The following is a 57,671-nucleotide window of genomic DNA, read 5'->3' on the forward strand; positions in this document are numbered from 1 at the left end:
GGCCTTGCAGCGCGTTGGGATCGAGGTGGAGGTTTACGAGGCGGCTGAGTCTCTTGATGAGGTGGGTGCGGGGGTGGCGTTGTGGTCGAACGCGACTCGGTTGTTGCATGGTTTGGGTTTGGAGGAGGAGTTGGCTGAGTTCGGTTCTGAGCCGACTCAGTTGATCATCCGTGACGGTGTCGATGGCACCGACATCATTCGGCACGAACTGACGGAGAACAACTGGTACCGCAACGAATTCGGTGCTCCTTACTACGGGATCCACCGCAGGAGCTTTCAGAAGATCCTCGCCGATCGGGTGAAGCCTGGGACGATCAATCTGGGGCACCGGCTGGTCGGTATCGAGCGTGTCGACGCCGGTGTCACCCGCTTGCGGTGGGCCAACGGCAGCAGCACCGATGCCGGCCTGGTGGTGGGCGCCGACGGTATCCGTTCGGTGGTGCGGTCCTGGATGTACGACGGCCTGGACTACACGATGTTCTCCAAGACCAGTGGGTTCCGTGGCGTGGTGCCGCTGGCTGACCTCAAGGAGCTGCCTGATCCGACGGCCACTCAGTTCTGGGTCGGCGACGGAAAGCACTTTCTGCACTTCCCGATCGGTCCCGACTACACCCACGCCACCTTCCTGGCCGTCGTGGAGGACCCGAAGATCTGGACCAACCCCTCTGGTTCCCGGGTCAGCTGTACCCCGCAGGATGCGGTGGCACCGTTCCTGGATTGGCACCCGGCGATCGCTGAGATGATCAACGCCGCTGCGCCCGACGAGCGGTGGGGACTGTTCGGTGTCGGCCCCATGCCCACTTGGGTGAAGGACAACGTGGTGCTGCTGGGCGACGCCGCTCATGGCCTGCTGCCGCACCACGGCCAGGGCGCCAACCAGTGTGTGGAGGACGCGATCATCCTGGCTGATCTGCTGGCCGAGCCCAGTGAGGCCAGCCAGGCGCAGCGTTTGCAGCGGTACTGCGATCTGCGAATGGATCGTGCGCAGCGAGTGCAGAAAATTTCGTGGGTCAGCAACCGGTTGTTCCACCTGCCTGCCGGCCCCGAGATCCCGGTCCGCGACGCGACGTTCAAGAACCTCTACAACAACGTCCGTTGGATCCACGAGTACGACGCCAGCACCGCAGTCGCGCTGCCCACCACCGTCTGACCCCCTTATCCCGTTACCAGCCCGACGAGGAGCACTCCCATGATCAACTACATCCCCAGCATCGAGGGCATCGGGTCCTTCGGCGACTACTCGCCGGTGTCGATTGCCGACGGCCTGGTTGCGGTGGCCGGCCAGTTCGGTACCGACGACCTGGACCCCGCAGGACAGGTTCGTGGTGCGTTCGCGAACGTGGGCAAGGCCCTGGCCGCGGCCGGGTTGGGATTCGACGATGTGGTGAAGTTCACCACCTTTGTGGTGGGTCGGGAGACCATCCCGGTGTTCATGGAGGTCCGCAAGGAGGTCTTCGCCGAGATCTATCCGTCCGGCGTGTATCCACCGAACACGCTGTTGGTGGTGGCGGGTCTGGTGCATGAGGAGTTCGTGGTCGAGATCGAGGCGCTGGCGCAACCCAAGACCGGTGCCTGATGGCAGGCAAACCCTTCAGCTACGGCCGGGATCAGGTGATCTCCTATCCGGTGACGGCTCTCGGTATTCGGACCCGGGTGGTGGAATCACACGGTGGCACCACACCGTTGATCTGCCTGCATGGCGTCGGATCGCGGGCTGACCGCTTCATCCCGGTGATTCCCGGTCTGGTGGACGCCGGATTCCATGTGTACGCCATCGACTTCCCCGGGCACGGGCTCGCCGACAAGTTCGACGGCATCGACTACCGGCCCCGCGGTTTCGCCGAGTTCATCGCCGCCGTGCTCGACGAACTCGGCTTGGCCGATGTGGTGATCGCCGGGACGTCCCTCGGTGGCCAGGTGGCGGCCCGGATCGCCTGCGACCGCCCGGATTTGGTGACCGCCGTGGTGCTCATCGGCACCATGGGCATCGCCGAGCTGCCCGAGGAGAACAAGGTGGCTGCAGAGAACGTCTCCAACGGCAGTGAGGACGCGATCCGCACCAAGTTCGCCTTCCTGGTGTCGGATCCGGCGATGATCACCGACGCCTGGGTGCGCGAGGAGTCGATGATCAACTCCTCCGCCGGTGCCACCGCAGCGTTGAGTGCTGCTGCAGCGCTGCTGAATACCGAAGCCAACGACGACCGCCAAGATCAGCGGCTGCGGTCCCAACGCCCGGATATGCCGGTGCTGATCGTCTGGGGCGAGAACGACAAGTGGACCCCGCTGCCCATGGGTCAGACATCCCATGAGCTGCTGCCCGGCTCGCATTTTGTGGTCATGCCCGGTTGCGGTCACGCCCCCTACTTCGAAGACCCCGACACCTTCACCGAGGTCGTGTCCGCATTCGCCATCAAGGAGGGCCTGCGATGAGTGAGCGTTGGTTGTTGATCGAGAACGGCACCGTCATCGACGGGGACGCCAACCCACCGATCCCCGACTGCGCGGTATTGGTGCGTAATGCGCGGATTGTGAAAATGGGGTCGGTGGATGTCGAGACCGACATCCCCCGCGGGGCCACCCTGACCCGGATTGATGCCCGCGGCAAAACGGTGATGCCCGGCCTGATCGATGTGCACTGCCACATGACCTACGGCCTGGCCCGCACCGAAGAAGAGATCTCGATCTATACCCCACCAGAGCTGCGGACCCTGATCGCCGCCGCGAACGTCGAAAAAGTGTTGTCGGCGGGGGTGACGTCGTTTTCCCAGCCGGGCGGGAGCTACTTCATCGGGGTCGGGCTGCGCGAAGGCATCAAACGCGGACTGGTGCACGGCCCACGGATGACCTCGGCCGGCCGCTATCTGACCACCAGCAATGGGTTGACCGACTGGTTTCCCGATGCGACCGGCAACCCGGAATCCAGTATCGGGAAGTTGACCAATACCGCGGATGCGATGAAAGACGAGATCCGCCGCCAGGCCAAGGCCGGGGTGGATCTGATCAAACTGGCGGATTCTCCGTATGGGGATTTTCAGGCGTTCACCAATGATGAGTTGAAGATGTGCGCCGACCTCGCTCATCAACTCGGACTCAAGATCACCATCCACGCCCGCGGTGACGGCGAGATGAACGCCGCGGTCAACGCCGGGTTCGATCACATCATGCACGGCAATTACATGTCTGATGCCACCATCGAGAACCTCGCGGCGAGTGGGATTCCGTTGGCGCCGACGCAGTTGTTCATGCATCACATCGTGGAGTTCGCCGAGATCTCCCGGAATCGTCCCTCGATTGTGGAGGCGACGAAGCGGATGAACGACGCCACCCAGGAAACCCTGCACCGCGCCCACGCCGCCGGCGTGAAATTCGCCATGGGCACCGACAGTGGTTTTGCGACGGTGCCGTACGGGGTGTGGCACGCCCGCGAACTCGAAATGCTCATGCTCTACACCGGCATGACCAGCCTGGAAGCCATCCAAGCCGGCACCAAACACGGTGCGAATGCCGTGAACCTGCCTGATGACGTGGGTGTCCTGGAAGAAGGCAGGCTCGCCGACATCCTCATCGTCGATGGGGATCCGGTGGCCGATATCCGGGTCCTATATCAACCCGGGAAGGTTGAGACGGTGATCCTCAACGGGGAGGTGCAGACCTTCCCGGACGACATCCGCGACCGCTTTATGCGTAATGATTATCTGCCGCATGAGTACGGCTGGGAAGTGTTGTCCTACGAGCGGGTCTACCACGGCGCTCCGCAACCCAAGACGCAGTTGGATTGGACCTCCGAGCAACGCCACGACGTCGTCAACGACGTCCGCAAATCCGAAAAACTCGGAGCGCTCGCCGCCGCCGGTACCGCCGCCAACCTCAACGGGGAAGGCCCTGCAGCAGAATGAAATACGTCCACTTCCGCCACGGCAACCAGTGGGCCGTCGGCCAGCTCACCGACGACAACACCATCCTCGAAGTGCACAGCAGCGATCCCACCCTGGGTGTGCTGGCACTCGTCGAAGAAGGCAGCGTCGCTGCCGCGCCACGGCGCGGTCAGACCCACCACGTCGACGACGTGGAACTCGGTGCGCCGTTCCCGCTGCCGCGGCGCAACATCTTCTGCGTCGGCAAAAACTACCGTGAGCACGCCGCCGAATTCGCCGGCAGCGGCTACGATTCCGGCGCCGCCCAGGTGATCCCGAAGTTCCCGATCATCTTCACCAAAGCCCCCTCGTCGGTCACCGGCCCTGATACCCGCGTCACCGTCTCCGAAAACCTCAGCCACGAATTGGACTACGAAGCAGAACTCGCCGTCATCATCGGCACCGGCGGCCGCCACATCACCAAAGAGAAAGCCCTGGAACATGTCTGGGGATACACCCTGGTCAACGATCTAACCGCCCGAGACCTACAACGCGACCATCAACAGTGGTTCCTCGGCAAATCCCCCGACAACTTCGCACCCATGGGGCCGTGGGCCGTGACCAAAGACGAGATCAACCTCGACGATACGGTCATCACGTGCACCGTCAACGGTGAACTGCGGCAGAAGGCCAACACCGCCGACCTGATCTTCGACATCCCCACCCTCATCCACACCATCTCCGCCGTCATGACCCTTCAACCCGGCGACATCATCGCCACCGGCACACCCGCCGGCGTCGGCATCGGCTTCCTGCCGCCGCAGTTCCTCGCCGACGGAGATCTGGTGGAGGTGACCGCAACCGGCCTAGGCACCCTCCGCACCCGGATCCAATTCGAGTGACTTGGACCACAGTTAACAGTCAACATCGCCGTAACTTCAGTGCAACTTAGTCAGAACTCAATGCAGCTTAAATGGGCTGGTCCACGACGGGCCCAGCCTCACCGCATCAGCGGGCAAACCATCGCGGGACTCACCAACTGAAGGGACCACTGTGAAGAAGAACATGATTGCGCTGGGGCGGCGCTGTCTGTGGGAGTTTTACTGGCGGGCTGTGCCGAAGGTGGCAACCAGGCCGGCGGCAGTGGGGGAGGAGCGCCGGGCGACGAGATCGTCTTCGGCCAGATGCTCGGTGTCACTGGTGATTACGCACCGTGGGCCAGCTCCACCATCGAACCGGCCCAGATGGCCATCGACGAGATCAACGCCGAAGGCGGCGTGATGGGCACCCCGGTGCGGCTCATCACCGAGGACACGCGCTCCACAGTCGACGGCGCGGTGTCGGGCTTCTCGAAGCTCACCACCTCCAGCGGCATCACAGTGCTCGGCAGCCTGGAGTCGGACGGCCAGGTGGCGTTGTTCGACCAGATCCAGCAGCGTCAGTTGCCCAATATCTGCCCGTCCTGCGGTACGCCCTTCCTGGACGAACGAGGAGGCGAATACTCCTTCCGCATCACGGCTTCCGACAGTGACGCCGGCCTGATCGTGGCGCAGGTGGCCCGCGACAGTGGCGTGAAGAAGCTCGGCATGATCGTGCAGAACACCGAGGGTGCCTCGGGTCCCGCCGAGGTGGCTCGCGAGGCGTTCGAGCGCACCGGTGGAGAGGTCAATTACGTCACCATCGAGCCGGGCGCGTCGTCGTACAACAGTGAGATCGCCCGCGCCCTCGAAGGAAACCCTGACGCGCTCTATGTCGCTGCCGGTATCGAGGCCGGTATCCCGATCCTGCGTGAGATCGACCGCCGCGGCTACGACGTACCGATCTTCGTCTCGCCCGACCTGATCACCAACGAGATCGCGGCAATGCCGAATGCCGATCAGCTGCAAGCGGTTTTGACTGCGTTCGACACCGAGTCTCCTGCGTACAAGTCCTTCGCCGAGCGGTGGATGGAGAAGAGCGGCCACGCCCCTGAGCCAGGTATGTACGATGCCAACAACTACGACCAGTACATCCTGTTCGCGTTGGCCATGGAAGCGGCGCAGTCCACCGACGGCCCGGCAGTGGCTTCCAAGATCATCGACGTGGCCAGCGCTCCCGGCACCAAGGTCTACTCCTTCAAGGAAGGCAAGGAAGCCCTGGCCCGCGGCGAGGACATCGACTACGACGGCGCCTCCAGCTCGCTGGACCTCAACGAGTACGGCAACCTGCTCTCGCCCGTGCTGTCCAAGATGACCGTGCAGGACGGCGAATGGGTGGTCGGCGAATCCGTCGACGTCGACCCCTCGCTGCGTCCCTGACCGGGAGATACCCACCACCATGCAGAATCTCTTCTTCGGTCTGCTGACCGGTGCTGTATTGGCAGTCGCCACGTCGGGTTTCGCGCTCCTGCGCAACACCGAGCGGTTCCTGCACACAGCACACGGCCAGTTCATGGCCCTGGGCGGACTGCTGGGCCTCACCCTGGCCCAGCAGCTCGGCCCCTGGATCGGACTGCCCATCGCCGTGCTGATCACCGCCGCGATCGGCGTCATCTGCGGCAAGATGCTTTTCGACCCGATCAAGGCGCAGGGCGCGAACGTCATGCTGTTCACCTCGGTGGGCTTGGCGTTTCTCACCTACGCGGTGATGCTGGTGGTGTTCGGTGCCGACATCAAGGTTTTCGACATCTCACTCGGATCCGCACAACAGTTCGGGCCGTTCATGATTGCCCCCGGTGAGATCGTCCTACTGCTCGTCGCCGCAGCGGTCACCGCTGGGCTGTGGCTGCTTTTGTCCCATTCCTCGGTGGGGCGCAGCATCCGTGCGGTGTCGTCCAACCGGGAGCTTGCCCAGATCCGTGGTGTGCCCACCAACCAGATCAGTTCAGTGGTGTGGGCCCTCAGCTCGGGCCTGGCCGCCATTGCCGGCATCATGATGGGCATCCTCGGTTCGACATCCGCCGAAGCGGGCTGGACCTACATCCTGCTGGTGCTGGCCGCCGCCGTCCTCGGTGGTGTCAGCAACATCTTGGGTGTGGTTGCCGCGGCGATGCTGCTCGGCATCGTGATGGATCTCAGTGCGTTGGTGGTGGATACGGCGTTCCGCCCTGTCATCGCCTTCGCGCTGCTGATCGCGGTGCTGATCGTGCGGCCTCAGGGTCTGTTCTCCTTCGCCGCTCGAAAAGAGGCCGTCGCATGATCTCGATGTCCTTCCTGGCCACCGTGCTCACCCTGGCGGTGGTGTACTCGATGGCCACCCAGCTGCTCAACCTCGAAGCGGGCTGGGGCGGTATGTGGGATCTGGGCGTTGCCGGCCTGATCGCTGTGGGTGCCTACAGCTACGTGCTGCTGACCTCCGCACCTGACGCGATGGTGCCCGGTCTCGGACTCCCGGTGCTGGGTGGCATGATCGGTGCAGGCATCATCACGGCGCTGATCGCGGCGCTGATCGGCTGGCCCGCGTTGCGTTTGCGCGGTGAGTACTTCCTCATCAGCACCTTTGCGTTCGCCGAGATCATCCGGCAGCTCATCATCATCGGCAAGGGCTTCACCGGCGGTACTTTCGGCATCACGTTCGTCAAGCGCCCGTTCGAGGCGGCGTTCCGCTTCGACGCGTACCCGTTTGTGCTGCTGGGCATCACCATCGTGATGTCGGTGGTGGTGTTCCTGATCTGCTCGCGGGTCGCCGGATCCGTCTACGGCATGACCCTGCGTGCCGCGCGTGACAACGAGCCATTGGCGATGGCCACCGGTACCTCGGTGAAAACCCTTCGGATGTCCACGTATTCGTTTGTCGGACTGCTGGTCGGGTTCTTCGTGGCCCCGGCGTTCGTATGGTTCCTCGGTGCCCTGGTGCCGTCGACCTTCGGCGCCACGCTCACCTTCACCATCTGGGCCGGACTGGTGATCGGTGGTCTGGGCAGCCGGATCGGCCCGGTGGTCGGCGCTCTGCTGCTCACCTGCGCCAGCGAGGCCGTCCGGCTCATCGAGGTGTCGCCGGCGCACGCGCACCTGCTCTCGGCGGTTCAGCCCGCACTGGTCGGCATCCTGCTGATCGTCGTGCTGCGGTGGAGGCCGGGCGGATTGTTCACCGAACGTGGATCATTCGCCCGAGCCCGGCACATCTCCGGGGAATTGAAACGTCTGAAGCCGGTTGGCGCAGCGGCAGTCAAGGGAGGCGCAGCCTGATGTCGAACGACACATCCCCGACACAGAAGACCGACCCGCCGATGCTGACGTTGAAGGACGTCAACAAGCAGTTCGGCGGAGTCAAGGCGGTGCAGAACGTCAACCTGGCGATCGACAGCACCAAGGTCACCGCGTTGATCGGCCCCAACGGGGCCGGCAAGACCACGCTGTTCAACGTGATCTCCGGCTTCGGTACCCCGTACACCGGCACCATCACGTTCGGCGACGTCGACCTGACCGGGCTGGTGCCGCACAAGGCTGCCCGCGCCGGCGTGGTTCGGACGTTCCAGACGCCTATCGGGTTCCCGTCGATGACGGTGGCAGAGAACATCGCCATCGCCATCGTCGGGCACAGCCTGAGCAACCCGTGGAGCCCGTTCCTGCGGTGGCGCCGTGACAAGCAGATGCGTCAGCAGGCCATGGAGCAGGCACGAGAGCTGTTGGCCAAGGCCGGAATCGAAGGACTGGCCGACGTGCCGGGTTCCGATCTGTCACCGGGCAATGCCAAGCTGGTGGAGATCACGCGTCAGCTGGCGATGCGGCCGAAAATGCTGCTGCTCGACGAACCGGCCGCGGCCATGGCCGTCGACCAGATCCGTACGCTGTCGCGACTGATCCGCGGTATCGCCGACGACGGTATCGGCGTGCTGGTGATCGACCACAACCTGGGCTTCGTCCTGGAACTGGCCGACACCGTTCACGTCCTGGAGTACGGAGCCGTCGTGGCCTCCGGCACCCCCGAGGAAATCGGTAACGACCCACGAGTGCGCGAGATCTATCTCGGCGGAGCGGAGGAGGAAGCCGGTGCTGCTTGACGTACGCGACTTGGCGGCGGGTTACGGCAACCTCGAGGTGGTGCGTAGCGCCAGCTTGCAGGTTGCCGAGGGTGAGATCGTAGCCATCGTCGGCCCCAACGGGGCGGGCAAGACCACCCTGCTGAAGGCAATTGCGCGGTCGTTGCCGCTGAAAGGCGGCAGCCTCCACTTTGCCGGCGACGACATCAGCACCCTTGCGCAGACCAAGATCTCCGAACGCGGCATGGGCTATGTTCCCCAGCGCGGCAACGTGTTTCCCGAGCTGTCAGTGGCCGAGAACCTCCAGGTCTCCTGGCGGGGATCGGCAGCCGACCTGCGTCGTGAGTCGGAATCCATCTACCACCGGTTCCCGCGACTCCTGGAGCGCAAGAAGCAGGCGGCCAGCACCCTGTCCGGCGGTGAGCGCCAGATGCTGGCCATCGCCTGCGCGCTGCTGGGACGCCCGTCGCTCCTGCTTCTCGACGAACCGACGACCGGACTGGCGCCGATCGTGGTCAAGGAACGGATCGACGACATCTTGCGGTTACGTGACGAGGGGGCCGGGGTGCTGTGGGTGATCGAAGAACATCCCCGCATCTGTCTGCCCGCCGTCGACAAGGTGCACTTCATGGCCGACGGCAACCTGGCCGCACCCATTCCCGCGGCCGAACTTCTCGCTGAGGGGGCTCTCGAAGAACTGTTCTTCGGCGCCCACACCTGACGAAATGAGCTGAAATGAACGGACTCAACCGGTTCTGGCATCCGCTGACCACCTCGGAGCGGGTGGCAGAACAGCCTCGCCGCTTCACCCTGCTCGATGACTACGTGGTTGCCTACCGCGACGACGAAGGCAACGTCGCGGCGTTCCGCGACATCTGCATCCACCGTGGTGCGGCGCTGTCGCTGGGCTGGGTGCGTGACGGCAAGCTGGTGTGCCCGTACCACGGTTGGCAGTACAACCGCGAGGGCGCCTGTGTGCGCATCCCCTCGCGGCCCGAAGGCACCGCCATTCCCGCCGCGGCCAAGGCGTACAAGTACGCGGTGCAGGAGCGCTACGGCCTCATCTGGGTTGCCGTCGATGACCCGGAGTTGGGAGTGCCCGACTTCCCGGGTGACATCTACGACCAGCCCGGCTGGCATTCGTTCATCAGCTACAACGAGATCTGGCAGACCTCGGCCGCCCGCGCCGTCGAGAACTTCATGGACTTCTCGCATTTCCCGTACGTCCACGAAGGGCTGCTGGGCACCGAGGACAACGCCGAGATCGCGCCCTACGTCGTGGAGAAGCGCGAGGACGGCCTGCACTACTGGCTGGAACAGGAAGAGCCCAGCGATCTCTACGGCGCAGGCGGGTCTCAGCTGGTGCGCTACGAGTACACCCTGGTGGTCCCGTTCACCATCCATCTGAAGAAGATCGAGGTGGGCACCGGTCGCGAGACCATCATCACCCAGTTCACCTCGCCGCAGACGGCGAAGACCACCGAGCTGTTCGTCTTCATCGTGCGCAACCACAGCCACGACGACCCCGACAGCAAGTTCGGCGACTTCACCAACAAGATCATGGAGCAGGATCGCGTGATCGTGGAAAGCCAGCGGCCCGAACAGCTTCCGGAGTCACTGCGCGAGGAGCTGCACATCAAGGTGCCCGACTCGGCGAGCCTGCTCTACCGTCAGCGCCTGGCCTCGCTGGCCAAGGTCGAGGTCTCCGGACCGTACGGGGCCTGATGGCCGATCTTCACCGGGTTCAGGTGGTCGATCGGGTGACCGTGGGCACCGATGTGGTGATCCTGCGACTGCACGGCCCGACGCTGCCGGCGTGGACGCCTGGAGCGCACGTTGACGTGGTGTTGCCGTCAGGTCAGATCCGCCAGTACTCGCTGTGCGGGCCGGCTGACGCGCAGGGGGAGTACACCATCGCTGTCCTGCGCCAGCAGGATGGCCGTGGTGGCTCCGAGGAGGTGCACCAGAAGCTCACTGTGGGAACCCAACTCACCCTTGTCGGGCCGCGCAACAAGTTCGAGCTGCAACCGGCGCAGGAGTATGTCTTTGTCGCCGGTGGTATCGGGATCACCCCGTTGCTGCCGATGATCGAGTCCGTGGCCGCGGCCGGGTTGCCCTGGCGGCTGGTCTACGGCGGGCGGTCTCGGTCATCGATGGCGTTCCTGGAGCGACTCGAGGCGTTCGGCGGCGCCGTGCAGGTGATTCCGGAAGACGAGCTGGGCCGGATGGACGTCAGTGCGGTGCTGTCGCCATCGGTAGGGGCCGCGGTGTACGTCTGCGGTCCGGCTGGGCTGATCGATGCTGTCGGCGAGGTTGTCGAGGGTTGGGCGTCCGGCAGCTTCCATTTCGAACGCTTTGGTGGCGATGGTGTGGCGGCATCGGAGCACGGTGATCAGGCCTTCGAGGTGCAGCTGGGGCTGGGCGGCCCGGTGGTGCAGGTGGCCGCAGACCAGACGGTGCTGCAGGCGGTGCTCGACGCGGGGGCCGATGTCCTCTACTCCTGCGAGGAGGGCAGCTGCGGCAGCTGCGAGACCGCTGTTCTGGACGGCGAAGTGGTACACTGGGATACGGCGCTCACCGATGACGAGCGGGCCGGCGGCGCCATGCTGATCTGCGTGTCCAGGGCAGCCTGCCCGCGGCTGGTGTTGGACATCGACGCGCCCTGACTCCCGGGTGGGTCCGAAGGGCGGTGGCACGTCGGGGCGGGGTGTGGCCCGCCAGTGGGTCGTGGTCGATTTCGGCGATGATGTCCACGATCACCCCGTCCTTCGACGCTCAGCCGCCGTGTCCCTGCACCGCCTCGGCCCACAGCTCGTCGGCGTCCAGGGGTGAGTTCTGATCGTTAATCGACTGTGCGACAAGGATTTTGCATGTCGATGTGAGATGGTGGCGCATGGCGTCCATGGCCGCCTTCGGTTGATTCGCCATGACGGCTTCGACGAAGGGGTGGTGCTCGGCGTCGATGTCGTGCACGGTGCGGGCGCGGTCGGTGGTGGTGGCGCCGAGTAGCCGGATGGACTCGCGCATGGACCGCACGATGGTCCTGGCCCGGGTATTGCCCGCGGCCTCCATGATGTGGTCGTGCAGGAGTTGGTCGTGGTGGGCGAAGGTCCGTTCGTCGCCGGCCGCCGCGGCGGCGTGCAGCAACTCCATTCGCTGCTGTAGCCGGGCTGCCAGCGTCGTGTCGCACACCGTGGCCGCCCGACCGACTGCGGGAACCTCGAGCGCCAAGCGGATAGCGAAGATGTCGGCGATCTCCCGGGGGTCGGGGAGTAGTACCCGAAAACCCTGACGGGCTTCGAAGCGGATCAGGCCGACTTCTTCCAGCCGTAGCAGGGCGTCGCGCACCGGGGTCCGGGAGACGCCGAGGGCATCGGCCAACTGATACACCGAGTACTTCACACCGGGGCGCATGACGCCCGAATCCAGTGCGGCACGAACGGCCTCCATGACCTGCTCAGCGCGCCTGCCTTCCGCGTGGGGCAAGGGTGCCAGCTCGAGGTCGGCTTCGGCCATCTGCGCACTGTAGCAATAATCTCCACTTCCTAGCATGCTACGAATGACGTAGCATGCTAGGAATGGACGAGGCGGAGACCCTGCGTGCCCAACTGCGTGCGGCCGGTGTCGCAGATGTACGGATCGACGGCACCAGCAGAGCTGTGTACTCGTCGGACGCGTCGCTGTACCGGGTCACGCCCACCGCGGTGGTCTGCCCTGCCGATCACGATGAGGTGGCTGCCGTTCTCGAGGTGTGCCGGCGGCAGAATGTGCCCGTCACGGCCCGCGGTGGCGGCACATCCATCGCCGGCAACGCGGTGGGCGCCGGGGTGGTCATGGACTTCAGCCGATACATGAACAAGGTCTTGTCCGTCGACCCCGACACGCGTACTGCCGTCGTCCAGCCTGGGGTGGTGCAGTCGGTTCTGCAGAAGGCGGCGGCACCATTCGGGCTGCGGTTCGGTCCTGATCCGTCCTCGCTGTCCCGCTGCACCATCGGTGGCATGATCGGCAACAATGCCTGCGGCTCAAGGGCTTTGGGTTATGGCCGAACCTCGGACAACGTGACCGCCATGCGCGTGTTGACGGCCAGGGGGGAAGATCTGCGGTTACCGTCTGCGCAGTCGCCCACTCTGGACGCACTGTCGTCGGTCATCGGCGCCGGGCTGGCCACCATCCGCACCGAGTTCGGCACCTTCGGTCGCCAGGTATCGGGCTACTCGTTGGAACACCTGTTGCCGGAGAACGGGTTTGACGTCACCAAGCTGCTGGTCGGCAGTGAAGGAACCCTGGCCGTGTGTACAGAGGCGACGGTGAACCTGGTGCATGAACCGGCGCACCGGATGCTGGTGGTGCTGGGTTACCCCGACATCGCTGCGGCCGGGGACGCCACGCCGGCGATCCTGGCGCACCGGCCGACGGCGTGCGAAGGTATCGACTCCCGGATCGTGGACGTGGTCCGCGAGCGTAAGGGTGACGGTGCGGTGCCCCCGCTACCGGCGGGTGCGGCGTGGGTGTTCGTCGAGGTCGTCGGCGACACGGTGGAGGAAGCGCTGCGACGGGCAGAGGAAACCGGAAGCTCCTGTGGTGCGGTCGATTCACTGGTGGTCGAGGATCCGGTGCGAGCGGCGACGCTGTGGCAGATCCGCACCGACGGCGCAGGTCTGGCGGCGCGCAGCCCGCAGAATCGGCCTGCGCACGCCGGCTGGGAAGACGCGGCGGTTCCGCCGGCCAGGCTTGGGGACTACCTGCGTGACTTCGATGCCTTGATGGCCGACTTCGGGGTCACCGGCATGCCATACGGCCACTTCGGCGAGGGTTGTATGCACGTCCGTATAGACCTGCCGCTGGATCGACCCGGTGGACGAAAGGTGTTCCGCGACTTCATGTTCGCCGCGGCAGAGTTGGTGGCCGGTTACGGCGGATCACTGTCCGGCGAGCACGGTGACGGCCGTGCCCGCGGCGAGTTGCTGCCACTGATGTATTCATCTGACGCGTTGGCCCTGCTGGCTGCCGTCAAGCACACCTTTGACCCGGACAATCTGCTGAATCCCGGCGTGGTGGTGGATCCGCTGCCCCTGGATGCCGATCTCCGTGTGCCGGCGGCGCCGGCGCTGCGCCGCGACTTGGCTCTGGCCTACCGCCACGACGGCGGCGACTTCACCCAGGCCGTGCACCGCTGCACCGGGGTCGGGAAGTGCCGTGCAGACAACACCGGCAGCGGAGGCGTGATGTGTCCGTCGTACCAGGCCACCCGGGAGGAGAAGGACTCCACCCGCGGCCGCGCCCGGGTTTTGCAGGAGATGATCAACGGAACCGATGTGCGCGGCGGGTGGCGCTCCCCGGAAGTGCATGAGGCGCTCGATCTGTGCCTGTCCTGCAAGGGATGTGCGTCCGACTGCCCGACCGGCGTGGACATGGCCGCCTACAAGGCCGAGGTGCTGCATCAGAGCTACCGGGGTCGCATCCGGCCCGCCTCGCACTACTCGCTCGGCTGGCTGCCGCGCTGGGCGAAGATGGCCGCGGTGGCACCGAAGCTGGCCAACGCCGCCATGAAGGTGCCCGGAGTGGGATCCGCCGCGCTGGCTGTCGCCGGGGTGGATCATCGCCGGACCATTCCGGCGTTCGCACCCCAGACGTTCCGGTCGTGGTTCAAAGGCAACGTCCCTGCCGGCGGCCCGGGCGACGAGGTACTGCTGTTCGTCGACACGTTCACCAACTACTTCTCACCTGAGGTGGGGATCGCGACCGTGCGGGTGCTGCAGGACGCCGGCTACCGTCCGCGACTGACCGAGCGTCAGGAATGCTGCGGACTCACCTGGATCTCGACCGGCCAGCTGGACACCGCGCGACGCAAGCTCGACCGCACCCTGGCGGCCCTGGCTCCCAGCGTCGACCGCGGTGTTCCGGTGGTCGGGATGGAACCGTCGTGCACGGCGGTGTTGCGTTCGGAGGCGGTCGAACTGGTGGGCGGTGCACGCGCAGAAGCGGTGGGGGCAGCCACGCGCACGCTGGCCGAACTGTTGACCGCCACGGGATGGCAGCCGCCATCGATGGCCGGCACCGAGGTGGTGGCCCAGCCGCACTGCCACCACCACTCGGTGATGGGGTGGAGTCCCGACGCCGAACTGCTCCGTGATGCCGGCGCCGAGCTGACGCGACTCGGTGGCTGCTGTGGGCTGGCCGGCAACTTCGGGGTGGAGCAGGGGCATTACGAGGTGTCGGTTGCGGTGGCCGAACAACAGTTGCTGCCAGCCGTGCGGGCGGCGTCGGCAGAGGCGGTGGTGCTGGCGGACGGGTTCTCCTGCCGCACGCAGCTCGACGACCTGACCGATCGCCACGGTACCCATCTGGCGCAGCTATTGGCCGAACGCCTGCCTGATAGGGTTTAAGCGGCACTGAAGTTGCTGGCGCCGCTATCTGTCTGCGGGTCGTTCGAACGGGCCGCAGACAAGGAGAGCCAGGTGCGTCATCCGGTCGGCGAGCGTGTGCTCGTCGCGGTCTCGGTTTTCGGCCTGGCGGCCTGCCTGAGACCGGCGATCACGGCCGTCGGCCCACTGATTCCCGACATCAGCGCTACCACCGGCCTCAGCTACGCCAGCCTCGGCGTTCTCGGCTCCCTGCCACTGTTGCTGTTCGCCTCCGTGGCCCCGTTCGGTGCGGTGGCGCTGCGCTACGGCACCCCGCCGGTGGTGGCCCGCTGGGTTGCGCTGATCCTCATGCTCGGCATCGTGGTGCGCTCAACTGTTGGGGTGCCTGGATTATGGTTGGGCACAGTGCTTTTGGCCGGTGCCGTCGCGGTGGGCAATGTGTTGGTGCCGGTGTTGGTGCGCCGGGACTATGCCCAGAACGCCGCCCTGGCCTCCGGTGTCAACGCATTGACCGTCAGCGGTTTCGCGGCCCTCGGGTCCGGCCTGGCGATCGTCTTCACCGACTGGACCGGTGACTGGCGGCGCACCCTGTTGTTGTGGGCGATCCTGCCCGCTGCCATCGCTGTGGTGTGGTTCGCGCGCCGCGACGACCCCGACGAGTCGTTCCTGGGGGCGACGCCCCCGGGTGGGGCAAAAAGGGTGAGCCAGTTGCGCTCGCCGGTGGCTTGGGCGGTGACCGGCTACATGGGGTTTCAGTCGGTGACGTTCTACCTGATCATCACCTGGATGCCGAGCATCGAGCTCAGCCGAGGCGTGAGTGTTGAAGCCTCCGCGCTGCATCTGCTGGTTTACCAGTTGTGGGGTGCGCCCTTTGGGCTGGCGGTCAGCTGGTGGCTGCACCGCACCGGGCGTTACGTGCTGGTCGCGGTGGTGACCAGTGTGCCGATGCTGATCGGCGCCGTCGGCATCCTCGTCACCGACGGCAGTGCCCTGCTCTGGCTGGCCATCGCCGCGCCGGGCAGTGCGGCCGCCTTGTCGGTGGCCTTCCTGCTGATGGCGCATCATTCCGCCGACGCACGGGAGGCCGCGGGACTGTCGGCGATGGTGAACGCGGGCGGCTATCTCATGGCCGCCACCGGACCCTTCGCGGCAGGGCTGCTGCACGAGTGGACCTCGTCGTGGCTTCCCGCGCTGATCCTGCTGGCCGTCGCGGCGGCGTTGCAGGTGCTGGTGGCGTTCCCGGCGGCCCGCCAGCGGGCGGCGGGCTAGACGCGGCCCTTGCTGCGGGGCTTGAGCGTCCACGCGGGCACCCAGTGCGTGACGGGTGTGTGCTTGGAGCCGTAGCTGACCTGATAGGTCACCCAGCCCCACCAGTCGCCCTGCTCACAGATGCCCCAGCAGCTCAACAGTCCCTCGACCACCTTGTGCATCTGCAGCCCCTGCGGGTGGTAGCGGCCGCTGCGGTGTGGCTCACGCGGGAACAGGACGGTCAGATCCACCAGCACGGCGACGGGCGGCTGCACCACTCGGAACGAGTCGCGCAGCGGCTGGCCGTTGTAGCCGATCGACGGCAGCTCACCCACAATTCGATCATATGTTCGAATCGAATGTGCGGCTAGACCGGCCGGACCTCGAGCGGTGTCTCCTCGGCAGCCCCGCCCACAGACCTGATGAAATAGGCTCCAGCGCCAGGCTTCTCGCTGACTGCCTGGGCGAACTCGGTTCCGCGATACAGCACGCCTGCGCCGTCGTCGGTCGCGTATGCCGCAGGCAGCACGCCTGCGCCCACCAACTGGTGCACAAGCGGCCGGCGTTGCTCCTCGGAGTCGTAGTGCACGCCGTTGGCGAAAGGCACAAAACCCAGACCGTTGGTGACCGGTCGCAGCTCAGGGCCGAACGAGTCCGTCGTCCCGCCGACGTGCCAGCAGATGGACCCGGCGGAGATGCCCGTGAGGACCACGCCGGATGACCAGGCCGCGCGCAGGGCCTCGTCGACCCCGTGCAGCCGCCACATCGCCAACAAGCCGGCGACACTGCCGCCGAACACCCAGATCACGTCCTGGTCGAGAAGATGGGCGGTGATGTCGTCGACATTGGGCATGGGGAACAACGACAGGTGCGATGGTACGAACCCGCGATCCCGCGCCGCCTCGGTCAGATGGTGCAGGACCGTCCTGTCGTCGCCCATCGCCGTCGCTAGGAGACACATCTTCGGCGCACCGGTGGTGCCGGACAGTTCCACGGCGAAGTCGGTGAGGGCGCTGAACGCGAACCGGGTGCGGCGGCCGTCCGTGATACCCCCGCTGGTCGCCAGAATGGTCGGTTCATCGGCCGGCATCCCGCGACGGTAGGGCAGTTGCGCAGCGTTGGGCAATCGGATTCTGGGCGCTGGTATCGTCGCGGACCCGGGGCGGCCGCAGGCGTTCTTCCCGGTGCGCCGGAATGAACATGGGAGCTTGTGCGGTGGCGGTCGTCGAAGTGGATCGTGCGCGTGGTGGTGACCAGATCCTGTCCCACGCTCGACGTCGGTGGATGGCGGTGCTGATCACCGCCGTGCTGTGCGGGGCCGTGGTGTACGTGCTGGCAGTGCAGACCCGCACCGGCCAGGCGCTGGAGAACGCGGCCCTGCGCGGAGCCAGCCAGGTGGACCCCGAGTTACGGCGGGTGGCGCTGCACCAGTTCCACACCATCTCGGTCACCTCACAGCTGGCGGCGGCGCTGATAGTCGGTGTCATCGGGCTGCTGCGGCGACAGCTGTGGCTGGCCGTCGCCGGAGTCTCGGTGATCCTGGTGGGCCAGGCCGTCACCCAGGTGCTGAAGTACTACGCACTGCCGCGCCCGGATCTCGGCGTGACGCACAGCGGGTGGGTGGACAACACTCTGCCGAGTGGGCACACCACCGCAGCCATGTCGCTGTTGTTCGCGACGTTGATCGTGATGCCGTACCGATTCCGCGGCATCGCCATGTTCTTCACCCTCACGTGGGCAGTGGGTATCGGCGCCTACACCGTCATCATCAGGGCGCACCGGCTCTCCGACACGCTGGCCGCCGACGCGGTGGCACTGACCGTCGCCTGTGCGGCATCACATTTTCTGGCCCGCACGGGCCGGATCCGAGCTGTGGTGTCACCGGGCGCCGCACGCTTCACGTTGCGGACGGTGTTCGTGGTGCTGGTGGGCGCCGTCGGCGCTTTCAGTCTGTTGTGGGGCGCGATTCAGGTGGTGCAGGCCGCGGCTGCCCACCTCGATGACCGGCCCGTCGAATGGGACCTCTTCCTCGGCTCGCAGTGGCTGGCCGCAGCGGGGTCCATAGGGTCTGCCCTGCTGTTCTGGTGGACCTGGCGGCGGTTGGAGACCAAGCGGCAACGCGATCCCGTCTCCGTCCGTTAGCGAAGCGGGGCTAGTGACCTTCGAACTGGTTCCGGCCCAGGCTCTCGACGAACCGTGGCCCGAGCAGGTCGAGCTCACGGCGGTATTCGTCGGCCCATGCGCCGAACGGGTGGTGGGCCAGGTACTCGTTGCGGAACCGGTCGTCCTCGGACACCTCGGTGAGACAGAACGACGGGATGGTCAGGTCCACGACGGGCGAATTGCGCTCCACCTCGGCGACCAGCAAGGGCGCATTGCCGCCCAGGAAGCGGTCGATGACCCAGCCGTCCTCACCCAGCCACACCGAGGACCTGATCTTGACGACGACGTGCTCTGCCCGCGCCACGATCTGCCCCGCCACCAAGGGGTCGAGATCGCGTTCGGCTTCGTAGCGGGTACCGCCGGCAGCGGGGCCTTTGGCGGTCATGGTGCCGATGCCCTCCGCATCCAGTGCGTCGACCAGTTCGGGGATTCCTGCGTCGAGCTCGGCGGGCGCGGGTCCTTGCAGGCGGACGCGCACGGCGTAGCCGTCGGACGCGAACAGATAGGCCTGGGCGATCAGAAGCGGGCCTGGGTCGGAGGCCGCGACAGCCGGCATCTCGCTGAGCAGGAACTTGCGTTCGAACTCGAAGTCGCCGGGATTACAGTCGGACATCTGGCGACGTTAACCCGGTTACGGCGACGACGGTGGCCCGGCCTGCTGTGATCCGTGCGAAAAATTCTGAAAAAGTCTAAAGTTGAGCGGAACAGACTCAACCTTGACGGCGTTGGTCTAGAGGACAAGCATTTATCGGGCCGTGTATTGGCCCCTTCGTGATTGAAATGGAGGTGTCGTGGACTCGTTCAACCCGACCACGAAAACCCAGGCGGCGCTGACGTCGGCGTTGCAGGCGGCCACTGCTGCCGGCAACCCCGAGATCCGGCCCGCCCATCTGTTGATGGCGTTGCTGACGCAGAACGACGGCATCGCTGCCCCGCTGCTGGAAGCGGTCGGAGTTGATCCCGCGACCATCCGGACCGAGGCCGAGCGTCAGATCGCCCGGATGCCCAGCGCCAGCGGCGCCAACTCCACGCCGCAGCTCTCGCGGGAGTCGCTCGCGGCTGTCACCGCGGCCCAGCAGTTGGCCACCGAGATGGACGACGAGTACGTCTCCACCGAGCACCTGCTGTTCGGTCTCGCCACCGGCGATTCGGAGGTGGCCAAGCTGCTCAGCGGCCACGGCGCCTCACCCCAGGCGTTGCGTGACGCGTTCGTCAAGGTCCGCGGCAGTGCCCGCGTGACCAGCCCGGACCCGGAGGGCACGTACCAGGCGTTGGAGAAGTACTCCACCGATCTGACTGCGCGCGCCCGTGAGGGCAAGCTGGACCCGGTCATCGGACGCGACAACGAGATTCGCCGGGTGGTCCAGGTGCTGTCGCGCCGGACCAAGAACAACCCGGTGCTCATCGGTGAACCCGGCGTCGGCAAGACCGCCATCGTCGAAGGCCTGGCCCAGCGCATCATCGCCGGCGACGTGCCGGAATCCCTGCGTGACAAGACCGTCGTCTCCCTGGACCTGGGGTCCATGGTGGCCGGCGCCAAGTACCGCGGTGAATTCGAGGAGCGGCTCAAGGCCGTGCTCGACGACATCAAGAACTCCGCCGGCCAGGTCATCACCTTCATCGACGAGCTGCACACCATCGTCGGCGCCGGGGCCACCGGTGAATCGGCCATGGACGCGGGCAACATGATCAAGCCCATGTTGGCTCGTGGTGAACTGCGCCTGGTGGGTGCCACCACCCTCGACGAGTACCGCAAGTACATCGAGAAGGACGCCGCCCTGGAGCGGCGATTCCAGCAGGTGCTCGTGGGAGAACCGTCGGTGGAGGACACGGTGGGCATCCTGCGCGGCCTCAAGGACCGCTACGAGGTGCACCACGGCGTGCGGATCACCGACTCCGCGTTGGTGGCCGCCGCCACGCTGAGTGACCGCTACATCACCAGCCGCTTCCTGCCCGACAAGGCCATCGACCTGGTGGACGAGGCAGCGTCGCGGTTGCGGATGGAAATCGATTCTCGCCCAGTCGAAATCGACGAGGTGGAGCGCCTGGTCCGTCGTCTCGAGATCGAGGAGATGGCGCTGGCCAAGGAGGAGGACGCGGCGTCGAAGGACCGGCTGGAGAAGCTGCGCGCCGAACTGGCCGATCACAAGGAGAAGCTCTCCGAGCTCACCACCCGCTGGCAGAACGAGAAGGGCGCCATCGACGTGGTGCGCGATCTCAAGGAACAGCTGGACACCCTGCGCGGTGAGGCTGATCGAGCCGAGCGCGACGGTGACCTGGCCAAGGCCGCCGAGCTGCGGTACGGCCGCATTCCCGAGGTCGAGAAGAAACTCGACGCGCTGCTGCCCGCCGCCGAAGCCCGCGAGAACGTGATGCTCAAGGAGGAGGTGGGTCCCGACGACATCGCCGACGTGGTGTCGGCCTGGACCGGCATCCCCGCCGGACGCATGCTCGAGGGCGAGACGGCCAAACTGCTGCGGATGGAGGAGGAACTCGGCAAGCGGGTGATCGGACAGCGCAAGGCCGTCACCGCGGTGTCGGATGCGGTGCGCCGCTCGCGTGCCGGCGTCGCCGACCCGAACCGGCCGACCGGTTCGTTCATGTTCCTCGGCCCCACCGGTGTCGGCAAGACCGAGCTGGCCAAGGCACTGGCGGAGTTCCTGTTCGACGACGAGCGCGCCATGGTGCGCATCGACATGAGTGAGTACGGCGAGAAGCATTCCGTGGCACGGCTTGTCGGAGCGCCGCCGGGATACATCGGCTACGACCAGGGCGGCCAGCTCACCGAGGCGGTGCGGCGACGTCCGTACACGGTGATCCTGTTCGACGAGATCGAGAAGGCACACCCCGATGTGTTCGACGTGCTGCTGCAGGTGCTCGACGAGGGCAGGCTGACCGACGGCCAGGGCCGCACGGTCGACTTCCGCAACACCATCTTGATCCTGACGTCCAACCTGGGTGCCGGTGGCACCGAGGAGCAGGTGATGGCGGCGGTGCGCTCGGCGTTCAAGCCGGAGTTCATCAACCGGCTCGACGACGTGATCATCTTCGACGGGCTCAACCCGGAGGAGCTGGTGTCGATCGTCGACATCCAGCTGAAGCAGCTGGCCAAGCGATTGGCGCAGCGACGGCTCACCCTCGAGGTGTCGCTGCCCGCCAAGAAGTGGCTGGGGGAGCGCGGTTTCGACCCGCTCTACGGTGCCCGCCCGCTGCGCCGGCTGGTGCAGCAGGCCATCGGTGACCAGCTGGCCAAGATGCTGTTGGCCGGCGAGGTGCACGACGGCGACGTGGTGCCGGTCAACCTCGGCGCCGACGGCGAGCACCTGGTACTGGGCTGACCAGAGGACAAGGGCGCGCCTACCGCACAACCGCGGTAGGCGCGCCTTTGTCAGTAGTCCACCCGGAAACTGCCGATCAGCGTGACGGTGTTGCCGTCAGGATCGGTCAGAGACGACAACCGCACGCCCTTGGTGACGTCGCGGATTGCACCGGGCGCCAATCCGCGTCCGGACAGCTCGGCGACGGCGGCGTCCAGATCAGCCACGGCCAGGTTCACCGAGGCGGTGCCGGGGTGCCCGGCGTCGGTGGACACCTGGACCCAGCCGGATCCGGTCGCCTGCCATTCGACCAGCGACGGCATCGGGTTGTTGGTGGGCGGCGTACCGAACAGCTGCTGGTACCAGGACCGAGCCACCGATAGGTCCGAGACCGGGACGACAGCGAGGACATGGTCGATGTTCACGGGTCTCCTTGCGCTGTTTCTCGTGCGTAGGGAGGTAGACCGCTAGCAGGAGCGAAAGTCATCGATACCAGCTTGTAATGCCGTGGATTCTCACCCCGCGACGCGTAACCGATAGTCTGGTCGCAATGGTCCCGCTCTGGTTCACGCTGTCCGCACTCTGTTTCGTGGGTGCGGCCGTTTTGATGTACGTCGACCACGATCGACGTCGTGGACTCGGTCGTCGCCGTAAGTCGTGGGCACGCTCCCACGGTTTCGACTTCGAGCCGGAGTCCGCGGACATCCTCAAGCGCTGGAAGCGCGGTGTGATGTCCACGGTCGGTGATGTCACCGCGCGCAATGTCGTGCTGGGACAGATCCGTGGTGAAGCGGTCTTCATCTTCGATCTCGAGGACGTCGCCACCGTCATCGCGCTGCACCGCAAGGTCGGCACCAACGTGGTGATGGATCTGCGGCTCAAGGGCATCAAGGAACCGCGCGAGAACGACATGTGGCTGCTGGGCGCCATCGGCCCGCGGATGGTGTACTCCACCAACCTCGACGCGGCCCGGCGCGCGTGCGACCGCCGCATGGTCACGTTCGCCCACACCGCGCCGGACTGCGCCGAGATCATGTGGAACGAGCAGAACTGGACGCTGGTCTCCATGCCGATCAGCAGTACCCGCGCCCAATGGGACGAGGGGCTGCGCACAGTGCGGCAGTTCAACGACCTGCTGCGCGTGCTGCCGCCCATGCCTCAGCAGGCGGCACTGGCCGGTTCATCCCGCCGCAACGCGGCACCAGGACGTCCGCTGGCCCCGGCCGGACGGACCGGCGAGCTGCCACCGGCCCGCGCCGGTGAACTGCCGCCCGCCCCCGCCGTGACCCCGGACATGGTGCGGCGTGAGCCCGACCATCGGGAACCCGTTCGGCGCACCCCGCCGCTCGGGCACCAGACTCCGCATTTCCAGCGGTAGCTAGGCTTGCGGGGTGGCCACCGGAACTCACTCCCACCCGCCCACCGCACTGATCACCGGACCCACGTCCGGCCTCGGTGAAGGCTACGCACGCAGGCTCGCCGCAGACGGTTACGACCTGGTGTTGGTGGCACGGGATGCGGACCGACTCACCGAGCTCGCTGCAGACCTGCGCCGGCGTCACGGCCGCAACGTCGACATCCTGCCCGCCGACCTTTCGGTGGCCGCGGATCGGGCGAAGGTTGCTGAGCGGGCCGCCGCCGGGCTGGACATCCTGGTGAACAACGCGGGCTTCGGCACGGCGGGGGAGTTCTGGACTGCCGAGCCGGCGCTGCTGCAGTCGCAGCTGGACGTCAACGTCACCGCGGTGCTGCACCTGACCCGCGCGGCGCTGCCCGCCATGCTGGCCGCCGGAACCGGAACCGTCATCAACATCGCCAGCGTCGCCGGATTGATCTCGGGTCGAGGGTCTACCTATTCGGCGTCCAAAGCCTGGGTGGTGTCGTTCACCGAAGGCCTGTCGGGAGCACTGAACGGCAGTGGCGTCAGTGTGCACGCGGTATGCCCGGGCTTTGTCCGCACCGAGTTCCACCAGCGCGCGGGCATCGAGATGGCGGGCACCCGGGAGATACTCTGGCTGACCGTCGAGGACGTGGTGCGCGACAGCATGGCGGCTGTCGCCAAGGGTGTCGTCGTCATCGTCCCCGGTTGGCAGTACAAGCTCCTGACCACCGTGAGCCGGCTTACACCCCGCACACTGGTCCGGGGGTTCGCCACCAGAATGGGCAAAGGCCGCGACAGAACGTGAGGAAACCGTGACAGCACCCGAGATGACCCACAGCGACCGCGCTGAGCTGGCCGAGCTGGTGCGCGAGCTGGCGGTGGTGCGCGGCCGCGTCATCCTGTCGTCGGGCAAGGAGTCGGACTACTACGTGGACCTGCGTCGGGCTACTTTGCACCACCGCGCGTCCCGGCTGATCGGTTCACTGATGCGTGAGCTCACCAGTGACTGGGACTACGCCGCGGTGGGCGGACTGACCTTGGGCGCCGACCCGGTGGCCACCGCGATCATGCACGCCGGCGGCCGTCCCATCGACGCATTCGTGGTCCGAAAATCTGCCAAGACGCACGGCATGCAGAAGCTCATCGAGGGTTTCGACGTCGCTGGACAGCGGGTCCTGGTGGTCGAGGACACCAGCACCACGGGGGCCTCGCCGCTGACCGCCGTGCGGGCGGTCCGTGAGGCCGGCGGCGAGGTGGTGGGTGTGGCGACAGTGGTGGACCGTGCCACTGGCGCCGCCGAGATCATCGAGGCCGAGGGAGTTCCGTACCGCAGCGCGCTGGGCCTCGAGGACCTGGGGCTGGGATGAGTGACGAGACCCCGTCGGACCGCCGCCGCGGTGACGGGCAATGGTCACCCATCGACACCCTGCAGCAGCTGCCTGCGTTGGTGGTGCTGGAGCGTTTCCCGGTGCCAGTGCTTGCCATCAGCGACGACGGCACCATTCTGTTCGCCAATTCCGCGTTTGCGGACATGCTGGGGCATCCGGCTCAGCATGTTCTCACCCTGGCCTACAGCGAGATCTTCCAGATCGCACCGGATCGCGGATCGCCGGTGCCCTCTATTCGCGCCCGCGGTGAGCACCTGGTGGAGCTGCGCCATGCCGACGGTTCTACGGTGCGCGCCCAGGTGAGCCACTCCGCGTTGCGACGCGACGACGACCGTCTGGTGCTGGTGGTGTTCCACGATCTGACCGAACGGCTCTGGCTCGAGGAGATCTGAGCGGTCACCGGCGGCGTTGGGTCTCCCGGTCGACGAACTCCTGGAAGTACGCCACGGCATCGGTGTCGGCGATGGCGGGCAGCAGCACACTCCAGGCCCGGCCCAGCCTGCCGGGCATGTCGCGGCCGCCGGATTCTGCGACCGACAGCAGTTCGATGCCCAAGAACGTGCTCATGAACAGCTCTCCGACTGCTTCGGGAGGCACTGCCTCACGCAGGTCGCCTTCGATGCCCGCCTGCCGAGCCAACGCGACCACCTGTGCCCCGAGCAGCGAATAGGTCTGCAGGGCAACCTCATTGAACTCGCTGAGCGCGCGCATCAGCTGTGAGCCGGTCCGCACTGTCGGGTCCCCAGCCACCAGGTCGGCGATCACAAAGGAGACGTGTACGAGGTTCTCCATCGCGGGGGCGGGGGAGTCGGCAAGACCGCGCAGGGCGTCGAGCACCGCCGAGGACGTGGCGTTGATGATGGCCGACGCCAACACTTCCTTGGACTCGAAGTGGTGGTACAGCGCGCCTTTGGTGAGTCCCGCGTGTTCGATGATGTCGCCGAGGCCGGTGCCGGCGTAGCCGTTGCTGTTGAAGAGCTCGACGGCAGCGTCGATGATCTTCTGCCGGGTCGCCTGCGAGCGCGCCTGCTGCGCCATCGCCTCCGAACCCCCCATCGCCGCGAAGCTGAGCGGGCCTCAGCCTAGATGGTTCACCTTGGCCAGCGCGACACGTGTCCGGCGTCGCACCAGCTGGGTGAAGTACCCCACTCGGTCGGGGACGACGAACCCCGGCAGTACCAGGGACCAGGAGCTCTGGACGTGGGCCAGCAGCGCAGGACCGTCGTCCAGGCCGGTGGTTTGGCGCAGCCCGGCGTAGAGGGAGACCAGCAGGTGGCTCACCTGTGCCGGGTCACGGTCCGGAGCCACGTCGCCTTCCTCGACGGCGCGTCCGAGTATCTCGCCGAGGGCCGTGGTCAAGTCGGCGATGCGCTTGGTCTGTAGTCCGTCGGTGCGTCCGACCGCCTCGGTCAGGTGGATGCCGGCCTTGGCGGTGTCGAGGGTGAGGTCCTGGACGGCCATCTGATAGGACACGTCGATCAGCGTTTCCAGCCCGGAGCGTTGCAGCCGGAGCTGCTCGGCGAGGGTCTCGTTGCACAGTTCGATGTAGCGGTCGATGATGGCCAGCGCCAGCGCGTACTTCGACGTGAAGTGGAAGTACATGGCGCCCTTGGTGACGGCGGCGTCGCCGAGGATGTCATCCAGGCTCACCAGGTGGTACGAGCGACGGGCGAACTGCCTGGTGGCGGCCCGCAGGATCTGTTCTCGGGCTGTTTCGGTTCCGCTGTCCCGGGATTCTGTCACCGCGCGGTCCAGCACGTGTGCACTGTGCACCTCATCACCTGCCTCCTTCACAGAGAGCACCCGTGCGCGTGGGCCGGGCACCCCCTGTTAATACTCTAAGTCATGACACCCGAGAGAAAACAGACGAAAGGTATGTAAACTCCCATCCGTGAAGACTCTTGGTTCGTCGACGGAGACCCCATCGAAGGTCGGCATACTTGGAGCCATGGGTGCCAAACATGCCACGTTCACGGGTGAGTCGGACGATGGCAGCGCCGGGTATGCCGGTGTGAAGGCGGCCGGTCGCTGGGTGGACGAGGACCGTGAGTACCGCCCGCGCCAGTTCCGTGTCTCCGATGCCGACGCCAGCCAGGAGTCCGACGACATCGACTGGGATGACGTCGCCGACGTGATCTGTGTCGGTGGGCGCCTCGGCGTCGCCACGGCGATCGCCGCGCGGGAGGTCGGATTGGATGTCATCCTCGTCGACGCTCAAGCGCAGTCCATCGACGGCGCGTTCGGCCTCACCGACCCCGACACCGTGGAGTACCTACGTTCCCTCACCGAGGATTTCGACCCGGTGACCGCCGTGGACCCCGAGGTTCCGGTGCGGGTGGTCGACGGGCCCGCGCAACCCGAACCCAGGGGCAGCCGACTCCCCACCTTTCATGGCGCGGCACTGCGTGATTGGGGCTCGGCGTGTGTCGCATCGCGCTTCGGCCTGCTCTACACGCGTGTGCACGATCCGCGATTGTCGGTGACTTACACGGGCCCGGGTGGCTCCATCGAGGCGACGGTGCTGGCGACCATCGACCTGGACGCCGAGCGACCCACCGACAGCCTGGAGAACTGGTTGTCCACGCTCGACGGCGAGGAACTCAACACGTCGGGTTCGCTGGAGCGACTGGTGTTCGACAACGGTGTGGTGGTGGGAGCGGCGTTGGCATCGGCTACTGGCGTCCGCATGGTGCGGGCCCGGCACGGCGTGATGCTGTCACCGCTGGGCTCCGAACCTGAGATCGAAAGGCCTGCAGGCGAACTGAATGCGGGTGAGGCCGCGGAGGTAGCGCTGGTGTCGCGGGCGGCCAGCCGATTCGCGCGGCTGGAGCTCTTGCGCCGCAGCTAGGGCCGGGTTGCGGGCTGCCTTCTTCACAGCCCGTGGACTTATTCCGGTGAGGTGGTGAGGGACTGCTCTCGCTGGCTTTCCTATGTTGTCCGGTTGAGCCTTTCGGGGGATGGTCAGGTGGTGACGGTCGCGGGTGGGCTGTAGCCGATAGTGTTGCCCCACAGGACAATCCAGTGAGTGTCCCAGGGGCGGTGGGCCACCGCCGCCACGCCGTCATCGAAGCCGTCTTCGTCGACGGACCCTTGGCCCACATGCCTGCGAGGCGCTTCGGCGCGAAATCGGCCTGGATCCTGTGCGCCGCGATCGCCCACAACCTGCTGCGCTCGGTCGGTGTGCTCGTCCGCGGCGGACACGCCGCGGCCCGCGGAGTCACCGCGGTTGTCTGCCGACCGTCGAAGCGCGGGGCGCTGATCTGAGCGGGTTTGCTCAGCCGCCTCCGTGTTGCCGGTCGACGTCGACACAGTGTGGATGGCGGCTCCCATTGACGCCGGCGCCGGCGTGCGCCTAAGGTATGCGCACATTGTGGGCAAATGCCCGCATAGCGAGCAAAGGAACATTCGTGAACGTGATGCGTTGGGTCGCAAGCGCGGTGGCGTGCATGTCACTGGCCGCATGCTCTTCCGTGGGATCGGGGGCCACCAGCGTGGATGGTGCCGACTCGATGGATGTCGATGGGGCCCGCGAGGCATACACGGCCGCGCTGGCCGAGCCCGTATTCGAGGCGCCGGGGCCCGCCTTCGACGCCGCTGAGGCCACGGGAAAGCTCATTTTCAACATTCCCGCCTCGAGTTCCATCCCCTATCTCGAAGCGATGAACGAGAACATGGCGGACGTCGCCGAGCGAGTTGGCGTCCGCTACAAGTACTACGCCAACCAGGGCCAGCCGGACCAGTGGACCCAGGGCGTGCAGCAGGCGATCAACGAAAAGGCGGACGTCCTCGTCCTCAGCGGCGCCCCTGACCCGGCGCTGCTTCAGCCTCAGCTGAAGGAGGCGCGCGCGGCCGGAGTGAAGGTGATCGTCGCTTCCCTCTACCCGGACGGCACCGCGCTCCCGGACAATGTCGACGCGCTGGTTACGCTCCCCTCTGTCGAGCTACAGAGCCTCGTCACCGACTATGCGATAGCCAATTCCGGAGAATCGCTGAACGCGCTGGTGTTGATCGCCTCCGAGTTCCCGTCGACCGGGCCGCTCCAAGAAGCGGTTGTCGCGGAGCTGGAAAAGCGGTGCGGCAACGCGTGCAAGTACCGCGTGATCGACACCAAGCTCGCTGACTGGGCCACAAAAATCCCGACAAAGGTCCAATCGTCGCTTGCCGCGGACGCGGACATCAACTGGATCATCTCCATCTACGACGGCATGGCACCCCCGGCCGCGTCCGGCATCGAGCAGGCCGGCCGTACCGGCAAGGTCCAGATCACGACCGGGGACGCATCGCTGGGGGTTCTCAGGAGCGTCGCCGACGGTGTTGTCGCCCAAGACGCCGGCTATTCATCGGATTGGATTGCGTGGGCGACCGTAGACCAGGCGCTGCGCATCCTCAGCGGACAGCCCGCGCTCGCTACCGCAGGTCTCCCGATCCGGATGTTCGACAAAACCAATATCGATGCGGTCGGCAATCCGCCGGTCCAAGACCAGGGTTGGGGCGACTCGTATGTCGATGGCTATCTCAAATTGTGGGGAATGGGATGAAGGCGAAACAAGCTGAAGCTCCGCTTCGAGTAGGGATTCTGGGGTATGGGGCGCTGGCTCGCGCGGTAGCGCAGAACCTGCGAGAGCGCAGTGGACAGGTTTTGTTGACGGGTATCGCCAACCGCTCGGGCGGCCGCGACGCCGTCGGTGGCGATCTCCGCCGCGGAATCGCCGAGCTGCTTGCAACCGGCCCTGAGGTGGTGCTGATGGCCACCGCGCCGAAGATCGGGCTTCAGGAGGAGGCGCTGGCGGCCTGTGCCGCCGCAGGAGTTTCGGTAGTCAGCACCTGTGAGGAGCTGTCGTTCCCCACGGTGGAAACCGCTGCGGCGATCGACGCGCTGGACGCCCTGGCGCGTAAACATGCGATCGCCGTCACCGCGGCAGGAGTGAACCCGGGCTTCATCTTCGACTACGTGCCGGCGGTTTTTGCCGGCGGCCTGCCCCGAGTGGACGGTGTCCGTTGCCGTCGGGTTGTGGACATGGCGCCGTTCGATCCGCAGCGCCTGCGCGACGTCGGCCTGGGGCTGGCACTGAACGAGTTCGCCGACGCCGTCGAGCGCGGGCAGGTCAACGGCCATGTCGGATACATCCAGACCGGCCATTACCTCGCCTGGCGACTGGGTTGGCGTGAGGGTGTAGAAGTTGTCCAGACTTTCGAGCCGCACAGCTCCGGTGTACCGGTCACCGTCGGCGCCACCACCTTCGAACCCGGCCAGGTCATCCACGTAAACCAGGCGGCGAGCGTGCGCGTCCACGGGACGGAACGGATCAGGCTGGAGCTCGACCTGCATCTCGACCCCGCCGCGGGGGGACTGCCGGTCGTGGACGAGGTCTGCTTCACCGCCGAGGGACTCCCGGACACGCGGCTGACAGTCAGCCCGGGGCTTCCGGCCGCGCGTACCGGTGCCGCTGTGGCGGTGAACGCCCTGGCGTGGATCGCCGCAGCGGCGCCCGGTTACTACTCCCTGGCCGACTGGCACCCCGTATCGGTGTGGCCACGAGGCGAGGGATGATCGTGCCCACCAGGACGCACCCGCCCGGCGACGTCAGCCTCCACGCAGCGAGTGTGAGCAAAACCTACGGCGCCAACCGCGTGGTCAGCGAGGCCTCGCTGCAGCTCAGGTCCGGAACGATCCACGCCCTGCTCGGTCCCAACGGTTGTGGCAAGTCGACGTTGATCAAGATCCTCGCCGGGGTTGTCACGCCGGATTCGGGGGCGGTCATCGAGATAGGTGGCCACCCCGTCCAGACGCCATTGCGGCCAGGGGAGGCGCGGTCACTTGGCCTTGCCTTTGTGCACCAGGACCTCGGACTGATTGATGGCCTGAGCGTTGCGGAGAACCTGCGGATGCCTTGGCTCATCGGAGCAGGTCTGTCGGTGTCGATGCGCCACGAGGTGCGTCGAGCCATGGCAAGCCTGGAACGTGCTGGCCTCCACATCAACCCGCGTGTCGACGTGGCGAGCCTGTCGCGCTCGGAGCGGGCTCTCGTGGCCGTGGCGCGCAGCCTCGATCTGCTCGCGGAGAACAAGGAACAGCGAGGTGCGTCAGGCGTGCTGTTTCTCGACGAGACGACTGCTTTCCTTCCCCGTTCGGGGGCAGAGGCACTGTTCCGGACTGCCCGACAGTTCGCCGACGAGGGCGGGTCAGTTGTTTTCGTCTCCCACGACCTCGACGAGGCAATTGCGCACGCGGACGACATCACCGTGCTACGGGACGGCCAGGTCGTCGCGACCTGCCCGTCGACCGACGTCGACCGTGACCAGCTGGTCCGCCTGATCGCCGGCCGCGACGTGAGCAGCCATTGTCGGCCGACCGGACCCATGTCGGAGACGGTGGCTCTCACGGTGACCGGCCTGTCTGGAGCCGCTGTCGAGCAGGTGTCCCTGACTGTCCGCGCCGGCGAGGTCGTGGGGCTGACCGGGATCATCGGCTCCGGGTACGACGACGTCCTCGACCTGATTCATGGGGCAAAGGGCGCCAAGGCGGGCGAGATCGCGCTTGGCGACCGGCCGGCGTACGACGCCCGAGGGACAACGCCCGCACGCAGCGTGTCGTCCGGCATCGCCCTGGTCCCGGCCGACCGGCCGACCCAAGGGGTGGTTGCCGGTCTGACGATCGGCGAGAACATCCAGATGCAGAAGTTGGCGAGCCGGGGCAGGTCATGGTGGCTGCGCGTGGGAGCGGCTCGGAAGCAACAGGCGGCGACACTGCAGCGATTCGCCGTGCGGCCGCCTGTCCCGCACATGGCGATCGAGAACCTCAGCGGCGGCAACCAGCAGAAGGTGGTCCTGGGTAAGTGGCTCGAGGACGATCCTGCGGTGCTCCTCCTTCAAGAACCGACGCAGGGCGTCGACATCGGAGCACGAGCGGAGATCTACAGGCTGATCGAGGTAGCCACAAGCCAGGGGACGGCTGTCCTGCTGGCCAGCGCGGACCACGAGGAGCTCGCGCAGATGTGCGACCGGGTCCTCGTCATGGAGCGCGGGCGCGTCAGCGCCGAGCTTGGCACGGCCGCGGCCACAAAGGCCTCGATCTCGGCCGCGTGCATGGGAAAACTCATCGATTCCGCAGAGGAGAGTGGCCGTGTCAGTGCTGTCTGAGAAGGAGACCCCTTCCGATACCGCGCCGGCGGCGCGACGCTCTCGAGCGGGCAGCGTCGACCTTGCCAACCGCTATGGGCTCCTGGTCGTGTGGGCGGCGGTCATCGTCTTCTTCGGCGTGCTGCGCCCGGACTCCTTTTTGACCTGGTCCAACTTCGCCGCGATGTTCGGGTCCCAGGCAGCTCTGGTGGTGCTGAGCTCCGGTCTGCTGATCGCCCTACGCTGCGGCGACTACGACATGTCCATCGGTGGCGTCATGACGCTGTCGGCGATGACAGTAGCGGTACTGAATGCTCAGCACGGTGTGAACATCTGGGTCTGTGTGGCGCTCGCGGCCGCCATCGGCGTAACGGTAGGCCTGGTCAACGGCTTTGTCAGTGTCTTCTTCGACATCAACCCCTTCATCGTCACCCTCGGCACGGGCACGGTCTACACCGGTTTGGCACTGTGGCTGAGCGATTCGCAGACGATCAGCGGCGTCTCGACGGACCTGGTCAACGTGGTGATCGGGACGCGTTGGCTCGGAGTGCCGCTCGCGTTCTACTTCGGTCTGGGCGCCTGTTTGATCGTTCTTTACCTGTTCGAGCGGACGAGCCTTGGCAAGCGGATGCTGTTTGTCGGCAAGAGTCGGACGGTCGCCCATCTCAGCGGCATCCGTGTCGACCGGGTCAGGGTCATTGGCTTTGCCCTGTCCGCGCTGTTCGCCGCCCTGGCCGGCGTGGTCTACGTCGGCACATTGGGGGGAGCGGACCCGACGTCGGGCAGCAGTTACCTGATGCCCGCCTTTGCCGCAGCCTTCTTGGGTTCAGCCGCGATCAAACCCGGACTTTTCAACCCGATCGGCGCATTGATCGCGGTCTACTTCCTGGTCACTGGAATCTCGGGCCTCTCGATCCTGGGCTTTGCGAGCTTCGTCCAAGACCTCTTCTACGGTTCGGCCCTGGTGCTCGCAGTGGCACTTTCGCGACTGGTCGCCAAGCGTCGTGCACGTGTCGCCGCGGCTCGTGCCTGACCGACCACCCTCTCCTCGGAAGGAAATCCAGATGAAGAAGATCCAGGTGTGTGTGGGGGTCGACGTCGACTCCGTCGCAGGGTGGATCGGCAGCTACGGTGGCGAGGACTCGCCCGCGGACATCCAACGAGGTGTCTTCGCCGCCGAGGTCGGAATCCCGCGCATGCTTCGTCTCCTCGAGCGTCACTCGGTGCCGGCGACCTTCTTCATCCCCGGCCACTCCATCGAGTCGTTCCCGCGGGAGATGCAAATGGTGGCCGACGCCGGGCATGAGATCGGCGCCCACGGCTACACGCACGAGAACCCGACATCGCTGAGCCTGGAACAGGAGCGGGTGATCCTCGAGAAGTCCATCGAGCTCATCGACAGACTGTGCGGCCGGCCTCCCGTCGGCTATGTCGCGCCGTGGTTGGAGCTGTCCGAGAACACCATCGACCTGCTGGTGCGTAACGGGTTCTCCTACGATCACACGCAGCAGTTCGACGACTTCACGCCGTTCTATGCGCGCTCGGGTGACAGTTGGACTGCGATCGACTATGACCAAGCCGCGGAGTCGTGGATGAGGCCATACGTCAGCGGAGCCCCGGTCGACCTGGTGGTCCTCCCGCCGAACTGGTACCTCAGTGACTTCACGCCGATGGTGTTCATCAAGAAGATGAGCAACAGCCACGGCTGGGTCAGCCCGCGCTCGATCGAGCAGGACTGGAGAGACCAATTCGACTGGATCTACCGGGAGATGGATTACGCCGTGTTCTCGCTGAACACGCACCCCGACGCGTCGGGGCGGCCGCAGATCGCGGCGATGCTGGAGCGGTTCATCCAGTACGTCGCCAGGCATCCGGGCGTCGAGTTCGTGACGATGGAGGCCGCGGCAGCGCAGTACCGACGCCGGGTGCCGTTCGACTCGGTTGCCCCGTCCCGGACGGAGCGCAACCAGTGAATGCCCCGTTGATCCCGGTCGACGCTGTGGAACTGCTCAGTGGTCTGAACTGCGGCGTGCTCTCCACAGCCGGAACCGGAGGACGCGTACAGTCATCGGTCGTCTGGGTGGCCCACGAGGCGGGGATTCCTGTGTTCAGTACGATCGAGGGACGTCTCAAGACCCGCAACATCCGGAGCAACCCGAACGTGTCCTTGCTGGTGCACGCGGTCGACAACCCGTATCGGTACCTGGAAGTGCGAGGCCGGGTGGATTTCTCGATCGACGATGACAACGCACTGATCAACAGTCTCGCGATGCGCTATCTGGGACAGCCTGTCTACACAGCCGACGCGACCGGAGCGAAACGCCTCAAAGGTGTGTTGCATCCGGAGAAGGTCGTTTGGAAGGCTGCGTGACGCCCACACGGTCGAAGATCTAGTCAGGGGAGGTGCGAGTTGGACGACGACGTGCCGAGCTCATTGATTCAGTCGGTGGTGCGCGCTGCGTCCATCCTGGATCTGTTCACCCGGGAGCCGGGTGAGTGGACCGAGCAGGAGATCGTCCGGATGACCGGGCTGAACCGCGGAACTGTTTACCGGTTCTGCCAGTCCTTGGTGCACGTCGGCTACCTCGAGGTGCTGCCCAGCGGGAAGTACCGGCCCGGAAGCAAGATGGTCGCTTTTGGCCAGATCGCGCTGCGTGGGCTGGTTCTCGCCGAAATCGCCGAGCCGGTCCTTCGTCGCACTCGAGAGGCGCTGGGCACGACGATCAACATGTCGGTGCTCCGTGGGACGGATATCCAGTACATTCTGCGATTACGCGGTCCGAGCTTGCTCGATATCCGGTTGACCGTCGGAAGCACGCTGCCTGCCTATTGCTCCTCCCAAGGCCGGGCGATCCTGTCCCGACTCCCCGACGCCGAAGTCGACGCTGTGCTTGCTGCGTCCGATGTCGTCGCGAGGACGGCGAAGGGTGCAACATCGACCGCCGAGGTGTGGGAACGCATCCGCCAGGCACGCCAACTCGGCTATGCGGTGATTGATGAGGAAGTCGACGAGGGTATGCGGGGTGTCGCCGTCCCGGTGCTCGGCCCGGACGGCCGACCCGCGGCGGCGATCAATGCCGCCTACGTCCGCGTCATCGAACGCGGAGAGATCGAGGACGTCATCGCGCCTCAGCTGCAGCAGGCGGCCAACGAGATCGAGTGCCTGATCCAGGCGCAACAGAACAGCCTCTGAACTCCGGTGATCGGGTGCCCGGAAACCGACTTCGCGGTGATTCCGGAAGGACCTGCTCCTAGCTGCGGCTTTTGGGAACCGGTGGTGGGCATCGGCTGTGCGGCGGGTGGGTTCCCTGCGCCGAGTTGAAAGGTGCGCAGGCCCTTAAGGTCGAAAGGCTCAGTAGCCCAGGCGATTTCCCCGTTTGCGCCGACCGGCGCCGAGAACACCAATCGCATGGTCTCTCGACATGTTGGACGAGGCTCGCAAGCTGTCGACCCGCCCGGACGTCTGTCGTAGTCGACTGTCAACTCCTGAGTCATGTTCTGGACCCAGATCCGTCAAAGCCGTGGGCCGGGCTGGGGATCTTCACTAGAGGCAACACCGTGGTGGGGCCGGAGCGGCTCACTGAGAACCCGGCCCCGGGTTTCTGGCCCCAGCACGATCGCCAGCACCGTGATGAGTGCGAGGCCGCACAACAAAGCGGCGACAGCCCAGACTGTTCCGGTCACTTCCAGCAGGGTGAGGGATACGATCGGTGTGAGTCCACCAGCGAGGGATCCTCCTATGCTGTTGCCCAGAGCGGCCCCACTGTACCGGCTGCCGGTGTCGAAAAGCTCTGCGAAATAGGCTGCTTGAGCGCCGACCATCGCGCCGTGGCAGAGTGCCATCCCGATGATCAGGGCGATGGTGATCCACAGCAAGGACTCTGTGTTGATGAGCACGAAGAGCGGAAACGCAAACAGGCCAAGGCAACCGGCCCCGATCAGGTACACCGGGCGCCGACCGACCCGGTCGGACAGGGAGCCGAAGATCGGGATGGTGGCCAACTCGATCGTGACGGCAAGGACGAGGATCCAGAGGAGAGTCGAGCGATCCAGTCCGAGGGTTGTCGTCGCATAGACGAGGACGAAGGTCTGAATCATGTAGGCGCCGCTGGTCTCCCCGACACGCGCGCCGATCGCGACGAACATCGACCGAGGGTTGTAGCGAATGGCTTGGAAGACAGGACTGCTTTTTTGCGGGCGCCGGTCGTGGGCGGTCTGAGCCTCTTGGAACAAAGGGGACTCGGATACTTGAAGGCGGATGTAGAGCCCGATGGCGAGCAGCGCGATCGAGAGAAGGAACGGGATCCGCCAGCCCCAGGACAGAAGCGCTTCGTCGGGGAGCATCGTCACGAGGGCAACAACGCCGGCGGAGAGCACGAAGCCCGATGAGACACCGGACTGGCTGAGACCTGTGTAAAACCCGCGCTGCGAGTTCGGTGAATGCTCGGCAATAAGGGAAGTGGTGCCGCCCCATTCGCCTCCGACCGCGAACCCCTGGATGAAGCGCATCGTCACGAGAAGGATCGGGGCCCAGATGCCGGCGGTGTCGTAGGTGGGCAGAACGCCGATCAGCGTCGTGGCTGACCCCATCGTCACCAGGGTCACAATGAGCACGTTCTTACGTCCGAGACGGTCGCCGAAGTGGCCGAAGAAGATGCTGCCGAACGGCCGTGCGATAAAACCCACTCCCCACGTACCGAATGCGGCGATGGTGCCGATCATGGGGGAGAGGTCGGGAAAGAACAGCACGTTGAACACGAGCGCGGCGGCGGTGCCGTACAGAAAGAAGTCGTAGTACTCGAGAGCGTTGGCGGTGGTGCCCGCCGCGGTGACCCGCCGGATCTCCGCTCGGGTCGAGGCCGTGGTCTGTGCGCTCGGCATACTCATGCTTCTCTCGTTGTCGGTGTGGCGCTCTTCGGTTCGGTGAAGTCGCTGTTTCCCCGTGGGCCAACGGCCCATTCGTACTGATCGGGGAAGGGGATACGCACTGCCCGCGACGCATTTCGTACCCAGTACGGCTCTTCCAGGAGCGCGCGGCCGACGAGGACCACATCTGCGTCTCCGGCGCCGACGATGGACTCCGCATGTGTGGGATCGGTGATCTTGCCGACGGCGGACACGGCAGACCTACTGACGGCTTGTTTGATGTGCCTGGCGAACGGGACTTGGTAGCCCGGAAACACGTCGATGCGGGCCCCTTTGATGAGACCGCCGCTGGTCACGTCGATGAGGTCGACGCCGAGGGTGTCCAGCTCTTGTGCAAGGCGCGTTGCTTGCGTGAGGTCCCACGCGGGTTCGCCTCGGGGTGCCCAGTCGGTCGCGGACAGTCGGAAGAAGACGGGAAGCCCGCGAGGGAAGTTCTCTCGTACGCTTCGGAACACGTCGATGGCGAGCCTGGATCTGCCGGCGAAGTCGACACCGTAGGCGTCCGTGCGTGAATTGCTGGAGGGCGACAGGAACTGGTGGAGCAGATACCCGTGCCCGCCGTGTATCTCGACGGCTTCGTATCCCGCGGCGGCTGCCCTGCGGGCTGCTGCGCCGAACTGTTCTGCGATGTCTGACATTTGCTCCACCGGTATTGCCTGAGCGCCCCAGACCGGATCGGAGACAGGCCCCAGCGGAGTCCATCCGCCCTGTTCCGGCAACAACCTTCGGCCGCGTGCCCGCCAGGGCAGGTCAGTTGATGCCTTCCGGCCCGCGTGCGCAAGTTGGATCGCCGGGACTGCGCCTGCCTCGCGGATGGCAGAGGAGAGGCGCCTCAGCGGCGCAATGTGGTGGTCGCTCCAGATTCCGAGGTCGCTCGGGGTGATACGAGCCTCCGGTGAGACCGCGGTGGCCTCGACGATTATGAGTCCGGCACCTCCGCAGGCACGTGTCATCAGATGCGCGAGATGCCAGTCAGTCGGCATTCCTGCGACGCCCCCGATTTCGCAGGCTGAGTACTGACACATCGGCGACATCCATACTCTGTTGCGCACGGCCACATCCCTGAGAACGATCTCGTCGAACAATCCAGGGCCCCCCGTGGGGGGGGCGTGCCGCGCATTCTTCGCCAACTCGTTCTCCTTGCGCTCGTTATGCGAGCATTCGCTCGCATAGGGAACGGCTTTTTATACATCGCCCGCACAGTTTCTGTCCATGCCCCGAACAGTCGCGTTCCGGCTCACGTCGCACGCGGTGGTCACGGCTGCTGGACCTTTCAGGGCTCTCAGGCGTCGAATCGGCCCGACTCCAGTCGTGTCCGCAAGTCACTGAGAAAGCTGGCGGCGTCGGCGCCGTCGAGCAGCTGATGGTCGTAGGTCAGCGACAGGTAGACCATGCTCCGTATTGCAAGGGTCTCGCCGAGGTTGTCCGCACTGTCGGTCACGACCGGCCGTTTGACGACGGATCCGATCCCCAGAACCGCCACCTGTGGGTGGTTGATGATCGGTGTGTCGAACAGGGTGCCGCGGCTGCTGGTGTTGGTGATCGTGAACGTGCCTCCGGTCAGCTCGTCGGTTTCCAGTGACCGGCTGCGTGCCCGTGCAGTCAGATCGTCGATCTTGCGGGCCAGTCCTGGCACCGAGAGGTTGCCGACCTCGCGCACGACCGGCATGTAAAGCCCGGTCTCGGTGTCGACGGCAATCGCGATGTTCTGGTGGTTGTGCAGTACAACCTCGCCGGCGTGGAGGTCGAGCGAAGCGTTGAGCATGGGGTGGCTGGTCAGGGTGTCCGCAACGGCTTTGGTCACGAACGGCAGGAACGTCAGCTGAATGCCATGGCGCTCCAGGAATGCATCCTCTGACTGCTCACACAACCGGGAGATGTTGGTGACGTCGACCTCGATGACAGTCGTCAGGGGCGCCGACGAACGCAGCGCTTCCATCATCTGAGTGGCGATCTCGCGGCGCCGGCGGCTCAGCTGCACGCGGCGTTCGGGACCGGTCACCCCGGGAGCGGGCGAGGGCGGTGCGGGCCGGCTGGGTGCGGCTGGGGCCGCCGTAGTCGTGGGGTTGTGCGCTGTGGCGGGTTGGATGGACCTCCCCGCCGCGGCGAGGACGTCCTGCTTGCGGACCCGTCCGTCGCGGCCGGTGCCAGTCAGGTCCGCGAGGGTGACGTTGTGCTCGGCCGCGAGCCGCCGGACGAGCGGGGTGTAGCGGAGCGCGCGGTAGGGGGAGGCCACGGCTGGCGCCAGCGGGTCGGGCGCGGTTTTGGCCGGCGCGGTGGTGTCCAGCTCAGGCTCGCCGACGATCGCGATGGGGTCCCCGACGGTGACCGTCGTGTCCTCCGCGGCGAGGATCTCCAACAGGATACCCGCAGTCGGGGAAGGGATTTCGGTGTCGACCTTGTCGGTGGACACTTCCACGAGCGGCTCGTCTACCGCGACGTGGTCGCCGACCGACTTCAGCCACCTCGCGATGGTGCCTTCGGTGACGGACTCGCCGAGGGTGGGCAAGACGACGGAATTGGACACGGTGCTCCTTCGGTGAGCGGCTTCGGCGGGCGAAACGGTTCCGCCGGCGTTGACCGGACGTTCCGCATGGTGCACTATACGAGCACGTGACCACAATACGAGCAGGAGGCGGATCGTGACTACCCCGCAGGCACACGTGCTGACCACCCCGGAGGTGGACCGCGCCTCGGACGTCGCGCTCTACCGGACGATGCTGCTGATCCGCGAGGTCGAAAGCGGGATCGAACGAGTTCACCGACAGGGCCGAATCAACGGCTCGTTTCACTCCTCGCTGGGACAGGAGTCGGCTGCGGCGGGAGTGTGCGCCGCACTCGGCCCGGACGACATCGTGACCAGCAACCACCGCGGCCACGGACATGCGATCGCCAAGGGCGTTACCGCCGACGCTGTCATCGGTGAGCTCTACAGGAAGACTCACGGAACCACGGGCGGACGCGGCGCGTCGATGCACTTGCACGACCGGAGCGTGAACTTCTACGGCGAGTCCGCCATTGTCGGCGGTACCCTCCCGTGGGCGGCCGGCGCCGGCTGGGCGCGGCGGCGGCTGGGCAAGCCCGGGATCGCGGTGGCCTTCGCTGGCGACGGTGGCTTTGCCAATGGCGTCTTCTCCGAGACCATCCGCACCGCGCGGCACTGGTCCGCGCCGTGCTTGTTCGTCTGCGAGAACAACGGCTGGGCGCACTCGATGTCGGCGGAGCGGGTCTTCGGACCTCCGGGCTCGATCGCGCGCCAGGCCGCCGCGTCTGGTATCGAGGCGCGGTACGTCGACGGGCGCGACGTGCGTGACGTCTACGCCGTGGCCCAGGAACTCGTCGCGCTGGTGCGCACCGGTGTTCCGGCGTTCCTCGAGGTCGGGGTGTACCGGGTCCGACCGCACAGCTTGACCGACGCCGACTACATGTATCGCGGCAAACGGGACGGCGCCGATTGGCTCGATATGCACGACCCCTTGGCGCTCTTGCGGAGTCGGCTGCGTCCGGTCGAGGCCGAAGCGGTCGACGAAGAAGTCGCCGAGACCGTCCGGCAGGCGATCGAGAAGGGCGAGGCCGGCGCGGTACCGGCGGCCGAGACCGCAGAGATGTTCGTCTACAGCACGAAAGGTCTGCACTGGAATGCCTGAACTCAAATTCCTCGAGGCGATCCGTGAGGGAATGGCCGCGGAGATGGCAATCGACGAGAACGTCGTGATCATGGGCGAGGAAGTCGGTCAGCTCGGCGGCGTCTTCGCTGTCACCAAGGGGCTCATCGATCGGTTCGGCAGTGACCGGGTGATGGACTCGGTCCTGGCGGAGGGAGCGCTGACGGGGTTCGCCGTGGGGGTCGCGACGGAGGGAATGCGCCCGGTCGTAGAGATCATGTTCTCCGATTTCTCCACCCAGGCGATGGACCAGCTGTTCAACTTCGCGGCGAAGATTCACTACATGAGCAACGGGCAGTTCAACGCGCCCATGGTCGTGCGCCTGCCGGGAGGTGCCGGGACCAACCACGGCCCGCAGCATTCGCAGAGCTTCGAGACGATCTACGCACACATCCCAGGCCTGATCGTGGCGATGCCGAGCACTCCGTCCGACGCGTACTGGATGATGCGGCACGCCATCCGCACCGACGACCCCGTCATCTTCCTGGAGAACAAGTACCTCTACTTTCGCGCCGTAGAGGAGGTCGATGAGACCGAGGGATATCGGTCGATGGATGCGCGCGTAGTCCGGGCCGGCGACGACGTGACCATTGTCTCTGCCGGTCGCATGGTGCCGCGGGCGCTCGCGGCCGCAGAGCGGGCAGCCGCCGACGGCGTCCAGTGCGAGGTCGTCGACCTGCGATATCTCTGGCCACTCGATTTCGAGACCGTCGCGCGCTCGGTGCGTCGGACCAACCGGCTCCTCATCGTCCACGAGGCCGTCGAGTTTTGCGGGTGGGGCGGCGAGGTGGCTTCTCGCGCAGCCGACCAGCTGCTCACCGACCTCGACGCACCGGTCCGGCGGGTGGGGTCCAAGCGCATCCCGATCCCCGTCGGCCAGCACCTGGAGGATCACGTGGTCCCGACCGAGGACCGCATTTACGCAGAGATCCGCGACATCGCGGCGTACTGAACCACCGAAGATGAGGAGAACGAGTCACGTGATCGAACCGCAGTCCCTTTCCATCCCCAGCGACGGCGAGACCCTTTCCGCCGATCTCTATCTGCCCGACACCCCGGGGCCGCACCCGACGGTCGTGATGGCGGGTGGATGGTGCTATGTCAAAGAGCTCGCCCAGCCGACGTACGCGCGTGCCTTCGCGGAGGCTGGGCTCGCCGCGGTGGTGTTCGACTACCGTTGCTTCGGAGACAGCACCGGTGAGCCGCGTCAACACATCGACCCGGCTAAGCAGGTTGCCGACTACCGCAACACCATCACCTTCGCCGAGGGGCTCGACGCCGTCGACGCGGAGCGCATCGGTGTCTGGGGAATCTCTTATAGCGGCGGGCACGTCCTCCAGGTCGGCGCAGAGGACAGCCGGGTGAAGGCACTGTGCGGCGTTGTCCCCGTCATCGACGGCTACCAGAACATGCGACTTGCCCACGGCACCATCGGCTTCCGGCGCTTCCAGCAGGCGTTGCTCGACATGCGGCGCGAGCAGTACCGAACCGGCGAGGTGGGCTACATCGAACACCAGCCGGCACGTGAGGGAGATCTGTCGACCTGGCCCTTCCCGAGGAGCAAGGAAACCTTCCGCATGCTCAAGGATCGGGAGGCGCCGAACTACCTCGGACGGGCCACCTGGGAGTCCTCCGAGCTGCTGCTCGGCTATCACGTCGGCCCGTACCTCCGTCGCCTGGTCGGCAAGCCGGTCAAGCTGGTGATCGCAGAGGGTGACGACCACACCCACTGGGATCTCGCGGTCGACGCCTTCGGCCAGATCCCTGGAGAGGCAAAGGAGCTGACCATCGTTCCCAAGTCCGATCATCTGACGCTGTACACCGATCGCCAGGCGCAGCAAGGGGTTGCTTCGGACATCGCTTCGTTCTTCAGCCGGAGTCTCTGACCACGTACCCGATGGAGAGGTCGGATGGCTCCGCGGACACGCCGACTGCGCGCAGCAGTGTGTGGGCGATCGCGGCGCACGGGATCCAGGCCGAAATCGCGCCGAAGCGTCCCGAGCGTATGTGGGTCGAGGGACCGTCGATGAACTCATCGGCGTCGGCTCACGCGAAATTGATTCCAGTACCCGGGTTTGTCCGAAAGTGAACTCCTGCAACAACGTTCCGATGGTCGAGGGCGCGGACACGCTGTCGAAAAGTGTCTCTATCTCGTCGCTGCGCAGCACGCCGAGGTTGTCGATACTGTCCGCGCCCGCGCACATCCCTGCGATCACCGTGGTCAGCTTCGGAGACGGGTTGGCCGACCCGGACTTGATCCGAGGCTCGGCGCAAGGGACCTTCCCGGCCAACAGGTCAGACAACCCTGACTGGGTGGCCAGCATCATCACCCACGCGGTGCACTGCCACGAGATGATCGTCGTCGAACACCGCCGCCGCGGCGCCGACGTCATGCGACATCTACACCGGAAGTGCCTTTCCGAGCCCGGTTGATCAATTCTTAAGGAACATCAAACATCCCAGTTAGTTCAGAGGGCACTTTTTCTCAGTTCAACACCCCGAACCCACCGGCATTTCATCGGTGAATGGAGGCTCAGTTCGAGGCAGGTGCAGGCGTCGGAATGGGCGCCGGGATCCGCTTCTGGGCGAACAACGCCTCCATGGCAGGGCCCACCAGCGGGCGGGACAGCAGAAAGCCCTGTGCCCTGTTGCAGCCGTGCTGCACCAGGGTGCGCGCTGCTGCCTCGGTCTCCACGCCCTCGGCCACCAACTGCAGATCGAAGGCCTCGGCCAAGGCGATCACCGCCCGCACGATCGCGAGATCGCCTGCGCTGCTGCCCAAGTCGTGGACGAAGCTCCTGTCGATCTTCAGGGTGTCCACGGGCAGCGACTTCAGGTGTGACAGCACGCTGTAGCCGGTGCCGAAGTCATCGATGGCGATCTGGACACCCACCTCTTTGAGTGCCGCCAGGGTAATGCGTGTGGTCTCGATGTCTTGTACGACAACGCTTTCGGTGATCTCCAAGCACACCGACTGGCCGTCGAGACCGAACTCGTCGAGGATGTCGGCCACTGTCTCGGCAAAACCGTCGGCCACCAGTTGAACCGGCGAGACGTTGAGTCGCATGACGGCATCCAGGCCGATGCCGCGCGAGCGCCACCGCGCGAACTCCGAGCACGCGGTCCGCATCACCCAGCGACCCAGCTCGCCCGCCAGGTTGATGGACTCGGCCACGGCGATGAACGAATCGGGGTACAGCAGACCCCTGGTTGGGTGTTGCCAGCGGACCAGGGCCTCGGCGGCCAGCACTTCGCCGGTGCGCATGTCGATCTCGGGCAGATAGTGCAACACCAGCGAGTCGCTTTCGATGACACCCTGCAGGTGCAGCTCGATGTCGTTGCGGAACGTGGTCTTCAGCGACATGTCCTCGGAGAACACCGCGATCTTGTTGCCGCCGGCGCTCTTGGCGGTGAGCACAGCTTGATCGGCTTTGCGCAGCAGATCCGAGGCGGAGTCGACACCAGGTTCGCCCAGTGCGACACCGACACTGACTGTGCGTGTGAGCGTTTCACCGTCGATGGCCACCCGCTCACGCAGCGCCGCCTGCAGACGGTGGGCCAGATTGTCGCCGCCCTCGACATCGATGGCACCGTTGGGCACCACCACGAACTCGTCGCCGCCCAGGCGAGCGATCAGACTGTCGGAGCCTGCCTTGGCGCGCAACCGCTCTGCGAAGATGCGGATGAACCAGTCACCGGCGTTGTGGCCGAGGTAGTCGTTGACGGCTTTGAGACGGTCCAGATCGAGGAACAGCGCGGCGACGGGTCCCGGCTGCCCGGCGGCCAACCGCTTCTCCAGGTGTGCGATCAGCGCCCTGCGATTGTGCAGCCCGGTCAGGTCGTCGTGCTCAGCGAGATAGCGGAGTTGTTCCTCGGCGAGGATGCGCGCCTGGACCTGGGAGAACAGCGACGCGATGGCTTTGAGCGCGTCGACCTCCTCAGGTAACCACTCGCGGTCGCCGTACTTGATGAATCCCATTGCGCCGGTGGTGACATCGCCAGAGACCAATGGCACGAACGCGCCCGACGTGGCCACCACGCCGCTGCTTTCCTCGATCTTTCGCTGGTAGTCGTCGGTGGCAGGCGTGGGGCGGATGATCACCGGTTCCTTGGCGTGCTCCGCGACGGCGAAGACCGGGTCGGCATCGGCGAAGTACACCACCCCGATGGGGTCCGGATCCGGGATGAACGGTCGCGGCGGCCATTCGGCGACGAGCTTGGTGGCACGAATCTCGTGGTCGTTGTGGCGCAGGAAACTGACGTCGACGCCGAAGTATTCGACCAGGTGGGCCAGGACCTGGGTGCTCAACTCCACCGAGGTGTCGGCCGTGGCCGCCATGAGTCGCGTGGCGACGGACGTGACAAGGAGGTCCAAGCGTCTTGACATGACGTTACGCCTTAACCATCTTTCCTAGTGTAAGCCTCGCGGCGGCTGCGGATGGACGAGTCTGGCGCATGGGACAGCCGGAGCACCAGGGCATGACGCAGGCCTGCAGTCTGAGCCAGCCGGTGAAATGCCTCCTGGAGTCCCTTCAGTGTGTCGGCGAATGGTGCCGAGAGCTCCGCCAGATCGCCGCCGTCATGAGCGTAGAGGAACACCGGCGACATCGGGTGCACAGCGAGCCCGTGTTGCTCGGCGGTGATCCAGACCAACTCGGTGGCCGCACCGCCGCGGGCGTAGTCGGTCAAGGTGTCGCCGTCGATGCTCACCACGGCCAGCGCCGAACTGGAACTCACCTTGTCGAACGTATCGTCACCCAATCCGGAGCCGGCGTCCCAGTCCGCCAGCCACGCCATCACATCGGGGCGGCGCAGCATCTCCAGGAGCACCATGTCGTTACGCTCGATCCCCAGTCCGAGGACGTCGATGCCGGTGTCCTGGTTCGCCTCGCCCGGCCAGCGGAGTTCCGAGATCATCTCCCGGTGCAGCTCGGCGGTCAGGTACCGCACACGATCTGCTGCGGCCATCAGCCTGCCGGCCGCTTCGATGTCAGCGCGGTCGGTGATCAGTCGCAGCGTGGCGCCCTGGCTGTCCGCCGCGGTTCGCAGGACATCGGCGGTGCGCGGGTCCAGCGCCTCGCCGGTGCCGAGGTTGCGGTTGGTGCCCCGGTCCAGCATCGGGCCGTACAACGTGGCCAGATCCGGGGCGGATCCCGGATACAGCCGGACGGTGGCCCGCATTGGGCAGTCCTCGCCCGGGTTCTCGTCGATGCGCACGTCGGTCCGGTGGTCGGCCGCCGCGGCAGCCACCCGTGCGTTGAACACCGACGCGCCGAGTGCCACCGCGCTGGCCCGGTAGGCGACATCCATGCGCGACGACCGGTCAGGTACCAGGCGGACCGTCACGGAGTCGGTGGCCGCAGAGATGCGCCAGGGCTGGACGTTGCCGCCGGAGGGGGCGCGGCCGGCCGCGGTGGCCACCCGGTCGATCACGGACTGCGGCACCGGTTCGTCGAACGGGGCGGGGTCGGGAAGGTCTCGGGGCAGTGGTGGCTGCTCGAGCTGATCGAGTGCTGCCGCGACGTCGATCCTGGTCCGTCCGGAGGACAGCGGCTCGCCGAGCCCGATACGCCGTACGCCCTCGACAACTGCGGTGGCACCCAAGACCACCTCGCCGGCCAACTGCGGCCATGTGGTCAGCGTGGAGTTGACCTCGAGCATCGAGGCAGCCCCCCGCGCCGACGAACGCGCGATGTCGACGAAGCGGAGCATGTGAGGGATCTTGTCACGTGTCGACAGGCCTGCCAGCCGTGTGGAGTCGATACCACGTAGTAGTCCGTGCAGGATGGGCCGCCCAGGCTCCAGGTCGAATCGTTCGACGTCGACCAGTCCGCGGTCGGCGGTGGACATCAACACGGGTAGGCGGCGCTGCCTGGCTGCCTCGCGGATCACCACTTTCATGTCCAGCGAATCGCATTCGTCGATCACGATGTCCAGGCCGTCGAAGAAGGCGTCGAGAGTGTCCGTGGTCAGCCCGCCGGTGTGGGCGTCCACCGGTAGGTAGGGATCCAGCTCGGCGATACGCCTTGCCGCGATGACGGCCTTGTTGACGCCGAGGTCCAGCAGGGTGGCCGGCACCCGGTTGAGGTTCGACAGCTCGAGCTCGTCGAAGTCGGCCAGGCGCAGAAAACCTGCCGCACCCTGCATGGCGATGGTGTGGGCGATGACGTGGCCGACGCTCAGACCCACCACCCCCACCCGCAGGCGGCCCAGGGCGGCCTGTTCGGTGGACGTGATCAGGTTGCGGTTGCGGTCCAGCCTCAGCGCGCTGAACGAGCGTGGTCCCAGTACAGCGAGCACGGTGCGCCGCCACGGATAGTGCACCCAGCGGGGGGCTTCGGCGTGAAGCTCGTCCGGAACGGGCGGTCGCAACCGTGACAGCGTGTCGCGCTGCTGGGCCAGGGTGTCGATGAACTCGGTGCCGGGATCGGCCCGCAGTCGGTCGACTACGCGCCGATGCTGCTCGTCGCGTTCGTCGAGCACTGTGGCGGTATGCGATTGAGGGTGATCGACGCCGTGGGGTCGGCTCACAGGCGAACCCCGCCGAGGGTCGCGGGAACTGGGCGCAGTCCGGAGGTCACCGGAGCAAGGTACGCGGCTTCGGTCACGATCTTGGCGACCTGGCTCGGTTGGGCGTGCTTGGTGTAGGTGCGCCGGTCCCAGAACATGATCTTGGTGCGGTAGCGCTCGTCGGGGTACGGGGTGGCCGGAACGCGGGACACCACAACGCCTCCGGATGAGCGCCAGCGGTCCAGGACGTGTGCTGCTGCAGTGGCCATGATGAATTGGATATCGAGTAGTGCCATGGTGTGCATCGCGGTACGGGCCAGCGTGGTGGTCAAAACGCGGCTGCTGCCCGGGTCGTCGGACACCCATGCGGTCTTCATCTCCGAGAGCCCGAACGGGATTCGGTCATTGATCATCTTGCGCACCGTGTCGAGACCTGGCTGGCCTTCCCACTCCACCACGGCGTGGGATTCTTCGGCGTCGTCGTACGGCTCCTTGGCTCGCACACCTCCGACAACTTTGCCGGAAGAATCGACTGCGGCAAAGAACAGTGCGGTGCCACTGCCATCGGCGATCTCGTCCCAGTCGAGTGCCGCGTCGACACCGTATTTGTGGTAGCTGCGCTGGGCTCCGGCCAGGTAATCGGTCCACAGATTCGGATCGGCGTGAGGTTGCGAGACCACAATCGTGCAATCGCTTTCGGAGTCATGCCAACTGTAGTTGGCAGACAGGTGCAGTGATTGAGTGGTGACATCCTCGTGCAGAATGGTCACTGGGTATCCGTTTCTGTCGGGCTGGTGGCACACGGTTTGCCACAGCGTTATCTGGTTTGCGCATCCCCCCGACGTGCCTTTGGACACAACTAATTATTGCCTGTGCTGCCCAGTAGTTTCGAGCGTTAGTGCAGTTCAGGGACCTTTTGGCTAGTCTGGCCTGTTCGATTGGGGGCGCGGCGGCGAGGTGGTGCTGTGTTTGCCGCCAGAACTCGCCGGTAGCTCGGCGAGAACTGTCGGCCACAGTCCTTGGTGATGGGCTGAATTCAAAATTTGCGGGCGTGTCAGAATAGACTCGCCCGGGACTTGTGTGGCGGAAGTGGGATGGGCTTTCATTCACCCGCTCGGTGACGAGAATCGGTCAGACCCGCGGCTGCATGAATTCATCGGATGGTGGTTCGGCGGTGGCTTTTCCGGAGTCGCGCTCCTCGTGTTCGACGTCGCTGGACGCCCTTTCGCCCGACGGCGAGCGCAGAGTGTGCGCCGGTTTGCTGACTGATCGAGGGGGCAGCAGAGACGGGGATCTGCGACACCATCGACCGGTGACGTCGCCGCTGACGTCTAGCGAATAATGCGCCCAGCCAGGGGTGACATGGCTCGATGGGCGAGCACCGTACAGTGCAACGGAGTTCCCGTCCACCGCCCCCCTGGTTGGAGCAGATGTGCACGCCCACCGCGTAATCCTCGTGATAGCGATGCTCGTCCTCGCAGGTTGTGGTCACGGCACGTCCGACACCCCGGCGCCGTATGGTGCCGCGGCAGCCCGAATCGGGGAATCGCAGGAGCTTCTCGGCTGGAACGTGTCGGTGGCCGATCTACGATTCGAGGCCGACCATGTCCTCGTCGACATCGACGCCGCCCCCAGCGATCCGGCGGCGCCACACGCCGCACCACAGGACCTTCGATTCGGGTTGTACGGAGCGCTGCTGCATCCCATCGAGCGCACCGGCATCGGTAGTTGCGACGACGTGCTCGCCACGGCGCTGCGACCGCTGTCGCAGCAGTCCGACGACCGACTGTCCGGGACGGTATGTCTTGGTCCCATCCGGGATCAGGCCCAGGTGCGCGGGGTCTACGCGTACTCGGCGGCCGAGCGGATACCTGGCACTGCCGCTGCATACGCGGCGGCGTTCCCGGTCGGGCTGCCGTCCACCAACCCCTCCGATACCGGACTGACCGTCAGTACCACCAGCATCGAGGCATGGCGGGCCGACGGGGTGCCGCTGACCGCACAGGCGCTCGGCGACCCGTCGGCGTTCGCCGGTAACGGCTACATGCTGCTGGGCCTGCAGATCGACGCGGTGGCACAGCAATACCGCGACGACTCCGAGGCCCGCGGTGGGCCGATGATGGTGGTGGTGGCGCCCACCCGGCCGCCCCGGGGATCAACCCTGCCTGTTCGGCGTACGGGGCGTCGCTGCTGGTGCTGCCCGACGCGTCGCTGAACTCGGTGCACCTGAACGCGTCCCTGTGTACTCAGGGTGAGATCAACGAGGCCCTGCTGTATGCGACAGTGTCGGTGATGGGCACCCACGCGGCGGTGTGGACCGAATGAGTACCCCAGGACCCACCGAGTGGGGTGCCCAGGTCAACGGCGTCGGTCCCTGGGCGGGCCCGTGGCCGGATGATCCCCGTTACGACCCGGATCTGCTGCGTGACGGAGACTCCCGCAATGTTGTGGACGCCTACCGGTATTGGCGGCGGGAGGCGATCGTCGCCGATATCGACACCCGGCGTCACCCGTTGCACGTCGCCATCGAGAACTTCGGAAACGACGCCAACATCGGCGGCGTGGTGCGCACGGCCAACGCCTTTGCGGTCGACACCGTGCACATCGTCGGGCGCAGGCGCTGGAACCGCCGCGGAGCCATGGTGACCGATCGCTACCAGCGGCTTGCCCATCACGACACCACGGCAGATCTGCTGGCGTACGCCGCCGAGACGGATCTGATCGTGGTCGCCGTCGACAACGTCCCCGGTGCGACACCACTGGAACGCACCGATCTACCGCAGCGGGCACTGATGGTGTTCGGGCAGGAAGGCCCCGGCATTACCGATGCCGCCAGCAGCGGTGCCGCGATGGTGGTATCCATCGCACAGTTCGGATCGACCCGCAGTATCAATGCCTCCGTGGCCGCCGGAATCGCCATGCATGCCTGGATCCGGCAGTGGGGTGACCTCGACGCCGCCTGGTGACGCGGGTTTTAGGGAAGGATGTCAGGAATGGAGCAGGAATGGGCCAACCGCGCCGCTTCCGCTGAAACCGCCGTCGCCACCCGACATCTGACCAAGCTCTGGGGACTGCCCGGCACTCAACTGGGAGTGGTGGCCTGGCCACCGACGAAGCGGGACACGCGCTTTCTCACCTGGCACTACTGGTGGCAGGCGCACCTGCTGGACTGCCTGATCGACGCCCACCTGCGTGACCCTGAGCCCGACCGGGTGACTCGCATCGTCCGCCAGATCCGCGCGCACCGATTCCGCAACAACCTGTCCTGGACCAACGACTACTACGACGACATGGCGTGGCTGGCGCTGGCGCTCGAACGCGCCGGCCGCCTGGTCGACGTCCACCAGCCAAAAGCCCTGGCCAAGCTGGCCGACCAGGTTATGAAGGCGTGGGTGCCGGAGGACGGCGGTGGCATCCCGTGGCGCAAACAGGACCAGTTCTTCAACGCCCCCGCCAACGGACCCGCCGGCATCTTCTTGGCCCGGTACGTGACTTCTCACGGAGACCGGTTGCGCCGCGCCCAGCAGATGGCCGACTGGATCGACGAGACCCTCATTGACCCGGACACCCATCTGGTGTTCGACGGCATCAAGGCCGGGTCCCTGGTGCGGGCGCAGTACACCTACTGCCAGGGCGTGGTACTCGGCCTGGAGGCCGAGCTGGCGGTGCGCACCCAGGACTCTCGGCATGCGGCCAGAGTCGAACGGCTGATCACGGCGATTGCCGACCACATGACCGACGACGGTGTGCTGCGCGGTGCCGGAGGTGGTGACGGCGGGTTGTTCCACGGCGTCACCGCGCGCTACCTGGCGCTGGCTGCGACGCTGCTGCCCGAGGTCGCCGAGCAGGCGCGGGAGCTGGTGCTGGCGTCGGCGGAGTCGGCGTGGCAGTTCCGCCAGACGGTTGACGGACTGCCTCTGTTCGGTGCGTCCTGGGACCGCTCCGCGGTGATTCCGACCGCGGGAGGCAAGGAAGCCGAGTTCGTCGAAGGCGCGGTCAACGCCTCCGAGGTGCCGGAGCGGGATCTGTCGGTGCAGTTGTCGGGGTGGATGCTCATGGAAGCCGCGTACACCATCTCCGACGGGCCCGCCGATGGCTGAACCCGGGGGTTGGGACCCAGACGTCCACACCGTCGCCCACGCCAACCTCACCCGCTTCACCGACTGGCTACGCGACACCGGGCGCGGCGATTTCTCCGGCTACCCGGCTCTGTGGGAGGCGTCGGTCAGTGACGTCGGCTGGTTCTGGCAGGCGGTCTGGGACTTCTTCGACGTGCGAGCCGGCGTCCACGCCACCTCGCCGTTGGGGCAGGCCACGATGCCGGGTGCGACGTGGTTTCCGGGGGCGACGCTGAACTACGTCAGTCAGGTGTTCTGCCACGGGGACCAGGATCGACCCGCATTGGTGGTTGTCGGCGAGGACGGTGCCCTCGAGTGGTCATGGGAGCGGTTGCGTTGTGAGACAGCCGCTTTCGCTCACTACCTGCGCAGTGTCGGGGTGACGTCCGGGGACAGGGTGGTGGGGTACCTGCCCAACATCGGCGAGACGGTGGTGGCCTTCCTGGCTGCCGCATCGTTGGGCGCCACGTGGGCAGTGTGCAACCCGGACCTGGCCGTCGACGGCGTGATCTCCCGGCTGGCCCAGCTGGAACCCACCGTCCTGGTGGCCGCGGACGGCAGCGTCTACGGCGGCAAACGGCGAGACAAGCGCGCCGAACTCGCCGAGATCCGGCGTAGGCTGCCCACACTGGCGGCCACCGTCGTGGTTGCGCGACTCGGCCTGGACGTCCCCGCCGGCGCGGTGCCCTGGGATATGGCGGTATCGGCGGACGTGCCGTTGCACATCGCCGATGTGCCCTTCGATCATCCGCTGTGGGTGTTGTTCTCCTCCGGTACCACCGGGTCTCCCAAGGGCATCGTCCACGGTCACGGCGGGGTGCTCCTGGAACACCTGAAATACCATGCGCTGCAACTGGATCTGCATTCCGACGACCGGTTCTTCTGGTACACCACCACCAGCTGGATGATGTGGAACTTCCTGGTGGGTGGCCTGCTGGTCGGGGCGACGGTGGTGGCCTACGACGGCAGCCCCACCCACCCCGGCGTCGACGCCCTGTGGCAGGTGGTCGCCGACCATAACGTCACCGTCTTCGGCACGGGCGCCGGTTATCTGATCGGTTGCGCCAAGGAAGACCTGCGCCCGGGGGAACGTCACGATCTCAGCGCCCTGCGCGGCGTGGGATCGACCGGATCTCCGCTGCCGGCCTCGGTGTTCGAATGGGTGCAGGATGGGGTGGGGCGTGCAATACCGGTGCAATCCTGTTCCGGTGGAACAGATGTCGTCACAGCATTTGCAGGATCGGCTCCCATTGTGCCCATCGTGGCGGGCGAGCTGTCGTGTCTGGCGTTGGGCGTGGCCGCGCAGGCCTGGTCCCAAGAAGGAGTGGCGGTCACCGGGGAACCCGGTGAACTGGTGGTCACCCGGCCCATGCCGTCGATGCCGGTCTCGTTCTGGAACGACGACGACGGATCCCGCTACCGGGCAGTATATTTCGACAAGTATCCCGGAGTCTGGTGTCACGGCGACTGGATCACCATCACCGACCGGGGGTCGGTGCTGGTGCACGGCCGCTCCGACGCCACCCTCAATCGCAACGGCGTCCGGATGGGCAGCGCGGAGATCTACGATGCCGTCGAAACCCTGCCCCAGGTTGCCGACTGCCTGGTGGTGGGCGTCGAATCGGACGACGGCGGCTACTGGATGCCGCTGTTCGTGGCACTTGCGGGCGGAGCCGATCTGGACGACGACCTGAGATCCAGGCTGATCTCGGCCATCCGCACGCACGCCTCACCGCGTCACGTACCCGACGACATCATCGCCGTACCCGGCATCCCCCGAACCATGACCGGCAAACGCTTGGAGATCCCCATCAAACGCATACTGCAGGGCACCGATCCCCAGAAGGCTGCCGTGTCCACCGCCATCGACCGCCCCGAACTGCTGGCCACCTTCACCGAATACGCACGCCGGTGACCGAAGCCGCCGATCAGACCAGCACCGAGAGCGAGTCTCGGTTCGTCAGGCTGTTGCCGCGCCGGTTCGGCAACGACCCCACCGCACCCCGCAACGGCGAGAACACCGCGGCGGCAATGCTTCTGCTGTTCACGGTGATCGCCATCGTGTGGGCCAACTCGCCGTGGGCCGACACCTACACCTCCTTCTGGGCCACCCACGTGGGGCTGAGCTTCGGCGACGCCCATGTGGAACTGTCGATGAAGCACCTGGTCAACGACGGCCTGATGGCGTTCTTCTTCTTCATCGTCGGCCTGGAGGTCACCAGCCAGTTCAAGATCGGCGAGCTCACGGACCGGGCCAGAGCGGTGGTGCCGGTGGTGGCTGCGCTGGCCGGGCTGGTCCTGCCCGCCGTGGTTTTCCTGCTGTTCAACCCCGGCGGTGAGAACGCCGCCGCGTGGGGTGTGGTGATCTCCACGGACACCGCGTTCCTGGTGGGTGCACTGGCGATCATCGGCCCGAAGTTCCCGGCCCGGCTACGCACCTTCCTGCTCACGTTGGCAGTGGTCGACGACGTGGGCGCACTGCTGGTGATCGCGCTGTTCTACTCCGACGACGTGAGCCTGGCGCCGCTGGTGGCCGCGGTGCTGCTGCTGGGTGCGCTGGCTCTGGTGCGGCATCTGCCCGCCTGGCGCGGCCCGGTGTACGCGGTGCTGGCGTTCGCGCTGTGGGTGGCGCTGTACAACGGGGGAGTACACCCCACCCTCGCGGGTGTCGGTGTGGCATTGCTGATTCCGGTGTTCACTCCGCAGCGGCAGCGGGTCGAAGCCGCGGTCGAGGTGATCCGTGCCTTCCGGCAGTCACCGAACTCCGAATACGCCCGTGAGGCCACCCGCAGTCTGCGAGAGTCGATCTCGATCAACGAACGCCTCCAGACCGGGTTCGGGCCCTACGTGTCGTTTTTGGTGTTGCCGCTGTTCGCGCTCGCCAATGCCGGCGTGCGACTGGACGGTGCCACGGTCTCGGCGGCCATGTCTTCCTCGCTGACCTGGGGCATCGTCGCCGGTCTTGTGATCGGCAAGTTGATCGGCATCACCGGGGCCACCGCGCTGGTGAGCAGACTCGGCATCGGGCAGCTGGCGCCCGGGCTGACCCTGCGCCGCGTCGCCGGCGGCGCGGCGTTGTCCGGCATCGGGTTCACCATCTCGCTGTTCATCATCGACCTGGCCATCGCGGACCCGGTGAAACAGGACGAGGCCCGGGTGGGTGTGCTGATGGCATCGGTTGCGGCGTTCGCCCTCGGCGGGGCGATCTTCCGGATCACCGACCGGATCAGTCCGCCGGAGGCGGTGGGGGACACGCTGATCCGGCCCATCAGCCCCGAGCGTGATCACATCCGCGGCAACCCTGATGCCCCGCTGACACTGGTCGAGTACGGCGACTACGAGTGTCCGTTCTGTAGCCGTGCCACCGGCGCCATCGACGAGGTGCGGGAGTACTTCGGGGACCGGCTCTGCTATGTATGGCGGCATCTTCCGTTGGAGAAGGTGCACCCGCGGTCGATGGATGCCGCACTGGCTGCTGAGGCGGCGGGACTGCAGGGCAAGTACTTCGAGATGGGCCGGATCATGTTCGAGTTCCAGGACTACCTCGAGTGGGAGCATCTCTACCGCTACGCCGACATGGTGGGCTGCGACGTTCGTCGGTTCGACGAGGACCTGCAGTCGTCGAAGGTGCTGCACCGGGTCGAGGACGATGTCCAGGATGCCGAACTGATGGACCTGCAGTCGGTGCCGACGTTCTTCGTCAACGGCAAACGCCACAAGGGGCCGTGGGATGCGGCCAGCCTGATCCGTGCGCTCGAGGCCGGGAAGAGCTAGCCGGGTCCCTCTTCCCCGGAGCCTGACTGCGCCTGGTCACCCGTCTGGTCAACTCCACAGCGTCACATGGACTTTCGGCCGGAACCGGGTGACGCCCACGCCCGAGCCCCGGATCATCGCCTGGGTGCACCGCGGGGTGGTGATGAAGCGGACCAGTTCGGAGACGGCGGGCTGGCGTGAGGCCGGTGGCAGCGTGGCCGCCGACCACTCGCCGGGCAGCTGCAGTCCGGGCCCCTTCACCTGCACCAGCCGGCCGTCGGCCAGGTCTTTGGCGACGGCGAAGCCGACGGTCAGTGATATTCCGCCGACGCGCTGCACCTCTTCGAGCGCGGCGGCTTCGCTTTGGAAGATGCGTTGACAGGCTTCGGGAATCGCGAGATTGTGCAGCATCGTGGCGATTTCGCCGTCGGTGCTACCGGCGGACGGTCCCAGCATCCACTGCTGGTCGCGCAGCTGCGCCGGATTCGCGACGCCGGTCGCCACGGGATTGTCCGCGCCGGTGACCGCGATGATCTGGTACTTCAGGAACGGTCGCACAGCGATGTTGGCGCTCGCGTCGGCCAACCCGGCACCCACCGGCCCCAGCGTGACGTCCACGGCGCGGGATTCGATGAGGTAGCGGAAACGGCTCGCGGGATGCACGGAGAGTTCGACGGACAGGTCGTCGGCCCGCGCGGAGAACAGTTCGATCAGACCCGGCGCGGCGTGTTCGGCGAACGCGCTGGAGGCCGCGATACGCAGCAGCCTGCGTCCGTGCGCGGCCTCGGTGACTTCGATCGCGGTCTGCTGCTGCAGGCCCAGGATCTCGATGGCGCGACTGGCCAGCCGCAGGCCTCCGGGGGTGAATGCCAGCCCCGCGGTGGCGCGGGTGAACAACGGATCGTCGAGCTCCTTGCGCAGGGCCGCCACGTGCAGGGACACACCGGCGTCGGTCATGCCGAGTTCTTCGGCGGCAGCACGCACCGATCCCAGCCGGACCACAGCCGAATAGGCGCGAAGTTGCGCAGGCGTCACGCGATCAGAGTATGCCGGGCCTAGATTGGTGGTGTGCGAGAAGTATTGAGCGAACTCCTGAAGGTGTGGCGTTCGGGAGGCACTGCCGGGGTCGGGACCGTGGTGCGCACGTTCCGGTCGGCGCCGCGGCCCGCCGGTGCCTCGATGGTGGTGGCCCCGGACGGCACAGTCAGCGGCTCGGTCTCCGGTGGGTGCGTGGAGGGCGCGCTCTACGACCTGGCCGCCGAAGTGGCGGGCACCGGCGCGCCGGTGCTGCAGCGCTACGGGGTCAGTGACGACGACGCCTTCGAGGTCGGTCTGACCTGCGGTGGAGTGTTGGACGTCTTCGTCGAGGCGGTGTCACAGGCGTCGTTCCCCGAGTTCGAGTCGGTGGCCGAGGACATCGCCGGTCACCGGCCGGCGGCGGTGGCCACGGTGATCCGCCACCCCGACGCCCAGTGGCTCGGCCGACGTTTGATCGTGCGTCCGCACGAGGTTCTCGGCTCCCTCGGGTCGGTCCGGGCCAACGCCGCCGTCACCGACGACTCCCGAGGTCTGCTGGCAGCGGGCCGGACCGAGGTGCTCACATTCGGCCCGGACGGTCAGCGCCGCGGCGAGGGCATGGAGGTGTTTGTCGCCAGCTACGCACCCAGGCCCCGGATGCTGGTGTTCGGCGCGATCGACTTCGCCGCGGCTGTCGCCCAACAGGGCGGTTTCCTCGGATACCGGGTCACCGTCTGCGATGCACGACCGGTGTTCGCCACCGCCGCACGATTTCCGACGGCTGACGAGGTGGTGGTGGACTGGCCGCACCGCTATCTGGCCGCCCAAGTGGACGCCGGAGCGGTGGATGCGCGCACGGTGATCTGTGTGCTGACCCATGACCCGAAGTTCGACGTCCCCCTCCTCGAGGTCGCGCTTCGGTTGCCGCAGGTGGCCTATATCGGCGCGATGGGATCGCGGCGCACCCACGACGACCGGATGCAGCGGCTACGTGAGGCCGGGCTCTCCGAGTCGGAACTCACCCGGCTGTCGAGCCCGATCGGACTCGATCTCGGCGGCCGCACTCCCGAGGAGACCGCGGTGTCCATCGCCGCTGAGATCGTGGCCAAGAAATGGGGCGGGCTGGGCCGTCCGCTGGCGGAGACCACCGGCCGGATCCACCATGAGCAGGGGCTTTCGAGCCAGTTAAGTGATTCCTTAACCGGCTATTGACGGCGAGGTCAGCCGGGCCGACACTGGCGTCACCGTCGGCGATTGTGAGGCCCGTCACATGCAGGTTCCCGGACCGTTCGAATATGAACGCGCCACCAGTGTCGACCACGCCGTCGGTCTTCTGGACCGCCTCGGCGAGGGGGCGCTGATTGTCGCCGGCGGGCACAGCCTGCTGCCGATGATGAAATTGCGCATCGCCAATCCCGAGTACCTGATCGACATCAACGATCTGGCACCGGAACTGTCCTACGTCGTCACCGACCCGACACTTGCGCGCCTCGGCGCGATGACCCGCCACCGCGAAGTGCTCGGCTCCGACCCGCTGGCCTCGGTCTGCCCGATCTTCCGCGACGCCGAACGGGTGATCGCCGACCCGGTGGTGCGCAACCGCGGGACGGTCGGCGGCTCGCTGTGCCAGGCCGACCCGGCCGAGGATCTGACCACCGTATGTGCGGTACTGGGTGCCACCGTGCTGGCCCGCGGGCCGGGCGGCGAGCGTGAGATCGGCATCGACGAATTTTTGGTGGGTCCGTACGAGACTGCGCTGGCGCACAACGAGATGGTGATCGAAGTGCGAATACCCCTGCGGCACAACACCTCCAGCGCCTACGCGAAAGTCGAACGCAGGGTGGGCGACTGGGCGGTGGCCGCCGCCGGGGCCACCGTCACCGT

General features: G+C 66.1%; 51 protein-coding genes and 3 pseudogenes (2 of these 54 cut by a window edge). 39 read left to right on the plus strand and 15 right to left on the minus strand.

Features of this window, described 5'->3' with window-relative positions:
• The 12 genes from BVC93_RS16355 to BVC93_RS16410 form a co-directional block, all read left to right on the plus strand.
• Positions 1–1,150, plus strand: the 3' portion of a protein-coding gene (locus BVC93_RS16355) for an FAD-dependent oxidoreductase (RefSeq protein ID WP_192860008.1). Its footprint begins 59 nt before the window's first position; the window shows 1,150 of its 1,209 coding nt (coding positions 60–1,209); its start codon lies off the left edge, out of view; the stop codon is at positions 1,148–1,150.
• A 39-nt stretch (positions 1,151–1,189) separates the two neighbouring features.
• Complete coding sequence (locus tag BVC93_RS16360; protein WP_083735666.1) at positions 1,190–1,576, plus strand: RidA family protein; 387 nt, start codon at positions 1,190–1,192, stop codon at positions 1,574–1,576.
• The gene (locus BVC93_RS16365; RefSeq protein WP_083738391.1) at positions 1,576–2,430 is read left to right on the plus strand and encodes an alpha/beta fold hydrolase; all 855 of its coding nucleotides are present in this window, start codon (positions 1,576–1,578) and stop codon (positions 2,428–2,430) included. The genes BVC93_RS16360 and BVC93_RS16365 overlap by 1 nt, the downstream gene beginning before the upstream one ends.
• Positions 2,427–3,896 (plus strand): amidohydrolase family protein, encoded by a 1,470-nt coding sequence (locus tag BVC93_RS16370; RefSeq protein WP_083738392.1) that lies wholly within the window; start codon positions 2,427–2,429, stop codon positions 3,894–3,896. Before BVC93_RS16365 ends, BVC93_RS16370 begins: the two co-directional genes overlap by 4 nt.
• Positions 3,893–4,756, plus strand: a complete 864-nt coding sequence (locus BVC93_RS16375) for a fumarylacetoacetate hydrolase family protein (RefSeq protein ID WP_083738393.1) — start codon at positions 3,893–3,895, stop codon at positions 4,754–4,756. The genes BVC93_RS16370 and BVC93_RS16375 overlap by 4 nt, the downstream gene beginning before the upstream one ends.
• Positions 4,757–4,945: 189 nt before the next feature.
• Positions 4,946–6,151 carry an ABC transporter substrate-binding protein gene (locus BVC93_RS16380; protein WP_083738394.1) on the plus strand — a complete coding sequence of 402 codons (1,206 nt, stop codon included), beginning with the start codon at positions 4,946–4,948 and terminating at the stop codon, positions 6,149–6,151.
• A 19-nt stretch (positions 6,152–6,170) separates the two neighbouring features.
• Positions 6,171–7,031, plus strand: a complete 861-nt coding sequence (locus tag BVC93_RS16385; RefSeq protein WP_083738395.1) for a branched-chain amino acid ABC transporter permease — start codon at positions 6,171–6,173, stop codon at positions 7,029–7,031.
• Positions 7,028–8,020: a branched-chain amino acid ABC transporter permease gene (locus BVC93_RS16390; RefSeq protein WP_083738396.1), complete on the plus strand. Its 993-nt coding sequence runs from the start codon at positions 7,028–7,030 to the stop codon at positions 8,018–8,020. The genes BVC93_RS16385 and BVC93_RS16390 overlap by 4 nt, the downstream gene beginning before the upstream one ends.
• Positions 8,020–8,835 carry an ABC transporter ATP-binding protein gene (locus BVC93_RS16395; protein ID WP_083738397.1) on the plus strand — a complete coding sequence of 272 codons (816 nt, stop codon included), beginning with the start codon at positions 8,020–8,022 and terminating at the stop codon, positions 8,833–8,835. The genes BVC93_RS16390 and BVC93_RS16395 overlap by 1 nt, the downstream gene beginning before the upstream one ends.
• A complete protein-coding gene (locus BVC93_RS16400) occupies positions 8,825–9,535 on the plus strand; it encodes an ABC transporter ATP-binding protein (RefSeq protein ID WP_192860009.1) in 711 nt (236 codons plus the stop codon). The genes BVC93_RS16395 and BVC93_RS16400 overlap by 11 nt, the downstream gene beginning before the upstream one ends.
• Positions 9,536–9,549: 14 nt before the next feature.
• A complete protein-coding gene (locus BVC93_RS16405) occupies positions 9,550–10,539 on the plus strand; it encodes an aromatic ring-hydroxylating oxygenase subunit alpha (protein WP_083738399.1) in 990 nt (329 codons plus the stop codon).
• Positions 10,539–11,480, plus strand: coding sequence for a PDR/VanB family oxidoreductase (locus tag BVC93_RS16410; RefSeq protein ID WP_083738400.1), 942 nt, complete (start codon positions 10,539–10,541; stop codon positions 11,478–11,480). Before BVC93_RS16405 ends, BVC93_RS16410 begins: the two co-directional genes overlap by 1 nt.
• Before the next feature lie 109 nt (positions 11,481–11,589).
• Here the strand turns inward: BVC93_RS16410 and BVC93_RS16415 are convergent, their stop codons facing one another.
• Entirely contained in the window at positions 11,590–12,330 is a 741-nt protein-coding gene (locus BVC93_RS16415; RefSeq protein ID WP_083738401.1) for a GntR family transcriptional regulator, read from the minus strand.
• Positions 12,331–12,383: 53 nt separating this feature from the next.
• Between BVC93_RS16415 and BVC93_RS16420 the strand changes: the two genes are divergently transcribed.
• Both BVC93_RS16420 and BVC93_RS16425 read left to right on the plus strand, forming a co-directional pair.
• Positions 12,384–15,203, plus strand: coding sequence for an FAD-binding and (Fe-S)-binding domain-containing protein (locus BVC93_RS16420; RefSeq protein WP_083738402.1), 2,820 nt, complete (start codon positions 12,384–12,386; stop codon positions 15,201–15,203).
• A gap of 72 nt (positions 15,204–15,275) precedes the next feature.
• The gene (locus tag BVC93_RS16425) at positions 15,276–16,451 is read left to right on the plus strand and encodes an MFS transporter (RefSeq protein ID WP_192860010.1); all 1,176 of its coding nucleotides are present in this window, start codon (positions 15,276–15,278) and stop codon (positions 16,449–16,451) included.
• On the opposite strand, the gene BVC93_RS16430 is transcribed toward BVC93_RS16425, so the two are convergent.
• Positions 16,448–16,765, minus strand: a complete 318-nt coding sequence (locus BVC93_RS16430) for a hypothetical protein (RefSeq protein WP_083738404.1) — start codon at positions 16,763–16,765, stop codon at positions 16,448–16,450. The genes BVC93_RS16425 and BVC93_RS16430 overlap by 4 nt on opposite strands.
• Positions 16,766–16,797: 32 nt before the next feature.
• Entirely contained in the window at positions 16,798–17,520 is a 723-nt protein-coding gene (locus BVC93_RS16435) for a peptidase E (RefSeq protein ID WP_083738405.1), read from the minus strand.
• A gap of 125 nt (positions 17,521–17,645) precedes the next feature.
• Here BVC93_RS16435 and BVC93_RS16440 point away from each other — a divergent pair, with 125 nt between their 5' ends.
• Positions 17,646–18,572: a phosphatase PAP2 family protein gene (locus BVC93_RS16440; protein ID WP_236949992.1), complete on the plus strand. Its 927-nt coding sequence runs from the start codon at positions 17,646–17,648 to the stop codon at positions 18,570–18,572.
• A 10-nt stretch (positions 18,573–18,582) separates the two neighbouring features.
• Here the strand turns inward: BVC93_RS16440 and BVC93_RS16445 are convergent, their stop codons facing one another.
• The gene (locus tag BVC93_RS16445) at positions 18,583–19,206 is read right to left on the minus strand and encodes a hypothetical protein (RefSeq protein WP_083738406.1); all 624 of its coding nucleotides are present in this window, start codon (positions 19,204–19,206) and stop codon (positions 18,583–18,585) included.
• 178 nt (positions 19,207–19,384) lie between these two features.
• Here BVC93_RS16445 and clpB point away from each other — a divergent pair, with 178 nt between their 5' ends.
• On the plus strand, positions 19,385–21,931 hold the full coding sequence (gene clpB / locus BVC93_RS16450; protein WP_083738407.1) for an ATP-dependent chaperone ClpB: 2,547 nt from the start codon (positions 19,385–19,387) through the stop codon (positions 21,929–21,931).
• 50 nt (positions 21,932–21,981) lie between these two features.
• Here clpB and BVC93_RS16455 read toward each other — a convergent pair whose 3' ends face one another.
• Positions 21,982–22,335 carry a VOC family protein gene (locus BVC93_RS16455; protein WP_083738408.1) on the minus strand — a complete coding sequence of 118 codons (354 nt, stop codon included), beginning with the start codon at positions 22,333–22,335 and terminating at the stop codon, positions 21,982–21,984.
• Between the two features lie 125 nt (positions 22,336–22,460).
• On the opposite strand from BVC93_RS16455, the gene ttfA reads away from it, so the two are divergent.
• From ttfA to BVC93_RS16475, 4 genes are read left to right on the plus strand one after another with little or no spacing between them, the layout of a single operon-like run.
• Positions 22,461–23,288 (plus strand): trehalose monomycolate transport factor TtfA, encoded by an 828-nt coding sequence (ttfA, locus tag BVC93_RS16460; protein WP_083738409.1) that lies wholly within the window; start codon positions 22,461–22,463, stop codon positions 23,286–23,288.
• 13 nt (positions 23,289–23,301) lie between these two features.
• Positions 23,302–24,096, plus strand: coding sequence for an SDR family NAD(P)-dependent oxidoreductase (locus BVC93_RS16465; RefSeq protein WP_083738410.1), 795 nt, complete (start codon positions 23,302–23,304; stop codon positions 24,094–24,096).
• 22 nt (positions 24,097–24,118) lie between these two features.
• The gene (gene pyrE / locus BVC93_RS16470) at positions 24,119–24,658 is read left to right on the plus strand and encodes an orotate phosphoribosyltransferase (protein WP_083738411.1); all 540 of its coding nucleotides are present in this window, start codon (positions 24,119–24,121) and stop codon (positions 24,656–24,658) included.
• Complete coding sequence (locus tag BVC93_RS16475; RefSeq protein WP_083738412.1) at positions 24,655–25,071, plus strand: PAS domain-containing protein; 417 nt, start codon at positions 24,655–24,657, stop codon at positions 25,069–25,071. The genes pyrE and BVC93_RS16475 overlap by 4 nt, the downstream gene beginning before the upstream one ends.
• Before the next feature lie 4 nt (positions 25,072–25,075).
• On the opposite strand, the gene BVC93_RS16480 is transcribed toward BVC93_RS16475, so the two are convergent.
• Together BVC93_RS16480 and BVC93_RS16485 are read right to left on the minus strand one after the other, a co-directional pair.
• A complete protein-coding gene (locus tag BVC93_RS16480; RefSeq protein WP_236949993.1) occupies positions 25,076–25,735 on the minus strand; it encodes a TetR/AcrR family transcriptional regulator in 660 nt (219 codons plus the stop codon).
• A 21-nt stretch (positions 25,736–25,756) separates the two neighbouring features.
• Positions 25,757–26,452 (minus strand): TetR/AcrR family transcriptional regulator, encoded by a 696-nt coding sequence (locus BVC93_RS16485; protein ID WP_236949994.1) that lies wholly within the window; start codon positions 26,450–26,452, stop codon positions 25,757–25,759.
• Between the two features lie 175 nt (positions 26,453–26,627).
• Here BVC93_RS16485 and BVC93_RS16490 point away from each other — a divergent pair, with 175 nt between their 5' ends.
• The 9 genes and pseudogenes from BVC93_RS16490 (at position 26,628) to BVC93_RS16530 (ending at position 34,991) form a co-directional block, all read left to right on the plus strand.
• Complete coding sequence (locus tag BVC93_RS16490) at positions 26,628–27,527, plus strand: hypothetical protein (protein ID WP_083738414.1); 900 nt, start codon at positions 26,628–26,630, stop codon at positions 27,525–27,527.
• A 191-nt stretch (positions 27,528–27,718) separates the two neighbouring features.
• Positions 27,719–27,901: pseudogene (locus BVC93_RS16495) on the plus strand (IS1380 family transposase); the annotation flags it as partial.
• A 194-nt stretch (positions 27,902–28,095) separates the two neighbouring features.
• The gene (locus BVC93_RS16500; protein ID WP_236950452.1) at positions 28,096–29,217 is read left to right on the plus strand and encodes a sugar ABC transporter substrate-binding protein; all 1,122 of its coding nucleotides are present in this window, start codon (positions 28,096–28,098) and stop codon (positions 29,215–29,217) included.
• Complete coding sequence (locus tag BVC93_RS16505) at positions 29,214–30,230, plus strand: hypothetical protein (protein WP_157516955.1); 1,017 nt, start codon at positions 29,214–29,216, stop codon at positions 30,228–30,230. The genes BVC93_RS16500 and BVC93_RS16505 overlap by 4 nt, the downstream gene beginning before the upstream one ends.
• Positions 30,231–30,283: 53 nt before the next feature.
• On the plus strand, positions 30,284–31,819 hold the full coding sequence (locus BVC93_RS16510) for a sugar ABC transporter ATP-binding protein (protein ID WP_192860012.1): 1,536 nt from the start codon (positions 30,284–30,286) through the stop codon (positions 31,817–31,819).
• Entirely contained in the window at positions 31,803–32,831 is a 1,029-nt protein-coding gene (locus BVC93_RS16515; protein WP_083741095.1) for an ABC transporter permease, read from the plus strand. The genes BVC93_RS16510 and BVC93_RS16515 overlap by 17 nt, the downstream gene beginning before the upstream one ends.
• Before the next feature lie 31 nt (positions 32,832–32,862).
• Positions 32,863–33,771, plus strand: coding sequence for a polysaccharide deacetylase family protein (locus BVC93_RS16520; RefSeq protein WP_083738418.1), 909 nt, complete (start codon positions 32,863–32,865; stop codon positions 33,769–33,771).
• Between the two features lie 26 nt (positions 33,772–33,797).
• Complete coding sequence (locus tag BVC93_RS16525; protein WP_192860013.1) at positions 33,798–34,169, plus strand: PPOX class F420-dependent oxidoreductase; 372 nt, start codon at positions 33,798–33,800, stop codon at positions 34,167–34,169.
• 39 nt (positions 34,170–34,208) lie between these two features.
• Positions 34,209–34,991, plus strand: coding sequence for an IclR family transcriptional regulator (locus BVC93_RS16530; RefSeq protein ID WP_083738420.1), 783 nt, complete (start codon positions 34,209–34,211; stop codon positions 34,989–34,991).
• A gap of 320 nt (positions 34,992–35,311) precedes the next feature.
• Here BVC93_RS16530 and BVC93_RS16535 read toward each other — a convergent pair whose 3' ends face one another.
• The 3 genes from BVC93_RS16535 to BVC93_RS16545 all read right to left on the minus strand — a co-directional run bounded on the left by BVC93_RS16535 (position 35,312) and on the right by BVC93_RS16545 (position 39,251).
• The gene (locus BVC93_RS16535) at positions 35,312–36,685 is read right to left on the minus strand and encodes an MFS transporter (RefSeq protein WP_192860015.1); all 1,374 of its coding nucleotides are present in this window, start codon (positions 36,683–36,685) and stop codon (positions 35,312–35,314) included.
• Positions 36,682–37,758, minus strand: coding sequence for an oxidoreductase (locus BVC93_RS16540; protein ID WP_335583141.1), 1,077 nt, complete (start codon positions 37,756–37,758; stop codon positions 36,682–36,684). The genes BVC93_RS16535 and BVC93_RS16540 overlap by 4 nt, the downstream gene beginning before the upstream one ends.
• Before the next feature lie 248 nt (positions 37,759–38,006).
• Positions 38,007–39,251 (minus strand): 2-oxo acid dehydrogenase subunit E2, encoded by a 1,245-nt coding sequence (locus BVC93_RS16545; RefSeq protein WP_157516957.1) that lies wholly within the window; start codon positions 39,249–39,251, stop codon positions 38,007–38,009.
• 115 nt (positions 39,252–39,366) lie between these two features.
• Between BVC93_RS16545 and BVC93_RS16550 the strand changes: the two genes are divergently transcribed.
• The 3 genes from BVC93_RS16550 to BVC93_RS16560 are packed head-to-tail and all read left to right on the plus strand — an operon-like array spanning position 39,367 to position 42,275.
• Complete coding sequence (locus tag BVC93_RS16550) at positions 39,367–40,371, plus strand: thiamine pyrophosphate-dependent dehydrogenase E1 component subunit alpha (protein ID WP_157516958.1); 1,005 nt, start codon at positions 39,367–39,369, stop codon at positions 40,369–40,371.
• Positions 40,364–41,341, plus strand: a complete 978-nt coding sequence (locus BVC93_RS16555) for an alpha-ketoacid dehydrogenase subunit beta (protein WP_083738425.1) — start codon at positions 40,364–40,366, stop codon at positions 41,339–41,341. Before BVC93_RS16550 ends, BVC93_RS16555 begins: the two co-directional genes overlap by 8 nt.
• A 28-nt stretch (positions 41,342–41,369) precedes the next feature.
• The gene (locus BVC93_RS16560) at positions 41,370–42,275 is read left to right on the plus strand and encodes an alpha/beta hydrolase (protein ID WP_192860016.1); all 906 of its coding nucleotides are present in this window, start codon (positions 41,370–41,372) and stop codon (positions 42,273–42,275) included.
• A gap of 162 nt (positions 42,276–42,437) precedes the next feature.
• On the opposite strand, the pseudogene BVC93_RS34060 reads toward BVC93_RS16560, so the two are convergent.
• The 4 genes and pseudogenes from BVC93_RS34060 to BVC93_RS16585 form a co-directional block, all read right to left on the minus strand.
• A pseudogene (locus BVC93_RS34060) lies at positions 42,438–42,789 on the minus strand (IS1380 family transposase); the annotation flags it as partial.
• Positions 42,790–42,922: 133 nt separating this feature from the next.
• Positions 42,923–44,776, minus strand: coding sequence for a bifunctional diguanylate cyclase/phosphodiesterase (locus BVC93_RS16575; RefSeq protein ID WP_083738428.1), 1,854 nt, complete (start codon positions 44,774–44,776; stop codon positions 42,923–42,925).
• 11 nt (positions 44,777–44,787) lie between these two features.
• Entirely contained in the window at positions 44,788–46,920 is a 2,133-nt protein-coding gene (locus tag BVC93_RS16580; RefSeq protein ID WP_083738429.1) for an Rv1355c family protein, read from the minus strand.
• Positions 46,917–47,669, minus strand: coding sequence for a hypothetical protein (locus BVC93_RS16585; protein WP_083738430.1), 753 nt, complete (start codon positions 47,667–47,669; stop codon positions 46,917–46,919). The genes BVC93_RS16580 and BVC93_RS16585 overlap by 4 nt, the downstream gene beginning before the upstream one ends.
• A 695-nt stretch (positions 47,670–48,364) precedes the next feature.
• On the opposite strand from BVC93_RS16585, the pseudogene BVC93_RS16590 reads away from it, so the two are divergent.
• The 5 genes and pseudogenes from BVC93_RS16590 (at position 48,365) to nhaA (ending at position 54,791) form a co-directional block, all read left to right on the plus strand.
• Positions 48,365–49,224: pseudogene (locus BVC93_RS16590) on the plus strand (hypothetical protein).
• Positions 49,221–49,865, plus strand: coding sequence for a TrmH family RNA methyltransferase (locus BVC93_RS16595; RefSeq protein ID WP_083738431.1), 645 nt, complete (start codon positions 49,221–49,223; stop codon positions 49,863–49,865). Before BVC93_RS16590 ends, BVC93_RS16595 begins: the two are co-directional and overlap by 4 nt.
• 27 nt (positions 49,866–49,892) lie before the next feature.
• On the plus strand, positions 49,893–50,999 hold the full coding sequence (locus tag BVC93_RS16600; RefSeq protein WP_083738432.1) for a glycoside hydrolase family 76 protein: 1,107 nt from the start codon (positions 49,893–49,895) through the stop codon (positions 50,997–50,999).
• Positions 50,992–52,932 (plus strand): acetoacetate--CoA ligase, encoded by a 1,941-nt coding sequence (locus tag BVC93_RS16605; RefSeq protein WP_083738433.1) that lies wholly within the window; start codon positions 50,992–50,994, stop codon positions 52,930–52,932. Before BVC93_RS16600 ends, BVC93_RS16605 begins: the two co-directional genes overlap by 8 nt.
• Positions 52,933–53,048: 116 nt before the next feature.
• Positions 53,049–54,791: a Na+/H+ antiporter NhaA gene (nhaA, locus tag BVC93_RS16610; protein ID WP_236950454.1), complete on the plus strand. Its 1,743-nt coding sequence runs from the start codon at positions 53,049–53,051 to the stop codon at positions 54,789–54,791.
• 48 nt (positions 54,792–54,839) lie between these two features.
• On the opposite strand, the gene BVC93_RS16615 is transcribed toward nhaA, so the two are convergent.
• A complete protein-coding gene (locus tag BVC93_RS16615; RefSeq protein WP_083738434.1) occupies positions 54,840–55,805 on the minus strand; it encodes a LysR family transcriptional regulator in 966 nt (321 codons plus the stop codon).
• 33 nt (positions 55,806–55,838) lie between these two features.
• On the opposite strand from BVC93_RS16615, the gene BVC93_RS16620 reads away from it, so the two are divergent.
• Positions 55,839–56,999, plus strand: a complete 1,161-nt coding sequence (locus tag BVC93_RS16620) for an XdhC family protein (RefSeq protein WP_083738435.1) — start codon at positions 55,839–55,841, stop codon at positions 56,997–56,999.
• Positions 57,000–57,057: 58 nt separating this feature from the next.
• A protein-coding gene (locus tag BVC93_RS16625; protein WP_083738436.1) for an FAD binding domain-containing protein crosses the window boundary here: on the plus strand, positions 57,058–57,671 show its 5' portion. Its footprint extends 277 nt past the window's final position; the window shows 614 of its 891 coding nt (coding positions 1–614); it begins with the start codon at positions 57,058–57,060; its stop codon lies beyond the right edge, outside the window.

The sequence above is a fragment of the Mycobacterium sp. MS1601 genome (assembly GCF_001984215.1).
Classification (GTDB): Bacteria; Actinomycetota; Actinomycetes; order Mycobacteriales; family Mycobacteriaceae; genus Mycobacterium.

Coding starts and splice junctions, on each gene's coding strand:
- BVC93_RS16360 (WP_083735666.1), top strand. CDS start 1,190: ATGATCAACTACATCCCCAGCATCGAGGGCATCGGGTCCTTCGGCGAC.
- BVC93_RS16365 (WP_083738391.1), top strand. CDS start 1,576: ATGGCAGGCAAACCCTTCAGCTACGGCCGGGATCAGGTGATCTCCTAT.
- BVC93_RS16370 (WP_083738392.1), top strand. CDS start 2,427: ATGAGTGAGCGTTGGTTGTTGATCGAGAACGGCACCGTCATCGACGGG.
- BVC93_RS16375 (WP_083738393.1), top strand. CDS start 3,893: ATGAAATACGTCCACTTCCGCCACGGCAACCAGTGGGCCGTCGGCCAG.
- BVC93_RS16385 (WP_083738395.1), top strand. CDS start 6,171: ATGCAGAATCTCTTCTTCGGTCTGCTGACCGGTGCTGTATTGGCAGTC.
- BVC93_RS16390 (WP_083738396.1), top strand. CDS start 7,028: ATGATCTCGATGTCCTTCCTGGCCACCGTGCTCACCCTGGCGGTGGTG.
- BVC93_RS16395 (WP_083738397.1), top strand. CDS start 8,020: ATGTCGAACGACACATCCCCGACACAGAAGACCGACCCGCCGATGCTG.
- BVC93_RS16405 (WP_083738399.1), top strand. CDS start 9,550: ATGAACGGACTCAACCGGTTCTGGCATCCGCTGACCACCTCGGAGCGG.
- BVC93_RS16410 (WP_083738400.1), top strand. CDS start 10,539: ATGGCCGATCTTCACCGGGTTCAGGTGGTCGATCGGGTGACCGTGGGC.
- BVC93_RS16415 (WP_083738401.1), bottom strand. CDS start 12,330: ATGGCCGAAGCCGACCTCGAGCTGGCACCCTTGCCCCACGCGGAAGGC.
- BVC93_RS16420 (WP_083738402.1), top strand. CDS start 12,384: ATGCTAGGAATGGACGAGGCGGAGACCCTGCGTGCCCAACTGCGTGCG.
- BVC93_RS16435 (WP_083738405.1), bottom strand. CDS start 17,520: ATGCCGGCCGATGAACCGACCATTCTGGCGACCAGCGGGGGTATCACG.
- BVC93_RS16445 (WP_083738406.1), bottom strand. CDS start 19,206: ATGTCCGACTGTAATCCCGGCGACTTCGAGTTCGAACGCAAGTTCCTG.
- ttfA (WP_083738409.1), top strand. CDS start 22,461: ATGGTCCCGCTCTGGTTCACGCTGTCCGCACTCTGTTTCGTGGGTGCG.
- pyrE (WP_083738411.1), top strand. CDS start 24,119: ATGACCCACAGCGACCGCGCTGAGCTGGCCGAGCTGGTGCGCGAGCTG.
- BVC93_RS16475 (WP_083738412.1), top strand. CDS start 24,655: ATGAGTGACGAGACCCCGTCGGACCGCCGCCGCGGTGACGGGCAATGG.
- BVC93_RS16480 (WP_236949993.1), bottom strand. CDS start 25,735: ATGGGGGGTTCGGAGGCGATGGCGCAGCAGGCGCGCTCGCAGGCGACC.
- BVC93_RS16490 (WP_083738414.1), top strand. CDS start 26,628: ATGGGTGCCAAACATGCCACGTTCACGGGTGAGTCGGACGATGGCAGC.
- BVC93_RS16500 (WP_236950452.1), top strand. CDS start 28,096: ATGCGTTGGGTCGCAAGCGCGGTGGCGTGCATGTCACTGGCCGCATGC.
- BVC93_RS16505 (WP_157516955.1), top strand. CDS start 29,214: ATGAAGGCGAAACAAGCTGAAGCTCCGCTTCGAGTAGGGATTCTGGGG.
- BVC93_RS16520 (WP_083738418.1), top strand. CDS start 32,863: ATGAAGAAGATCCAGGTGTGTGTGGGGGTCGACGTCGACTCCGTCGCA.
- BVC93_RS16535 (WP_192860015.1), bottom strand. CDS start 36,685: ATGAGTATGCCGAGCGCACAGACCACGGCCTCGACCCGAGCGGAGATC.
- BVC93_RS16540 (WP_335583141.1), bottom strand. CDS start 37,758: ATGTCGCCGATGTGTCAGTACTCAGCCTGCGAAATCGGGGGCGTCGCA.
- BVC93_RS16555 (WP_083738425.1), top strand. CDS start 40,364: ATGCCTGAACTCAAATTCCTCGAGGCGATCCGTGAGGGAATGGCCGCG.
- BVC93_RS16575 (WP_083738428.1), bottom strand. CDS start 44,776: ATGTCAAGACGCTTGGACCTCCTTGTCACGTCCGTCGCCACGCGACTC.
- BVC93_RS16595 (WP_083738431.1), top strand. CDS start 49,221: ATGAGTACCCCAGGACCCACCGAGTGGGGTGCCCAGGTCAACGGCGTC.
- BVC93_RS16600 (WP_083738432.1), top strand. CDS start 49,893: ATGGAGCAGGAATGGGCCAACCGCGCCGCTTCCGCTGAAACCGCCGTC.
- BVC93_RS16605 (WP_083738433.1), top strand. CDS start 50,992: ATGGCTGAACCCGGGGGTTGGGACCCAGACGTCCACACCGTCGCCCAC.
- nhaA (WP_236950454.1), top strand. CDS start 53,049: ATGCTTCTGCTGTTCACGGTGATCGCCATCGTGTGGGCCAACTCGCCG.